General features: G+C 58.0%; 52 protein-coding genes and 1 pseudogene (2 of these 53 cut by a window edge). 21 read left to right on the plus strand and 32 right to left on the minus strand.

From position 1 onward, the window contains the following. The 4 genes from soxR to SOM40_RS01375 form a co-directional block, all read left to right on the plus strand. A protein-coding gene (gene soxR / locus SOM40_RS01360; RefSeq protein WP_312190629.1) for a redox-sensitive transcriptional activator SoxR crosses the window boundary here: on the plus strand, positions 1-10 show its end. The gene continues 449 nt to the left of window position 1, outside the view; the window shows 10 of its 459 coding nt (coding positions 450-459); its start codon lies beyond the left edge, outside the window; it ends in the stop codon at positions 8-10. A 275-nt stretch (positions 11-285) separates the two neighbouring features. Next, positions 286-957 (plus strand): glutathione S-transferase family protein, encoded by a 672-nt coding sequence (locus SOM40_RS01365; protein ID WP_320529807.1) that lies wholly within the window; start codon positions 286-288, stop codon positions 955-957. Positions 958-1,255: 298 nt separating this feature from the next. Next, positions 1,256-2,605 carry a guanine/hypoxanthine transporter GhxP gene (gene ghxP / locus SOM40_RS01370; protein ID WP_106993947.1) on the plus strand — a complete coding sequence of 450 codons (1,350 nt, stop codon included), beginning with the start codon at positions 1,256-1,258 and terminating at the stop codon, positions 2,603-2,605. Positions 2,606-2,756: 151 nt separating this feature from the next. Further along, on the plus strand, positions 2,757-4,403 hold the full coding sequence (locus SOM40_RS01375) for a Na+/H+ antiporter (RefSeq protein WP_106993948.1): 1,647 nt from the start codon (positions 2,757-2,759) through the stop codon (positions 4,401-4,403). 94 nt (positions 4,404-4,497) lie between these two features. On the opposite strand, the gene SOM40_RS01380 is transcribed toward SOM40_RS01375, so the two are convergent. Further along, entirely contained in the window at positions 4,498-5,382 is an 885-nt protein-coding gene (locus SOM40_RS01380; RefSeq protein WP_106993949.1) for a LysR family transcriptional regulator, read from the minus strand. A 101-nt stretch (positions 5,383-5,483) separates the two neighbouring features. On the opposite strand from SOM40_RS01380, the gene SOM40_RS01385 reads away from it, so the two are divergent. Both SOM40_RS01385 and SOM40_RS01390 read left to right on the plus strand, forming a co-directional pair. Beyond that, a complete protein-coding gene (locus SOM40_RS01385) occupies positions 5,484-5,894 on the plus strand; it encodes a CidA/LrgA family protein (RefSeq protein ID WP_225759795.1) in 411 nt (136 codons plus the stop codon). Then, positions 5,887-6,576, plus strand: coding sequence for an LrgB family protein (locus SOM40_RS01390; protein ID WP_106993951.1), 690 nt, complete (start codon positions 5,887-5,889; stop codon positions 6,574-6,576). The genes SOM40_RS01385 and SOM40_RS01390 overlap by 8 nt, the downstream gene beginning before the upstream one ends. 80 nt (positions 6,577-6,656) lie before the next feature. Here SOM40_RS01390 and SOM40_RS01395 read toward each other — a convergent pair whose 3' ends face one another. Both SOM40_RS01395 and SOM40_RS01400 read right to left on the minus strand, forming a co-directional pair. After that, entirely contained in the window at positions 6,657-7,934 is a 1,278-nt protein-coding gene (locus SOM40_RS01395) for an ABC transporter substrate-binding protein (RefSeq protein WP_414672274.1), read from the minus strand. Between the two features lie 50 nt (positions 7,935-7,984). Beyond that, positions 7,985-9,280: a Gfo/Idh/MocA family protein gene (locus tag SOM40_RS01400; protein ID WP_225759793.1), complete on the minus strand. Its 1,296-nt coding sequence runs from the start codon at positions 9,278-9,280 to the stop codon at positions 7,985-7,987. Between the two features lie 47 nt (positions 9,281-9,327). Between SOM40_RS01400 and SOM40_RS01405 the strand changes: the two genes are divergently transcribed. Beyond that, a complete protein-coding gene (locus SOM40_RS01405) occupies positions 9,328-10,905 on the plus strand; it encodes a hypothetical protein (RefSeq protein WP_225759792.1) in 1,578 nt (525 codons plus the stop codon). Between the two features lie 210 nt (positions 10,906-11,115). Here the strand turns inward: SOM40_RS01405 and actP are convergent, their stop codons facing one another. The 3 genes from actP to acs all read right to left on the minus strand — a co-directional run bounded on the left by actP (position 11,116) and on the right by acs (position 15,117). Beyond that, positions 11,116-12,765, minus strand: coding sequence for a cation/acetate symporter ActP (gene actP, locus SOM40_RS01410; RefSeq protein WP_320529809.1), 1,650 nt, complete (start codon positions 12,763-12,765; stop codon positions 11,116-11,118). Next, on the minus strand, positions 12,762-13,076 hold the full coding sequence (locus tag SOM40_RS01415; protein ID WP_106993955.1) for a DUF485 domain-containing protein: 315 nt from the start codon (positions 13,074-13,076) through the stop codon (positions 12,762-12,764). Before SOM40_RS01415 ends, actP begins: the two co-directional genes overlap by 4 nt. Positions 13,077-13,158: 82 nt before the next feature. Next, positions 13,159-15,117 carry an acetate--CoA ligase gene (gene acs / locus SOM40_RS01420; protein ID WP_261644552.1) on the minus strand — a complete coding sequence of 653 codons (1,959 nt, stop codon included), beginning with the start codon at positions 15,115-15,117 and terminating at the stop codon, positions 13,159-13,161. Between the two features lie 420 nt (positions 15,118-15,537). On the opposite strand from acs, the gene gltP reads away from it, so the two are divergent. Continuing rightward, positions 15,538-16,851 (plus strand): glutamate/aspartate:proton symporter GltP, encoded by a 1,314-nt coding sequence (gene gltP / locus SOM40_RS01425; protein ID WP_106993957.1) that lies wholly within the window; start codon positions 15,538-15,540, stop codon positions 16,849-16,851. A gap of 66 nt (positions 16,852-16,917) precedes the next feature. On the opposite strand, the gene SOM40_RS01430 is transcribed toward gltP, so the two are convergent. The 3 genes and pseudogenes from SOM40_RS01430 to fdhF form a co-directional block, all read right to left on the minus strand. Continuing rightward, positions 16,918-17,592 carry a tetratricopeptide repeat protein gene (locus SOM40_RS01430; protein ID WP_225759791.1) on the minus strand — a complete coding sequence of 225 codons (675 nt, stop codon included), beginning with the start codon at positions 17,590-17,592 and terminating at the stop codon, positions 16,918-16,920. 292 nt (positions 17,593-17,884) lie between these two features. After that, positions 17,885-17,986 (minus strand): annotated as a pseudogene (locus SOM40_RS01435) (Hok/Gef family protein); the annotation flags it as partial. 323 nt (positions 17,987-18,309) lie between these two features. Further along, entirely contained in the window at positions 18,310-20,457 is a 2,148-nt protein-coding gene (fdhF, locus tag SOM40_RS01440; RefSeq protein ID WP_320529810.1) for a formate dehydrogenase subunit alpha, read from the minus strand. Positions 20,458-20,684: 227 nt separating this feature from the next. Here fdhF and SOM40_RS01445 point away from each other — a divergent pair, with 227 nt between their 5' ends. Continuing rightward, positions 20,685-21,416 (plus strand): response regulator, encoded by a 732-nt coding sequence (locus SOM40_RS01445; protein ID WP_106993961.1) that lies wholly within the window; start codon positions 20,685-20,687, stop codon positions 21,414-21,416. On the opposite strand, the gene SOM40_RS01450 is transcribed toward SOM40_RS01445, so the two are convergent. The 6 genes from SOM40_RS01450 to SOM40_RS01475 all read right to left on the minus strand — a co-directional run bounded on the left by SOM40_RS01450 (position 21,413) and on the right by SOM40_RS01475 (position 27,556). Beyond that, complete coding sequence (locus SOM40_RS01450) at positions 21,413-22,423, minus strand: carbohydrate kinase family protein (protein WP_320529811.1); 1,011 nt, start codon at positions 22,421-22,423, stop codon at positions 21,413-21,415. The two genes, SOM40_RS01445 and SOM40_RS01450, sit on opposite strands and share 4 nt — an antisense overlap. Continuing rightward, positions 22,423-23,283, minus strand: a complete 861-nt coding sequence (locus SOM40_RS01455) for a ketose 1,6-bisphosphate aldolase (protein ID WP_320529812.1) — start codon at positions 23,281-23,283, stop codon at positions 22,423-22,425. The genes SOM40_RS01450 and SOM40_RS01455 overlap by 1 nt, the downstream gene beginning before the upstream one ends. A gap of 10 nt (positions 23,284-23,293) precedes the next feature. Then, on the minus strand, positions 23,294-23,980 hold the full coding sequence (locus SOM40_RS01460) for a D-lyxose/D-mannose isomerase (RefSeq protein ID WP_320529813.1): 687 nt from the start codon (positions 23,978-23,980) through the stop codon (positions 23,294-23,296). 93 nt (positions 23,981-24,073) lie between these two features. Then, positions 24,074-25,015, minus strand: coding sequence for an ABC transporter substrate-binding protein (locus SOM40_RS01465; RefSeq protein WP_225759786.1), 942 nt, complete (start codon positions 25,013-25,015; stop codon positions 24,074-24,076). A gap of 28 nt (positions 25,016-25,043) precedes the next feature. Further along, positions 25,044-26,039 (minus strand): ABC transporter permease subunit, encoded by a 996-nt coding sequence (locus SOM40_RS01470; protein ID WP_106993966.1) that lies wholly within the window; start codon positions 26,037-26,039, stop codon positions 25,044-25,046. 2 nt (positions 26,040-26,041) lie between these two features. Beyond that, complete coding sequence (locus SOM40_RS01475; protein WP_320529814.1) at positions 26,042-27,556, minus strand: sugar ABC transporter ATP-binding protein; 1,515 nt, start codon at positions 27,554-27,556, stop codon at positions 26,042-26,044. Positions 27,557-27,778: 222 nt separating this feature from the next. On the opposite strand from SOM40_RS01475, the gene SOM40_RS01480 reads away from it, so the two are divergent. The 3 genes from SOM40_RS01480 to yjdP all read left to right on the plus strand — a co-directional run bounded on the left by SOM40_RS01480 (position 27,779) and on the right by yjdP (position 31,222). Next, positions 27,779-30,085 (plus strand): ATP-binding protein, encoded by a 2,307-nt coding sequence (locus SOM40_RS01480; protein ID WP_320529815.1) that lies wholly within the window; start codon positions 27,779-27,781, stop codon positions 30,083-30,085. A gap of 107 nt (positions 30,086-30,192) precedes the next feature. Then, entirely contained in the window at positions 30,193-30,825 is a 633-nt protein-coding gene (locus SOM40_RS01485; protein ID WP_262663009.1) for a GNAT family N-acetyltransferase, read from the plus strand. Positions 30,826-30,895: 70 nt separating this feature from the next. Further along, complete coding sequence (yjdP, locus tag SOM40_RS01490) at positions 30,896-31,222, plus strand: DDRRRQL repeat protein YjdP (RefSeq protein WP_320529816.1); 327 nt, start codon at positions 30,896-30,898, stop codon at positions 31,220-31,222. Positions 31,223-31,312: 90 nt separating this feature from the next. Here the strand turns inward: yjdP and phnP are convergent, their stop codons facing one another. From phnP to SOM40_RS01570, 16 genes are all read right to left on the minus strand, one after another. Further along, complete coding sequence (phnP, locus tag SOM40_RS01495) at positions 31,313-32,071, minus strand: phosphonate metabolism protein PhnP (protein ID WP_262671988.1); 759 nt, start codon at positions 32,069-32,071, stop codon at positions 31,313-31,315. Between the two features lie 9 nt (positions 32,072-32,080). After that, the gene (gene phnO / locus SOM40_RS01500) at positions 32,081-32,515 is read right to left on the minus strand and encodes an aminoalkylphosphonate N-acetyltransferase (RefSeq protein WP_106993973.1); all 435 of its coding nucleotides are present in this window, start codon (positions 32,513-32,515) and stop codon (positions 32,081-32,083) included. Beyond that, on the minus strand, positions 32,508-33,059 hold the full coding sequence (gene phnN, locus SOM40_RS01505) for a ribose 1,5-bisphosphokinase (protein WP_320530006.1): 552 nt from the start codon (positions 33,057-33,059) through the stop codon (positions 32,508-32,510). Before phnN ends, phnO begins: the two co-directional genes overlap by 8 nt. Beyond that, positions 33,056-34,192 (minus strand): alpha-D-ribose 1-methylphosphonate 5-triphosphate diphosphatase, encoded by a 1,137-nt coding sequence (gene phnM / locus SOM40_RS01510; RefSeq protein WP_106993975.1) that lies wholly within the window; start codon positions 34,190-34,192, stop codon positions 33,056-33,058. The genes phnN and phnM overlap by 4 nt, the downstream gene beginning before the upstream one ends. After that, the gene (gene phnL / locus SOM40_RS01515; RefSeq protein WP_261644574.1) at positions 34,189-34,869 is read right to left on the minus strand and encodes a phosphonate C-P lyase system protein PhnL; all 681 of its coding nucleotides are present in this window, start codon (positions 34,867-34,869) and stop codon (positions 34,189-34,191) included. The genes phnM and phnL overlap by 4 nt, the downstream gene beginning before the upstream one ends. A 9-nt stretch (positions 34,870-34,878) precedes the next feature. Beyond that, positions 34,879-35,634, minus strand: a complete 756-nt coding sequence (gene phnK / locus SOM40_RS01520) for a phosphonate C-P lyase system protein PhnK (protein WP_261644575.1) — start codon at positions 35,632-35,634, stop codon at positions 34,879-34,881. Continuing rightward, positions 35,631-36,476, minus strand: a complete 846-nt coding sequence (gene phnJ, locus SOM40_RS01525) for an alpha-D-ribose 1-methylphosphonate 5-phosphate C-P-lyase PhnJ (protein WP_106993978.1) — start codon at positions 36,474-36,476, stop codon at positions 35,631-35,633. The genes phnK and phnJ overlap by 4 nt, the downstream gene beginning before the upstream one ends. Beyond that, the gene (locus SOM40_RS01530) at positions 36,469-37,533 is read right to left on the minus strand and encodes a carbon-phosphorus lyase complex subunit (protein ID WP_320529817.1); all 1,065 of its coding nucleotides are present in this window, start codon (positions 37,531-37,533) and stop codon (positions 36,469-36,471) included. The genes phnJ and SOM40_RS01530 overlap by 8 nt, the downstream gene beginning before the upstream one ends. Then, positions 37,533-38,117 carry a phosphonate C-P lyase system protein PhnH gene (gene phnH / locus SOM40_RS01535; protein WP_166181334.1) on the minus strand — a complete coding sequence of 195 codons (585 nt, stop codon included), beginning with the start codon at positions 38,115-38,117 and terminating at the stop codon, positions 37,533-37,535. The genes SOM40_RS01530 and phnH overlap by 1 nt, the downstream gene beginning before the upstream one ends. Beyond that, on the minus strand, positions 38,114-38,566 hold the full coding sequence (gene phnG / locus SOM40_RS01540) for a phosphonate C-P lyase system protein PhnG (protein WP_106993981.1): 453 nt from the start codon (positions 38,564-38,566) through the stop codon (positions 38,114-38,116). Before phnG ends, phnH begins: the two co-directional genes overlap by 4 nt. Next, on the minus strand, positions 38,567-39,292 hold the full coding sequence (phnF, locus tag SOM40_RS01545; RefSeq protein ID WP_106993982.1) for a phosphonate metabolism transcriptional regulator PhnF: 726 nt from the start codon (positions 39,290-39,292) through the stop codon (positions 38,567-38,569). Between the two features lie 20 nt (positions 39,293-39,312). Next, complete coding sequence (gene phnE / locus SOM40_RS01550) at positions 39,313-40,092, minus strand: phosphonate ABC transporter, permease protein PhnE (RefSeq protein WP_166181337.1); 780 nt, start codon at positions 40,090-40,092, stop codon at positions 39,313-39,315. A gap of 124 nt (positions 40,093-40,216) precedes the next feature. Beyond that, positions 40,217-41,233: a phosphonate ABC transporter substrate-binding protein gene (gene phnD, locus SOM40_RS01555; protein WP_320529818.1), complete on the minus strand. Its 1,017-nt coding sequence runs from the start codon at positions 41,231-41,233 to the stop codon at positions 40,217-40,219. Between the two features lie 24 nt (positions 41,234-41,257). Continuing rightward, positions 41,258-42,046 carry a phosphonate ABC transporter ATP-binding protein gene (gene phnC, locus SOM40_RS01560; protein ID WP_166181339.1) on the minus strand — a complete coding sequence of 263 codons (789 nt, stop codon included), beginning with the start codon at positions 42,044-42,046 and terminating at the stop codon, positions 41,258-41,260. Between the two features lie 133 nt (positions 42,047-42,179). Beyond that, positions 42,180-42,611, minus strand: a complete 432-nt coding sequence (yjdN, locus tag SOM40_RS01565) for a VOC family metalloprotein YjdN (protein WP_166181340.1) — start codon at positions 42,609-42,611, stop codon at positions 42,180-42,182. Positions 42,612-42,735: 124 nt separating this feature from the next. Next, positions 42,736-43,071, minus strand: a complete 336-nt coding sequence (locus tag SOM40_RS01570; RefSeq protein ID WP_106993987.1) for a zinc ribbon domain-containing protein YjdM — start codon at positions 43,069-43,071, stop codon at positions 42,736-42,738. Positions 43,072-43,664: 593 nt separating this feature from the next. Here SOM40_RS01570 and crfC point away from each other — a divergent pair. After that, the gene (gene crfC / locus SOM40_RS01575; protein ID WP_320529819.1) at positions 43,665-46,022 is read left to right on the plus strand and encodes a clamp-binding protein CrfC; all 2,358 of its coding nucleotides are present in this window, start codon (positions 43,665-43,667) and stop codon (positions 46,020-46,022) included. After that, positions 46,019-46,897 (plus strand): diguanylate cyclase regulator RdcB family protein, encoded by an 879-nt coding sequence (locus tag SOM40_RS01580; protein WP_320529820.1) that lies wholly within the window; start codon positions 46,019-46,021, stop codon positions 46,895-46,897. Before crfC ends, SOM40_RS01580 begins: the two co-directional genes overlap by 4 nt. A gap of 463 nt (positions 46,898-47,360) precedes the next feature. On the opposite strand, the gene kdgT is transcribed toward SOM40_RS01580, so the two are convergent. Continuing rightward, a complete protein-coding gene (kdgT, locus tag SOM40_RS01585) occupies positions 47,361-48,356 on the minus strand; it encodes a 2-keto-3-deoxygluconate transporter (protein ID WP_106994126.1) in 996 nt (331 codons plus the stop codon). A gap of 656 nt (positions 48,357-49,012) precedes the next feature. Here kdgT and proP point away from each other — a divergent pair. The 7 genes from proP to SOM40_RS01620 all read left to right on the plus strand — a co-directional run. After that, a complete protein-coding gene (gene proP / locus SOM40_RS01590) occupies positions 49,013-50,515 on the plus strand; it encodes a glycine betaine/L-proline transporter ProP (RefSeq protein ID WP_106993990.1) in 1,503 nt (500 codons plus the stop codon). A gap of 319 nt (positions 50,516-50,834) precedes the next feature. Next, on the plus strand, positions 50,835-52,250 hold the full coding sequence (locus SOM40_RS01595; RefSeq protein ID WP_106993991.1) for an undecaprenyl-phosphate glucose phosphotransferase: 1,416 nt from the start codon (positions 50,835-50,837) through the stop codon (positions 52,248-52,250). After that, positions 52,240-53,526 (plus strand): outer membrane beta-barrel protein, encoded by a 1,287-nt coding sequence (locus SOM40_RS01600; protein WP_166181346.1) that lies wholly within the window; start codon positions 52,240-52,242, stop codon positions 53,524-53,526. Before SOM40_RS01595 ends, SOM40_RS01600 begins: the two co-directional genes overlap by 11 nt. Position 53,527: 1 nt before the next feature. Next, positions 53,528-54,085 carry a polysaccharide biosynthesis/export family protein gene (locus SOM40_RS01605; RefSeq protein ID WP_106993993.1) on the plus strand — a complete coding sequence of 186 codons (558 nt, stop codon included), beginning with the start codon at positions 53,528-53,530 and terminating at the stop codon, positions 54,083-54,085. Positions 54,086-54,087: 2 nt separating this feature from the next. Beyond that, entirely contained in the window at positions 54,088-56,208 is a 2,121-nt protein-coding gene (locus tag SOM40_RS01610) for a GumC family protein (RefSeq protein WP_320529821.1), read from the plus strand. After that, positions 56,205-57,416: a polysaccharide biosynthesis protein gene (locus SOM40_RS01615; protein WP_320529822.1), complete on the plus strand. Its 1,212-nt coding sequence runs from the start codon at positions 56,205-56,207 to the stop codon at positions 57,414-57,416. The genes SOM40_RS01610 and SOM40_RS01615 overlap by 4 nt, the downstream gene beginning before the upstream one ends. Next, positions 57,413-57,671 carry the start of a capsular biosynthesis protein gene (locus SOM40_RS01620; protein ID WP_320529823.1) on the plus strand. Its footprint extends 1,118 nt past the window's final position, so the window shows 259 of its 1,377 coding nt (coding positions 1-259); it begins with the start codon at positions 57,413-57,415; the stop codon falls past the right edge of the window. Before SOM40_RS01615 ends, SOM40_RS01620 begins: the two co-directional genes overlap by 4 nt.

Consider the following 57,671-nt stretch of genomic DNA (forward strand, 5'->3'; position numbering starts at 1 on the left):
AGAGGATTAGCCCGACGCATAAAAAACTAAAGCGCCACAACTGAGCGCTTTAGTTTATTCCCGGTCTTTGTCTTTCTCTCTATCCCGCTGGTTTACAGGAGGGTTTCCCCCGACATCAACACCCCTCAGTCGAGCATGCTTTGGAGGTTCCGGTTTGTGCTGACAATTTAAGTCTAGGCCGGGAGCCCGGGTTTGCCAGCGCCACAGCGCAAAATCTCGGCAAAATTTTTTCGCCAGGTTGTGCAATTTTCTATAGTTAGTGGACAAGCCCAACTGGAGATAACCATGATTAAGGTCCACCACCTCAACCAGTCCCGATCCCAGCGCGTGCTCTGGGCGCTGGAAGAGCTCGCTCTGCCTTATCAGATTGAACGTTATCAGCGGGATAAAACCATGATGGCACCCGCCGCGTTGCGCAAAGTCCACCCGCTGGGTAAATCCCCGGTGCTGGAGGATAACGGCCTGATCCTGGCCGAATCGGGCGCGATCCTCGAATATCTGCAGGAGACCTACGATCCCGGGTCGCAGCTTAAGCCGCAGGATCGCGAGATGAAACTGCACTACCGTTTCTGGCTCCATTACGCGGAAGGCTCCCTGATGCCGCTCCTGTTAATGAAGCTGGTTTTCTCCAGCCTCGGTAAACCGCCGATCCCGTTTGGCCTGCGCTCGCTGGGCAAAGTGCTGGGGCAGGGGGTGCAGAAGGCGTACCTCAACCGCCAGCTGGAAACCCACGCCCGTTTTCTGGAGTCCTGGCTGAAGGATCATCGCTGGTTTGCCGGGGAGAATCTCACCATGGCGGATGTGCAGATGAGTTTTCCGGTGTTTGCCCTGTTGGAGCGGGGCGGCATCGACGATCTCCCTCACTTGCAGACGTGGAAGAAAAACGTCGAAATGCGTCCGGCCTGGCAGCGGGCGATCCAGCAGGGCGGTCCGTTTGAAATCCCTGGCGCGTCCTGAAAATGTTATCAAATTGCGCATTCACGATAACGTTTGCGCATACTCTGTCTACTTCTTCACCACCCCGCATGCAAATTAGCGAAAAACGGCAAAGTTAAGTTGAAAACGCCCATGTTTAAGCCGGATAATCGTTTGCCTTTAATTCAACACCCGTTTTGTCAGCGCGAAGCTAAACGTTTGCTTTTTTTATGACGCCCCTCTTTGTCATAAACGCAGCACAGGGATAAGACGTTTCGCTGGTCGTGGAGTGTCCATCACGCTGACCGACGACGATAATAATTTTCAGGGGATGTTTTCTATGTCTACGCCATCTGCGCGTACCGGCGGTTCACTCGACGCCATGTTCAAAATTTCTGCCCGCGGCAGTACCGTGCGTCAGGAGATCGTTGCCGGTCTGACGACCTTCCTGGCGATGGTCTACTCGGTGATCGTGGTCCCGGGCATGCTGGGCAAAGCCGGTTTCCCACCGGCGGCGGTCTTTGTCGCCACCTGTCTGGTGGCCGGTGTGGGCTCCATCGTGATGGGCCTGTGGGCCAACCTGCCGCTGGCGATCGGCTGCGCCATCTCGCTGACCGCCTTCACCGCGTTCAGCCTGGTGCTGGGTCAGCAGATCAGCGTCCCGGTTGCCCTGGGGGCCGTGTTCCTGATGGGTGTGCTGTTTACCATTATCTCTGCCACCGGCATCCGTAGCTGGATCCTCCGCAACCTGCCGCAGGGCGTTGCGCACGGCACCGGGATCGGTATCGGCCTGTTCCTGCTGCTGATTGCTGCCAACGGTGTTGGCCTGGTGATCAAAAACCCGCTGGACGGTCTGCCGGTTGCGCTGGGTAATTTCGCCAGCTTCCCGGTGATCATGTCGCTGATTGGCCTGGCGGTGATCATCGGTCTGGAAAAACTGAAAGTGCCGGGCGGCATCCTGCTGACCATCATTGGCGTCTCGGTTGTGGGTCTGATTTTCGATCCGGCGGTGCACTTCTCCGGCGTGTTCGCCATGCCATCCCTGAGCGATGAAAACGGCAACTCCCTGATTGGCAGCCTGGATATCATGGGCGCGCTGAACCCGGTGGTGCTGCCAAGCGTGCTGGCGCTGGTGATGACCGCGGTCTTCGACGCTACCGGCACCATCCGCGCGGTAGCGGGCCAGGCGAACCTGCTGGATAAAGACGGTCAGATTATCGATGGCGGCAAAGCGCTGACCACCGACTCCCTGAGCAGCGTCTTCTCGGGTTTAGTGGGTGCCGCGCCGGCAGCCGTGTATATCGAATCTGCGGCGGGTACGGCGGCAGGCGGTAAAACGGGTCTGACGGCGATTACCATCGGCGTGCTGTTCCTGCTGATCCTGTTCCTCGCCCCGCTGTCGTATCTGGTGCCGGCGTACGCGACCGCCCCTGCGCTGATGTACGTTGGCCTGCTGATGCTGAGCAACGTAGCGAAGATTGATTTTGCCGACTTCGTTGACGCGATGGCCGGTCTTATCACCGCGGTGTTTATCGTCCTGACCTGTAACATTGTTACCGGCATCATGATCGGCTTCGCTTCGCTGGTGATCGGGCGCGTTGTCTCCGGTGAATGGCGTAAGCTGAACATCGGTACGGTGGTGATTGCCGTGGCGCTGGTGGCGTTCTACGCGGGCGGCTGGGCTATCTAAGCTGTCAACTGCGTAAAAAGACGGGTGGCTCAGGCCGCCCGTTTTTATTTTCGGAACACATCTTGTTGCCTTATGCGTTACTCTGGGGGAGATACACTGTGGCAAGATGCCAGTGATGTAAACGTACAGAAATCTCGCAAACAGGGAACGCATGGAAATCTTCTTCACAATACTCATCATGACCCTTTTGGTCTCCCTCTCCGGGGTAGTCACCCGCGTACTGCCCTTCCAGTTACCGCTGCCGCTGATGCAGATCGCCATCGGTGCTCTGCTGGCGTGGCCGACGTTCGGATTGCATGTCGAGTTTGATCCCGAACTGTTTCTGGTGCTGTTTATCCCACCTCTGCTGTTTGCCGACGGCTGGAAAACGCCGACGCGGGAGTTTCTCGAGCATGGGCGCGAGATCTTCGGTCTGGCGCTGGCGCTGGTCGTGGTCACCGTGGTGGGGATTGGTTTTCTCATCTACTGGGTGGTGCCGGGGATCCCGCTGATACCGGCCTTTGCGCTGGCAGCAGTGCTGTCACCCACCGATGCCGTGGCGCTGTCCGGGATCGTCGGTGAAGGACGCATTCCGAAGAAAATCATGGGCATCCTGCAGGGCGAGGCGCTGATGAACGACGCCTCCGGCCTGGTGGCGCTGAAATTTGCCGTCGCCGTGGCGATGGGCACCATGGTCTTCACTATCGGCGGGGCGTCCGTTGAATTCTTTAAGGTGGCGATTGGCGGCATCATTGCCGGCTTCGTGGTGAGCTGGCTGTACGGTCGCTCGCTGCGCTTCCTCAGCCGCTGGGGTGGCGACGAGCCTGCCACGCAGATCGTGCTGCTGTTCCTGCTGCCGTTCGCCTCTTACCTGATTGCGGAACACCTTGGCGTGTCGGGCATTCTGGCGGCGGTAGCGGCCGGGATGACCATCACCCGCGCCGGGGTTATGCGCCGTGCGCCGCTGGCGATGCGCCTGCGTGCCAACAGCACCTGGTCGATGCTGGAGTTTGTCTTTAACGGCATGGTGTTCCTGCTGTTGGGCCTGCAGCTGCCGGGGATCCTCGAGTCCTCGCTGGTGGCGGCCGAGGCTGACCCGAATGTCGAAACCTGGATGCTGTTTACCGACATCGTGCTGATTTACGCCGCGCTGATGCTGGTGCGTTTCGGCTGGCTGTGGACGATGAAAAACTTCAGCATGCGTTTCCTGAAAAAGAAACCGATGGAGTTTGGCTCCTGGACCACGCGTGAACTGCTGATTTCAACCTTCGCCGGGGTACGTGGGGCGATTACCCTCGCCGGTGTGCTCTCCATTCCACTGCTGCTGCCGACCGGCGACGTCTTCCCGGCCCGCTACGAGCTGGTGTTCCTGGCGGCAGGGGTGATCCTGTTCTCACTGTTTGTTGGCGTGGTGATGCTGCCGATCCTGCTGCAACATATGGAGGTGGGCGATCACGTTCAGCAGCATAAAGAGGCGCGTATTGCCCGGGCGGCAACCGCTGAAGTCGCCATTGTCGCCATCCAGAAGATGGAGGAGCGTCTGGCCGCCGATACCGAAGAGAACATCGATAACCAGCTGCTGAAAGAGGTGAGTTCGCGGGTAATTGGTAACCTGCGCCGCCGCGCGGATGGCCGCAATGACGTGGAAAGCTCGCTGATGGAAGAGAACCTCGAGCGCCGCTTCCGTCTGGCTGCGCTGCGCTCTGAACGCGCGGAGCTGTATCACCTGCGCGCTACCCGGGAGATCAGCAACGAGACGCTGCAGAAGCTGCTGCACGATCTCGATCTGATGGAAGCGTTGTTGATAGAGAAGCAGTAGGGTGAGTGCGGTCTGATGCCCTCACCCCGGCCCTCTCCCACAGGGAGAGGGTGCAAACACTAAAAACGGTAACCTGGTGGTTATCGTTTTGCGTTTACCTCGGCACCCAAAACCCTTCACAGCATTTCAGCCACGCCTGGGCGCTGTTCGACAAATAGACCCCTTCCCGCCAGATCATCCCCAGCTGCCAGTGCAGGTCACTCTGGAGCGGTATCCAGCGCAGCGTGTTTTTATCCAGCCGCTCGCAGATGGGCTGCGGCAATATCGCAATCCCCACACCCGCCTGCACCATCGCCGCCAGAAAGTCCCACTGCCCGCTGCGCACCGCGATGCGCGGCTTAACCCCATGCTGGCTGAAGAGCTGCATCAGCTGGCGGCTGAGGGCGAAATCTTCGTTGTAGATCAGCAGAGGATGCTCGGCCAGCAGCTCCGGATTGATGGCGTCGAGCGTCAACCAGTTGCCAGAGCGCGGCACCAGCACGCACAGCGGGTGGCTGAACAGCGGCAGGGCCGTCAGGCCGCTATCCTCCTCCACCGGCAGGGCGGTCATCGCCAGGTCCAGCTCGCCGTTGATCACCGCCTGCTGGACGGTTAACCCGCCAAATTCAGAAATTTTCAGCTCCACGCCGGGATAGCGCTGGCGAAACAGGCCGATGGGCCCGGCCATCATCATTCCCACCATCGGCGGAATACCGAGGCGCAATACTCCCTTATTGAGGTGGTTGATGTCGCCCAGCTCGGCCTCCAGCTGGCGAAACTCGGCGAGGATCGCCAGCCCGCGCTCAAACACTACCCGGCCGGTGTCGGTTAACAACAGCTTGCGCCCGTCGCGGATCAGCAGGGTACAGTTCAGTTCATCTTCGAGGTTTTTCAGCATTTTGCTGATCGTGGGTTGAGTGACAAAAAGCTTCTCCGCGGCGCGGGTGAAACTCTGCTGGCGGACGACTTCGACAAAGTAACGCAGCGTGCGTATGTCCATGACTATTCCTCGAAACTATACCTTTGATGATTTTAATTCATTTCAGTCAATTACGGGCGCTGACTATACTGGCTCTCCATCTCATTTTGAGGAAATCCCCCATGACCGTGGCGTTAGGTCGCGTTACGCCTGCCGTCGTGCAACGACTCCAGGTACCGGTTCAGGTACTGCTTTACGCGGGTCTTTTTGTCTTCGCTGAATACCTTGTTAGCTGGCTCCATCTGCCGCTGCCGGCCAATCTGGTCGGGATGGTGCTGATGTTCAGCCTGATCCTCTGCCGCGTCATCCCCCTGAACTGGGTCCGGGCCGGCTCGCGCTGGCTGCTGGCGGAGATGCTGCTCTTTTTTGTGCCGGCGGTGGTGGCGGTGGTCAATTATGTCCAGCTGCTGATGGTGGACGGCTGGCGTATCTTTGCGGTGATCGCCCTGAGCACGCTGATGGTGCTGGGTGCTACCGCGTGGGTGGTGGATAAAGTCTATCGCTATGAAATCAGCAGGCAGAAACATGACTAACTTTCAGGTCAGCGTCCTCTGCCTGGTGGTGACCCTGATTATCTACTTCGCCAACAAGCGCCTGTATCGCCGCTTTCGTAAACTGCCCCTGATGCCGCTGGTCTTCACCCCGATTCTGCTGGTGATGATGCTGGTATGGGGCCATATCTCCTGGCAGAACTATATCGGCGAAGCGCACTGGCTACTGTGGCTGCTCGGCCCGGCGACCATCGCCTTTGCGGTACCGGTGTATGACAACCTCGCGGTGATCAAACGTCACTGGATGTCGCTCTCCGCCGGGGTGATCACCGCCACGGTTGTGGCCGTCACCAGCTCGGTCTGGCTGGCGCGGCTGTTTACGCTGTCGGATGAGATCCAGCGCAGCCTGGCGGTGCGCTCCGTCACCACGCCGTTTGCGCTGGCGGCGGCAAAACCGCTCGGCGGACAGCCGGATCTGGTGGCGCTGTTCGTGGTGGTGACCGGGGTGTTTGGCATGGCGGTGGGGGACATGCTGTTTTTACGGCTCTCGATCCGCGAAGGAATGGCGAAAGGGGCCGGGTTTGGCGCGGCCTCCCATGGCGCCGGTACCGCGCGCTCCTATGAGCTGGGCCAGCAGGAGGGCGTGGTCGCCAGCCTGGTGATGATGCTCTCCGGCGTGGTGATGGTGCTGGTGGCCCCGCTGGTGGGCTGGTTGATGTTCTGATTTTTGCCCGGCGGCGCTGCGCTTGCACGGGCCTACGGTTCTGTAGGCCGGGTAAGCGCAGCGCCACCCGGCAATGAATGCTAACGGTTCAAACGCCGCACAATCCGCTCCACCTTCTGCCGGAAATCCGCCGCGATCTGGGCGGAAGCCTGGCCCATCTCCAGTTTTTCCCGCGCCGAGGTGAACTGGTCGATCACCTGCAAATCCTCAATATAAGGCGTGGCGACGACGGTGGTGTGCAGCGCCTGCGCCTGACGCAACCCGGCAATCACCGGATCCTGAGGGTCAATCACCCCTTTCGCCGTTAACTGCGTTTCCGCCGCCTTGTTGAGCGGAATGCCGCGCTCCAGCCCCAGAGCGTCCACCGACTGCGGATCGTTAAGCAGGTAGTTCACCAGTATCGCCGCCTCTTTCGGATGCTTCGTGGATTTCGCCACCGACAGCATCTGTGCCGTTTTGAAGTACACCCCTGATTCCTCCGTCCCGGGCTGCATCACGTAGTCGCCCAGCACCAGCTTCGCCGGCGGCGTCATGTTGTTGGCAAACATGCGGATGGTGATGTTCCAGGTGAACAGGCCGCCCCATTCGCCGTTAATCCACGGCTTCATCTCATAGAGATTGCCTTTGCCGTAGGAGGAGAGGGTCTTTGGCGACGGGAGAACGCGATCGTCGCTCAGGCGCTTCACAAAGCTGAAGGCCTCCTCCCACTGGGCATCGTTCCAGGCGAAGCTACCGTCACTGTTGAACATCGGCTTCTGGTGCTTCTGCATCATGTACGCATTGAGCAGCAGGATGACGTCCTGATCGACCATCGCGTAGGGATAGTAGTTATTGCCGAGCTTTTGCTGGAAGGTTTTCCCGGCGGCAAAAAAGTCGTCCCAGGTTTTCGGGTACGCCAGCCCGGCTTTCTGCCAGGTGACATCGTTGTAGTAAAAGACCGGGGCGTTGACCGAGATCGGCAGGCCGTTAAGCTTGCCTTTGATGGTGGTGGATTGCAGATCCTGCGGCTGGTACTGGCTTAAATCGAGCTCCGCTTTCAACTTGTCGAGGTCGTAATAGCCTTCGCCGCTTTTGGAAAAGATGATCAGCCATGGCCAGTTGGTCTGCATCACATCCGGCTCGGTGCCGCTCGCCATCTGGGTGGTCAGGCGTGAAAGATGCCCGTCCCAGCCGGTGTATTCGGCCTTCACTTTGATCTCCGGATGCGCTTTTTCGAAGGCTTCCAGCGCCTTCAGCGTGGCCTGGTGGCGGCTGTTGCCACCCCACCACGACATGCGTAATTCAACGGGCTGCGCCCAGGCAGAGGTACAGGAAAATAACAGCGATGCGATGACACCTGACAGGAGTTTATTCATTATTTTTCTCCGGGACTTTTATTATTAAGCAGGTGAATAACGGTCCAGCACCCTTAGCGTTTCGTCAGACGGGAAACCAGCTCAAACTCCTTAAAGTTGACCGGACGCTGCTGCTGCATGGAAATATTGCCCGCAATGCCGGTGAGGATTGACATCGCCCCGGCCCGATGGTCAGCCGCGCGCTGCAGCGGGTCGTGGCCCGGCGCACCAAACAGATCCGCCAGCATGGCGTTGTCGCCGCCGCCGTGGCCCCCTTCGCCGAGGCTGAACGTCGCTTTCCAGGGTTCGGCAAACATCGGGAAGACGGTGAGATCGCACTGTTCGAGGCTGCCCTCGTTTTCCCGCTCGCCCCCGGCGTTGACGTAGGACTTCTCGACGATCTTCATCTCCAGCCGGCCTTCGGTGCCGTTAAAGACCACGTTCAGCCCTTCCCACGGCAGGTAGGCGTTGAGGGAGTAGGTGAGCTGGACCTGGTTCTGGTACTTCACCAGCACCGACATCGTGTCTTCGATGGTGATGCCGTCGCTGAACACGCTCTGATCGCGGAAGTAGTTATCTTCGTGCTCGGCGTCGAGATAGAGCGCTTTCAGCTGGGCGTTATCCGCCATCTGCAGGGCAAAGGGATCCGCTTTCGCCCCGGCAAAGCCGTGGGCGCGCGGGTAGAAGTGCGTCACGCCGCGCTTCTCGGCGTTCTCCCGGCCATAGAACTGCAGGCTGCCTTCAGCGTAAACCCGCTCCGGGTAGCTGCCGAGCCAGAAGTTCATCAGATCGAAGTGGTGGGTGGATTTGTGCACCAGCAGGCCGCCGCTGTTGCGTTTTTCCCGATGCCAGCGGCGGAAGTAGTCCGCGCCGTGTTCGGTGTTGAGCAGCCACTCGAAGTGTACCGAGGTGACGGTGCCGATCGTCCCCTGCATCAGCAGCTCGCGCACCTTGCTGTGGTGCGGGGCGTAGCGGTAGTTAAAGGCCACCCGCACGCTGCGGCCGGTCTCTTCGATGGCGTCGAGAATGCGCAGGGCGCGCTGTTCATCGATGGTCATCGGCTTTTCGGTGATCACATCGCAGCCGGCGTGCAGGGCGCGAACGATGTAGTCGTCATGGGTACGATCCATGGTGGTGACGATGACGACATCAGGACGCGTTTCGCGGATCATCTCCTCAAACTGCGCCGCCTGCCAGGTGGAAACCGGCTCAGCCCCTTCGTTTTTTAATAGCTGATTAGCGTAGTGCATCCGCGTGGTGTTGGTATCGCAAAACGCGACCATTCTGGCATTTTCCCGCCAGGCACCGCCAATGGCGGAAATATATAAACCCGCACGACCGCCGGTTCCGACCAGAGCATATTTTTTCATGGCATCCTCGATTAAGATGAGAAAATAAATATCAGCAAGGTGAATCAATGAAACGTATTCCACATCAGTTGATGGAGCTGAACAGCACTTTTATCTGGCACTGGCCCTGGTTTATTCAGGGGGTAAAAAGCGCGAAACAGCACGGTTTCACTGGGATCATCCTGCACCAACAGGAACTGCTTTCAGTACTTGCGACGCCCTCGCCGTTAAGTCAAAAACTCAACGTCGAGAACCTTATTCATCAGCAAAATTACGCCCTGCAATATTTAACCCGTGTCGATCGTTATCTGGCGGAAAATAACCTGTCGTTCTGGCTTCAGGGGGAGGCCGCGCCCAATGACGACATTATTAAGCGTAAATTTCCTGAACTGACGTTCGACGAAAAAAGCGCGCCGGATTTCTGGCACCATTTTTATGCCGCCATATTGCATCCGCTATTACACGCCTTGCCCCATCTCAGCGGGCTTATTCTCAGCCTGACGACGCCGGACTTTCAGACCACCCGCTGGCAGCAAAGCCTGCATGATGTCTGGAGCCTGCTGCGCGCCCGGGGCAAAAAGCTGATCCTGCGCGACTTCATTGATAACAGCTGGCCGCGCCAGCAGCTCGCGAACATTCTGGCGACGCTGCCGGACGACGTGCGCGCCTCGGTAAAAGCCACCGAGCTGGACTACCACCCCGGCTTTGCCAACCACCCGCACATCGCCACCCTGCCGGGGCATAAAAAGTGGATCGAGTATGACCTCTTCGGCACTGGCTACGGCTGGACCGCGCTGCCGTGCTATCTGGGCGATGAGATCAGCGGCCGCTTAAGCTGGGCGCTCAGCGCCGCCGAAAACGAAATCGAAGCCATCACCTCCCGCGTGAGCTGGCAGTGGCTGCCCGACAGCCGGGTCATGGACTCCGCCAACGCCATCAACCTGTTCGGCCTCACCGCCGCCAACCAGGCCGCCGATGCGGCGCTGCCCGCCACCTTCGATCGCTGGGCGGCACACCATCAGCTCGGCTTTCGCTCTCTGCAGGACAAGCATCAGCTCTCGGCTATCGTCCACGCCAGCTATGACTGGCTGTGCAAAACGCCGAACCTTCTCGGGCGACGACTGCACTATCAGAGCCAGATCCCGGAGAGCATCGCCCAGGCGCAGCAACTGCTGCATATGGATACCCGCAGCGCCAACTGGATGCACGCCTGGCAGCCGCTGATGCCCACTGACGATCCCACGTTGGGCAAAGAGCAGCGGGAGCGGATGGCGCTGGAGAAAGAGGCCGCCTGCTTCCTCGCATCACGCACGCTGCACAACCTGCGTGAGCTGATGCCGCGTATTACCTGCCCGGACGACACCCTGGCGATCCTGCTTGCCGCCTGGCGCAGCGCGGAGATTTACAGCCAGATGTTCTCCCACGTGGCCGCCGCGGTGACCGACGTGCTGTGGCTCGACCATTACGGCGCCAACAGCCTGCCCGCTGACACCCTGCAGAAGCATCAGCAGCGGCTGCTTGACTACACCGACACCCTGGATCGCTGGCTGGCGGACCCGCCCGCCAGCGGCCCGTTATTCCTGCCGCTGTTGCTGAGCCCGGATCGGCTGGAGCGCTTTGCCAGAAGCCTGAGCGAGTCGCTGTAACTACAGCATAAAAACTGAGAGGGGGATTGTCTGTACGGGGGGCAAGGGGAAAGCGAAGGATTGGCGTGAAATCGGGAAAAGTGTGATGGCCTTTGCGGATCGCAGATAAAGCCTGTGATGCGTATCGGCTTTTTCCGTTCTGGTGACGTGATAAACGTCACCAGAAGGGGAAAAAAATGTGATCCCCGACCAGCGGCCGGGGAGGGGATTTTAGTGCGCGCGGCCCTGTTCAACACCCAGGCCGGTTTGAGAACGAATAAACTGGGCGCGGAACTTCTCACGCTCCAGATTACCTTCCGCCGAGTTATCGGTGGCGGAGAAGAACCAGATCCCAATGAAGGCCACAGCGATGGAGAACAGCGCCGGGTATTCGTACGGGAAGATTGCGCTGGCATGACCGAGCACCTGTACCCAGATGGTCGGGCCGAGCACCATCAGGATCACCGCGGTCAACAGCCCCAGCCAGCCACCCACCATCGCCCCACGGGTGGTCAGTTTTGACCAGTACATGGAGAGCAGAATGATCGGGAAGTTACAGCTTGCCGCAATCGAGAAGGCCAGACCCACCATAAAGGCGATGTTCTGATTCTCGAACAGGATCCCCAGCAGAATAGCGACGACGCCCAGCACCAGGACGGTGATTTTGGACACCCGCAGCTCATCACGTTCACTGGCGCCTTTACGGAACACGTTCGCATAGAGGTCATGGGAGACCGCAGACGCGCCGGCCAGCGTCAGACCAGCAACCACCGCCAGAATGGTGGCGAAAGCCACTGCCGAGATAAAGCCAAGGAACAGGTTACCGCCGACGGCATTCGCCAGATGGACCGCAGCCATGTTGTTGCCGCCAATCAGTGCGCCCGTCGCGTCTTTAAACGCCGGGTTCGCGCCCACCAGCATGATGGCGCCAAAGCCGATGATAAAGGTCAGAATATAGAAATAACCCATAAAACCGGTGGCGAAGAAGACGCTCTTACGCGCCTCGCGGGCATCGGATACCGTGAAGAAACGCATCAGGATATGCGGTAAACCGGCGGTACCAAACATCAGTCCCAGACCCAGGGACAGGGCGGATATCGGATCTTTTACCAGTCCGCCCGGACTCATGATCGCTTCCCCTTTCGGGTGCACCGCCATCGCTTCGGTAAACAGGTTATTGAAGCTGAACCCGACGTGCTTCATCACCATAAAGGCCATAAAGCTGGCACCGAACAGCAGCAGCACCGCTTTGATGATCTGTACCCAGGTGGTGGCGAGCATGCCGCCGAACAGAACGTACATCACCATCAGCACGCCCACCAGCACCACAGCGATGTGGTAGTTCAGGCCGAACAGGAGTTGGATCAGCTTACCGGCACCCACCATCTGGGCGATCAGGTACAGCGCCACCACCACCAGCGAACCGCAGGCGGAGAGAACACGAATCGGCCCCTGTTTCAGACGGTAGGAGGCGACGTCGGCAAAGGTATATTTGCCCAGGTTGCGCAGGCGCTCGGCGATCAGGAACAGAATGATCGGCCAGCCCACCAGGAAGCCCAGGGAGTAGATCAGCCCGTCATAACCAGAGGTAAACACCAGCGCGGAGATACCGAGGAATGAGGCGGCAGACATATAGTCGCCCGCAATCGCCAGCCCGTTCTGGAAACCGGTGATATTGCCCCCTGCGGTGTAATAGTCGTTACGGGAGCGCACGCGTTTTGACGCCCAGTAGGTAATACCGAGCGTAAACACGACAAACACCAGGAACATGATAATTGCCTGCCAGTTGGTTGGCTGGCGCTGGACTGCACCGCTAATGGCATCCGCTGCGTTGGCTGCAAGGGGTAGCGTGGCGGCGAGCGCCGTCAGGACTCTCTTCATGATGCTTTTACCTCGCGCAGCACAGCTTTGTTCAGACGGTCAAACTCACCATTCGCCCGCCAGATATATATTCCGGTCAGGGCGAAAGAGATCAAAATGACACCGACGCCAATGGGGATCCCGCGGGTCACGCTGGTACCCGGATGCAGAGGGGTACCGAGCCACTGTGGGGCGAAGGCGATGAGCAGAATAAAGCCAACGTAAATGATCAGCATGATGATAGATAACATGTAGGCAAACCGTTGCCGTTTTTCTACGAGCTCCCTGTAGTGCGCACTATTCTCTATCTGCTGACAAATATTGTCATTCATCACAGAATCTCCAGAGGTAAGGTAGGTTTGTTTTTATCCCCTCTCCCCTATGGGGAGAGGGCTAGGGTGAGGGGGAGTGCTTTTACGATGGCATTGCGATGGCCTGCTTCTCTTCGAGCAGTTTGTCCACCACGCCAGGATCGGCGAGCGTTGAGGTATCGCCTAAGTTGCTGGTATCACCCGCGGCGATTTTGCGCAGAATACGACGCATGATCTTGCCGGAACGGGTTTTCGGCAGCGAGTCGGTCCAGTGCAGTACGTCCGGAGTGGCAAGTGGGCCGATCTCTTTTCGCACCCAGTTACGCACTTCGGTATACAGCTCCGGCGACGGCTCTTCACCATGATTCAGCGTGACGTAGGCGTAGATCGCCTGGCCTTTGATGCTGTGCGGAATACCGACCACCGCCGCTTCGGCAATTTTCGGATGCGACACCAGCGCTGATTCAATCTCGGCGGTGCCCAGACGGTGGCCGGAGACGTTCAGCACGTCGTCCACGCGGCCGGTGATCCAGTAGTAACCGTCTTCATCCCGACGGGCACCGTCGCCGCTGAAGTACATGTTTTTGAAGGTGGAGAAGTAGGTCTGCTCGAAGCGATCGTGATCGCCAAACAGGGTCCGCGCCTGGCCTGGCCAGGAGTCGACGATCACCAGGTTGCCTTCGGTAGCCCCTTCCAGCGCATTGCCTTCGTTATCCACCAGCGCAGGCTGGACGCCAAAGAACGGACGGGTCGCGGAGCCGGCTTTCAGCTGGGTAGCGCCCGGCAGCGGGGTGATCATGAACCCGCCGGTTTCGGTCTGCCACCAGGTGTCGACCACCGGGCACTTCTCGTTACCGATCTTCTTCCAGTACCACTCCCAGGCTTCCGGGTTGATCGGCTCGCCTACGGATCCGAGGATGCGCAGGGAGGAGCGGTCGGTCCCTTCAATCGCTTTGTCGCCCTCGGCCATCAGCGCACGGATCGCAGTCGGGGCGGTATAGAGAATATTGACCTGATGTTTGTCCACCACCTGGCTCATGCGCGCCGGGGTCGGCCAGTTCGGCACCCCTTCGAACATCAGGGTGGTCGCGCCGCAGGCCAGCGGGCCATACAGCAGATAACTGTGACCGGTGACCCAGCCCACGTCGGCGGTACACCAGTAGATATCGCCCTGATGATAATCAAAGACATACTTGAAGGTGGTGGCGGCATAGACCAGATAGCCGCCGGTGGTGTGCAACACCCCCTTCGGCTTGCCGGTAGAACCGGAGGTATAAAGGATAAACAGCGGATCTTCCGCGTTCATCGCTTCCGGCTGGTGCTGGTCGCTGGCCTGTTCAATCAGGTCGCTCCACCACAGGTCGCGTCCCTCATGCCATTCAACAGCATTACCGGTGCGTTTCAGCACAATCACGCTGTTAACGGTGTTTACGTTCGGGTTGTTCAGCGCGTCGTCGACGTTCTTTTTCAGCGGAACGGCACGACCAGCACGCACGCCTTCATCGGCGGTGATCACCAGTTTTGCGCTGGAGTCGATAATGCGTCCGGCCACCGCTTCCGGCGAGAAGCCGCCGAAGATCACGGAGTGCACGGCGCCGATGCGGGCGCAGGCCAGCATCGCCACGGCCGCTTCCGGCACCATTGGCATATAGATAGCCACCACGTCGCCTTTTTTGATGCCCTGGGCCAGCAGGACGTTGGCAAAGCGGCAGACGTCGCGGTGCAGTTCGCGGTAGGTGATATTTTTGCTCTGAGTGGCGTCATCGCCTTCCCAGATGATTGCCGTCTGGTCGCCGCGCTCGGCGAGATGACGATCCAGGCAGTTGGCGGCGAGGTTTAGCGTGCCGTCTTCATACCATTTAATAGAGACGTTGCCGGGGGCAAAAGAGGTGTTCTTGACTGTCTGATACGGCGTGATCCAGTCAAGGATTTTGCCCTGCTCACCCCAGAAGGCGTCAGGGTTAGTAATAGAGAGCTGATACTTCTCCTGGTACTGCTCCGGATTAATCAGGCAGCGGTCCGCAATATTTGCGGGAATGTCGTGTTTATGGACCTGGCTCATGGTTTTTGTTCTCCTTGTAGAATGTTAATAATATGTCGCAAAAACGTTAATAGTAGGGGCTTTGGGACCTTTGTTTACTATTTGGGCGACAGATCACGCAAAAATTAAAGAGTTCGAAAATTGAGCAAATGACACTTTGCAGAAAAATAATTACTCTTGCGGATTATTTACATTTATGGATAAAAAAGCGTTTTTATAACAAAAGGTTATTTATCATGACTAATACAAATTAGCGTGATAACGCCTTTTGTCAGTCAAATGCCTCGTTCTTAAAGGCTTGCGCAGCATGCCGTGCAAATGGTACTGATACGGCGCGTTAAAAAACCCCATAAATGAACGCAACACAATTCATACCCTTTCAGTATGTGTCGTCCCCATCGTTTTACGAGTACGAACACTTCATTGAGGAAGTTTCTTGTCATGAAAAATTTGAAAGTCAGCCTTGCCTGGCAAATTTTGCTGGCCCTTGTGCTGGGTATCTTGCTGGGTAGTTATCTGCATTATCACAGTGACAGCCGCGAATGGCTGATCGCTAACTTACTGTCGCCAGCCGGTGATATCTTTATCCATCTGATCAAGATGATTGTGGTGCCGATTGTCATCTCGACGCTGGTGGTAGGGATTGCCGGGGTCGGTGATGCGAAGCAGCTGGGCCGCATCGGTGCAAAAACCATTCTTTATTTCGAAGTGATCACTACGGTGGCGATCATACTCGGCATCACGCTGGCGAATGTGTTCCAGCCTGGGGCGGGCATTGATATGTCGCAGCTGGCGACGGTGGATATTTCGAAATACCAAAGCACGACCGCCGATGTGCAAAGTCACTCTCATGGCCTGATGGGAACCATCCTGTCGCTGGTGCCGACCAATATCGTGGCGTCGATGGCGAAAGGCGAAATGCTGCCGATCATCTTCTTCTCGGTGCTGTTTGGTCTGGGGCTGGCGTCACTGCCGTCCACCCATCGCGAGCCGCTGGTGACCGTGTTCCGCTCCATCTCTGAAACCATGTTCAAAGTGACCCACATGGTGATGCGTTATGCGCCGGTCGGGGTGTTCGCGCTGATCTCGGTGACGGTGGCGAACTTCGGCTTTGCCTCCCTGTGGCCGCTGGCGAAGCTGGTGCTGCTGGTTCACTTCGCGATCCTGTTCTTCGCCCTGGTGGTGCTGGGGCTGGTGGCACGGATGTGTGGCCTGAGCATCTGGATCCTGATCCGCATCCTGAAAGACGAGCTGATTCTGGCGTACTCTACCGCCAGCTCCGAGAGCGTGCTGCCGCGTATTATTGAGAAGATGGAAGCCTACGGGGCGCCGGCGTCGATCACCAGCTTCGTGGTGCCGACCGGTTACTCGTTTAACCTTGACGGCTCGACGCTGTACCAGAGTATCGCCGCGATCTTTATCGCTCAGCTGTACGGTATCGACCTCTCCCTGTGGCAGGAAATTGTTCTCGTACTGACCCTGATGGTGACCTCGAAAGGGATTGCTGGCGTGCCGGGCGTGTCGTTTGTGGTACTGCTGGCAACGCTGGGTAGCGTGGGTATTCCCCTGGAAGGGTTGGCGTTTATCGCCGGTGTTGACCGTATTCTCGACATGGCGCGTACCGCCCTGAACGTGGTGGGTAATGCCCTGGCGGTGCTGGTGATTGCCAAGTGGGAACACAAATTCGACCGCAAGAAAGCCCTGGCGTATGAACGTGAGGTGCTGGGTCGTTTCGATAAGACGGCAGACCAGTAAAGTACATTGCCCGGCCTACAGCATTGTAGGCCGGGCAAGCGAAGCGCCCCCGGCACGAAGACCGCACTACTCCCCGCTTAACGTATCAAACTCCTCGCACCCCGTATCAAAGCCTTCGCTACAGCTCAGATTTAACCAGTACAGCGCCTTCTGTTTATTCGGCGTGATAAACCCGGCCTCGCCCTGGTGAAATACCTGGCCTGCCCAGTACTCTGCGTAACCCGTGCGCGAAAGGGTGGAGCTCTGCTTAAACCACTGGGCGGCCTGGACGTCATCCTGCGCGACCTCCACGCCGTTGGCGTAGATCAGCCCCAGCAGCAGTTGGGCATCAACGGCGGCGTCATCCTCGGTATTGCCGGCAACCTTATGCAGTAAGGTCAGCGCCTGCGGGTAGTCGGTTTGCCCGGCCCCGGTATTCACCAGTAAACGCGCCAGCATCACTGCACCCGGTGAACTGCCCGCCACGGTGGCCTGCTGCGCCAGCCCCTTCGCCTGCGCCAGATCGCCGTGTTTAAACTTGATTTGCGACAGCAGCGCCATGGCATCCACGTCACCGTTTTTAGCCGCTTTCTCGGCCCAGGTTTCGGCCTGCTTATCATCACCCGAGCTGTACCAGGTTTCGGCAAGATAATACTGAGCCCGGCTGTCGCCCGCCTCAGCCTGCTTCAGGTACTGGCCACCAATCTCCTCGGCGCAAACCAGGGAAGAAAAAAGGATCAACAACAGATAAAGAGGTTTCATGCGTTATTTTCGTAGGGGTAGATAACGGGCAGTATAAGCGCGGTATGAGAAGAAAAAAATGGGTGCGTTAAGACCTCACCTCCCCACAAGCCGGGCGGGTTTCCCCGCCCGCTGACGTTAACCTGCTGCGCAGGCTAATTAGACGCCACTTCATACTGTTCACTCTTTATACCCGTCATACTTCAAGTTGCCTGTGCGTTGGCTTTCCTCGCTCACCCCAGTCACTTACCAGAGTAAGCTCCTGGGGATTCGCTGCGTCGCCGCCTTCATGCAACTCGAATTATTTTGGGTATATTGTGAGTTCGCATAACATGCCGCGATTAATAAAGGCGAATATTATTATAGTCAGGCAAATAATAACTATTATGCCTAACACGGTTTTTAATGGCGTCATGCCCTTTACTCCTTGCTAATAAAAGAATAAGGGGCTATCCTCAACTTGTGTGGAGTTGAGGGATAGCCCCCGGTTAATGGAAACATTTCCGGGGTTTTTCACTTTCTGTCCCTCAACTTATGCTCAAGACAGAAAGCCTTAAGCACCCGTCGGTAATCTTATCCCTATGAACTAAAAAGAAAAAATGTAATTTAATTTGTGGGCAATTACATTTATCTGGAATCATGCTCGCAAAATAATATTCGCCATATTTCGTTATTATTATGCAAATAAAAGCGGGGTAAATATTTCACCCCGTTTTATTAATAGCTCCATTAATTGCATCAACCTATCGCGGTTTCCCGTAACGCTTTTTTCAGCTTATTATATTCATCAATCACATATTGCTCGGCGGCAGCCTGATCCGCTATCGGCTCGACGCGCACAGCACAATATTTATATTCCGGCGTTTTGGTTATCGGGCTGAGGTTTTCCGTCACCAGCTCGTTGCAGGCCCCGATCCACCACTGATAGGTCATATACACCGCACCAACGTTTGGCCGATCGCTTACCTGGGCCCGGGTGATGACCCGACCTTTGCGAGAGTTGACCCACACCAGCGCCTCATCCTCAATGCCCAGCTGTTTGGCATCCTCGGTGTTGATCTGCACATAGCCGGGCTCATCCGCCAGCGCCGACAAGGCCGCACAGTTGCCGGTCATTGAGCGGCAGGAGTAGTGACCCACTTCGCGCACGGTGGAGAGTACCATCGGATAGTCGTCATCCAGCTTATCGATGGGGGCCATCCAGTCGCAGGTGAAGAACTGCGCCAGCCCGTTCGGGGTGTCGAATTTCTCCGCAAACAGGAACGAGGTGCCCTGGTCCTCCGGCGATTCGTCCCGGCATGGCCACTGGATATAGCCCAGCTCGCCCATCTTCTCGTAGGTTGCCCCTTTAAAGCCCGGGCACAGCTGCCGCAGCTCGTCCCAGATTTGCTGCGTGTTGTCGTAGTGCATCGGGTAGCCCATCCGGGTGGCGATCTCGCTGATAATCTGCCAGTCGGTTTTCAGATCCCACTTCGGCTCGACGGCCTTAAAGAAGCGCTGGAAGCCGCGGTCAGCGGCGGTGTAGACCCCTTCATGTTCGCCCCACGAGGTGGACGGCAGGATCACATCCGCCACCGCCGCGGTTTTGGTCATAAAGATATCCTGGACAATCACCAGCTCAAGATCGGCAAACGCCTGACGCACCGCCGAAAGCTCAGCATCGGTCTGGAGCGGATCTTCCCCCATGATGTACGCCGCCCGCACCTCTTTGTGGGCTACGCGGTGCGGCAGCTCGCTGATACGGTACCCGGGATGCGCTGGCAGGCTGTCGACACCCCAGGCTCTGGCGAACTTCTCACGGTTTTCCGGGAACTTAACGAACTGGTAGCCCGGGTAGGTATCCGGCAATGCGCCCATATCGCAGGCACCCTGGACGTTATTCTGCCCCCGTACCGGGTTGACCCCGACGTGGGCTTTGCCGAGGTTGCCGGTCAGCATGGCGAGGCTGGTCAGCGCGCGTACGGTCTCCACCCCCTGCCAGAACTGGGTCACGCCCATCCCCCACAGCAGGGTGGCCGTTTTCGCCCCGGCATACAGGCGTGCAGCCTGGCGGATCTCCCGCGCGCTCACGCCGGTAATGGCCTCGACCGACTCCGGCGTGTAGCGTTCCACAATCTGACGGTACGCATCAAAGCCCTCCGTGCGGGTGGTGACGAAGGCCCGATCGTAGAGGTTCTCGGCAATAATCACGTGGCCGATGGCATTAAGCAGGGCGATGTTCGAGCCGTTTCGCAATGCAATGTGCATATCGGCAATGCGCGCGGTTTCGATACGCCGCGGATCGCAGACGATGATTCTGGCCCCGTTCTGCTTCGCGCGCAGAATATGATTCGCGACAATCGGGTGCGAATCTGCCGGGTTATAGCCAAAAATAAACACCAGATCGCTGTTATCAATCTCGTTGATAGCATTGCTCATGGCGCCATTCCCGACCGACTGGTGCAGACCTGCAACCGAGGGGCCGTGTCAGACGCGTGCGCAGCAGTCGACGTTGTTGGTGCCAATCACCGCCCGGGCAAATTTTTGCATCAGGTAGTTGGTTTCATTTCCGGTACCGCGCGAGGAGCCGGTGGTCTGGATCGCGTCCGGACCATACTGTTCCTTGATGGCGCTGAGGCGCTGTGCGACATAGTCCAGCGCTTCATCCCAGGAGACGGACTCCAGCCTGCCGCCGCGTTCGCGGCGGATCATTGGGCTCTTCAGCCGCGGGGTGAGGATTTGGGTGTCGTTGATAAAATCCCAGCCGTAATAGCCCTTCAGGCACAGCTTGCCCTGATTGGTTTTCCCGTCGGCTGCCTCCGCCCGGATGATGTTGCCGTTATCGACCACCAGGTTGATCTTGCATCCTGAGGCGCAATAGGGGCACACCGTGATGACGTTTTGCATCGGTCTCGCTCCAGATTCAAATGATGCTGACATGTAGGTTTCCCCTGACTTTACGGGCGAATCCGGGTCAAAACCCTGACGGAAAACAGGCCCGCGTCAAAAATTGCGACAGCGGAAGCGATGGGGATGTGACGGCGGTTGAAGATCCGTGACGGAAAAGGCGTTTTGGCTGGAGCCTTGCACAGAATGGGCCAGACTGATCTTTACCTCCCCAATGGAATCCCGTGATGAAACCAGCAATTCTGGTGGTCGATGACGACACCGCGGTCTGCGAACTGTTGCAGGATGTGCTCAACGAGCACGTCTTTACTGTCCATGTGTGCCACAACGGCCAGGATGCCCTGCGGCTGGCGCAGCAGGTACCGGAGATCGCGCTGGTGTTGCTGGATATGATGCTGCCGGATATCAACGGCTTGCAGGTGCTCCAGCAGCTGCAAAAGCAGCGCCCGGAACTGCCGGTGATCATGCTTACCGGCCTCGGCAGTGAGTCGGACGTGGTGGTGGGCCTTGAGATGGGGGCCGACGACTACATCGGTAAGCCCTTCAACCCCCGGGTGGTGGTGGCGCGGGTCAAAGCCGTGCTGCGCCGCACTGGCGCGCTGGCGGCAGAACCTGTCGTTGCCCGGGTGGCCGGGATCGGCTTTAACGGCTGGACGCTGGACACCACCCGCTGTGAACTGATTGACCCGCAGCGCGGCGTGGTGGCCCTGACCCAGGGCGAGTATGGTTTGCTCCTGGCCCTGACGCAAAATGCCCGCCGGGTACTGAGCCGCGAACAGCTCCTGGAGCTGACCCACAGCGAAAGCGCGGAGGTATTCGATCGCACCATCGACGTGCTGATCATGCGTCTGCGCCGCAAAATTGAAATCAACCCCCATCAGCCGCTGCTGATTAAAACCATCCGCGGGCTAGGCTATGTCTTTGCCGCCGACGTGCAGCACGGCGACAGGGCGGCTTAAGCCAGCGGGTTCTCCTGAATAAACAGCTGTAGCTCCGACAGGGTTTTCGCCCCGTCGATGGCGTTGGCCGCCAGCAGGCTGGCCCGCGCGCAGGCATGCGCCATGCGGATGCTCTCCGCCAGCGACAGCGATTCGTGGCAGCCATATAAAAAACCGGCGCAGAAGGCATCTCCCGCCCCGACGCTGCCGACAATCTCCTCCCGGGTCAGTCGCCATGAGGGGATCCAGCCTCCCTCCTGGTCCGGCTCCTGTCCCCAGGCCCCTTCCGGACAGTGGATCACTACCCGTGACTTCACGCCCGCCGCCAGCAGCTCTGCCCCCGCCGCGGCGATATTAGCGATTACCGGCGCATCATGGTCATCGCGCATCGGCAGGCCGCTGAATTCGCCCGCCTCCAGCTCGTTGATCACCAGATAGTCGAGATGGCGCAGGGCAGGGAGCACCAGCGGCTGATAGCGCGGATCGCCCTTGCGCGACACCAGGTCGAGGGAGGTCTGAAACCCCAGCTCGCGCATCTGCGCCAGCAGCCGCGCGCTGCGGGTGCCGTACTCTTCGTCCGGCATATCCAGGCTGTCCAGCAGCAGGAGATAGCCCAGATGGAAGATCTTCAGGCTGTGATCGAGCCGGTCGAAGGCGGGCAGATCCAGCAGCCGGTTGGCTCCCGGGGAGTGGAAAAAGGTGCGCTGGCCGCTGGGGTCGGTCATCACCTGCGACATGGAGGTGGGGGCAAAGGTGGTGCGCTGCACCCGCTGACGATTGACGTGATACTGGTCAAGCATGGCGAGAATATAATCTCCGTCATGGTCATCCCCCACCAGCCCGACCGCCTGCAGCGGGAGTCCGGAATGCATCTTCGCCAGAGTTAACAGCACGTTGAGGGGCGCACCCCCGGTGGCGCGCTCGCTGTGGACGATCTCCGCCAGCCAGCCGCGCTCCGGCCACTGCACAATCTGGTGGACGTGATCCACCAGCATATTGCCCGCCGCGATAATGCCCCGGCGTTCCATTATGCAAACCCCGTGCTGCCAAAGATGCGCATCTGCGCAGCCACGGTGTCGGTAATTGCCTCTTCGATGCCCAGCAGCAGTTCGGCAAACTCGTCGTACAGCGGCTGGCGGTTGGCCATTCGCTGCTCCACCGTCGCCAGTGCGGCCTGGGACATGCCGGTATAGAAGTTAATTTTGTGGATCCCCAGCTCAATGGCGCGGCGGAAATCGGCGTCGCTGATCCCGGACCCGCCGTGCAGCACCAGCGGCAGGCCGGTCTGCTGTCGGATGGCGTCAAGACGGGCGAAATCGAGCTTTGGCTCGCCCTTGTACTTGCCGTGGGCATTGCCGATTGCCACCGCCAGGGCGTCGATGCCGGTCTGGTCGACAAACTCCCTTGCAAGCGCAGGATCGGTGAAAAAGGCTTCGTCGGCATGGCCGTACAGGGCACCGCCCTCATCGCCGCCCACGGCACCCAGTTCCGCCTCCACCGACACGCCCACCGCGTGGCACATCTTCACCACTTCCCGCGTCTGGCGAATGTTCTCCTCGTAGCTCAGCGTGGAGCCGTCGAACATCACCGAGCTGAATCCCAGGCGTAGCGCCCGCACCACCGCCTCGAAATGCAGGCCGTGATCGAGGTTCAGCACCACTGGAATGTCGTGCCGGGCGGCTTCGAATTTGACCGCCTCCACCAGCGAGTCGAGCGAGACATACTTAAAATGCACTTCGGCAATGTTGATGATAAAGGGCGAGTTCTCCTGACGGGCGGCGGCAAACAGCGCCCGCAGAAAGTGAGAGTCGAGGACGTTAAACGCCCCCAGCGCGTAACGGTGCTCGCGGGCGTGCGCCAGCCCGTCGGCGAGAGAGATAAGTGGCATGATTCACTCCTTACTGACGAAACAGGCTGTACTCATTGCACAGGACCAGCACGGCCGGTTCGTCTTCATCGATGTTGTTATAGCGGGCGGTGGGCTGCAGGAAATGGTTGTCCGTCTCGTCATCATTCACAGAGGAGACTTCACCCACCAGCACGTCACCAAAGCCCTTCTCACCCCAGAAACTGTGGTACAGACCGGGCGGCAGGCAGATGCTCTCCCCCGGGGCGAGGCGAATATGGCTGCCCGCCACGTGGGTCTGCAGGCATCCGTCGATGGCGACGCTGATATCCCCATCCTCTTTCTGCTCATCTTCATCGGTGTTCCACAGCTCGACGATCAGATTCCCGCCGCCGCGGTTGATGATGTCCTCGCGTTTACGCCAGTGAAAGTGCAGGGGGGTCACCTGGCCCTCACGCACGTGCATGATCTTCTCTGCGTAGCATTTGGCCCATGGCTTGCCGCCGGGAGAGCCGTTGCGCAGGGCAAAGAGGGTTAAGCCCTGCGCCGCAAAGTTGTCGCCGCCGAAGGCGGTCACGTCCCAGCCAAGCCGCAGGTCGAACACTTCCTGCCAGGCATCAGGGTTAAGTTGCTGCCAGCGGGTGGGAGGAAAGCTGGCAAAGGGGGGCAGATGCACATCGTGCATCGAGAAAAACTGTCGCGTGTGGCCGAGGATCTCGTTGATTTTGGAGCGTTTCATAATGACTCCTTGAATGGTGTGCAAAACCCCCTCACCCTAACCCTCTCCCCATAGGGGAGAGGGTTAGGGTGAGGGGATCAGGCCGCACAAGGCTTACTTAACCGTCCAGCCCTTGTAATTGCCGATGTTGCTCTTGTCGATCAGCGTCACCGGGATCAGCACCGGCTCTTTCGGCGCCGGTTTGCCCTGCAGAATGTCATAGCCGATCTCCACCGCTTTCGCCGCCATCACCTGCGGGTCCTGCGCCGGGGTAGCAACAAACAGGGAGTTTTCGCGCTTCAGCGCCTCTTCGGCATCTGGCGAGCCATCAACGCCGACGATAAAGAACTCGTTACGTTGCGCCTGTTTTGCTGCCAGATCGGCACCGATCGCCGTTGGATCGTTGATGGCGAATACGCCGTCGATCTTCGGATTGGCGGCCAGCAGGGAGGTCATCACCTCCAGTCCGCCGTCACGGCTGCCTTTGGCGTTCTGGTTATCGGAAAGCACTTTGATATCCGGATGTTTTTTAAACTCAGCCTTGCAGCCTTCGACCCGGTTTTGCACCGCAGAGACCGGTGGTCCGTTGATGATCACCACGTTGCCTTTGCCTTTCAGGCGGTCGGTGATCAGCTTACAGGCCATCTCACCGGCCTGGGTGTTGTTGGAGGTGATGGTCGCATCGGCACCCTCTGCCGCCACGTCAACCGCCACCACCACAATCCCGGCGTCTTTCGCGCGTTTCACCGCCGGGCCGATCCCTTTCGAGTCAGCGGCGTTGAGGATGATCATATCGACCTTTGCGGCGATAAAGTTATCAATCTGAGAAACCTGCTGGCCGAGATCGTAGCCGCTGGAGACCAGGGTCACTTTCACGTTATCGCCCGCCAGTTTGCGCGCTTCCAGCTCGGCCCCTTTGGTGATCTGGACAAAGAACGGGTTAGCCAGGTCGCCCACCGTCACGCCGATGGACTTCAGATCTTTGGCCTGGGCAAACGGGGCTGCTGCGAGCAGTGCGCCAGCACAGAGCGCGGTAACTAATGGCTTTAATCTCATGCTGTAATCCTCACGTAGGGTATTGTTGTTATGCACTTTGATGGTGTCGGGTACGGTACTTATCGATCAGAACCGCAATGATGATCACCGCCCCTTTGATCACCAGTTGCCAGAAATAGGAGACCCCCATCAGCGTCATGCCGTTGTTGAGGGTGGCGATAATCAGCGCCCCCACCAGCGTGCCGGTGATGGTGCCGATCCCGCCGACGAAGCTGGTGCCACCGAGGATCACCGCCGCGATAGCATCCAGCTCATAGCCGGTGCCGAGGTTGCCATTGGCACTGTAGAGTCTGGATGCGCTCATCACCCCGCCGAGGCCCGAGAGCAGGCCGCTCATGCCGTAGACAAACAGCAGTACCATCCAGACCTTGATACCGGTTAAGCGCGCGGCCTGCATGTTGCCGCCCACCGCGTAGATATGTACCCCGAGGGTGGTGCGGCGCAGGATAAACCAGCAGACGGCGATCACCGCCAGGGCAATAACCACCAGCCACGGCACCGGCCCGAGATAGTTATTGCCGATCCATTCAAAGCTGATGCTGGAGTTGATCACCGTGGTGCCGTCGGCCAGCAGGTAGGCCGCGCCGCGCAGCGCCGTATAGGTGCCGAGAGTGACGATAAAGGGCGGCAGTCCGGCAAAGGCTACCAGCGCGCCGTTGAACAGCCCCAGCACCATCCCGAGCATCAGCGCCGCCGGTACCGAGAGCATCGACAGCTCCGGCATCAGCGAGACCACCATCGCCGCCACCGCGGTGGTGCCCAGAATCGAGCCCACCGACAGGTCGATGCCGCCAGTCAAAATAATGAAGGTCATCCCCGCCGCCAGCACGATGTTGATCGACGCCTGACGAGTGATGTTCAGCAGGTTGCTCTCGGTGAAGAAGTTTGGCGCGATAAAGCCAAATACCGCGACAATCAGGATCAATATCGGCAGGATGCCGATGGTTTGCATCAGATCGCCCATCAGCATTTTTTTGGCGGAGGCCGCTTTGGCCACCTGTTGCGGAGTGTTAGGTTGCGTCATGGTTATACCGCCCGATGGTGAGAGTCGTTAACGCCGGTCGCCAGCGTCATGATGTTTTCTTGTGTGATATCGGCCCGATGGAGTTCCCCGGCGATGCTCCCTTCGCGCATGACGTACACGCGATCGCTCATGCCGACCACTTCCGGCAGTTCGCTGGAGATCATCAGGATCGCCACCCCTTTGCGCGCCATCTGGTTCATGATCCGGTAGATCTCGCTTTTGGCCCCGACGTCCACGCCGCGGGTCGGCTCGTCGAGGAGCAGAATGCGCGGGCCAATCGCCACCCAGCGAGAGATGAGCAGTTTCTGCTGGTTACCGCCCGAGAGCCCGCCCGCCCGCACCTGGGAGTGCGGCACGCGAATATTGAGCAGGGCGATGGCGTCATCGGAGATCGACTGGGCTTTTTTACGGTTCAGCCAGCCGAAGGTGGCGTCGCGCTCCAGGGTCGCCATGGTGATGTTCTCCTGCGCCGCCAGCTCGAGAAACAGCCCCTGCTCCTTGCGGTTCTCGGTTAAAAAGCCGATCCCATGATCGATGGCGGCGCGCGGGGAGTGGATCACCACCGGCTCGCCATCCACCTCAATCATCCCGCCCGTCGCCTTGCGCACGCCGAAAATCAGCTGCGCCAGTTCAGAGCGACCAGCGCCTACCAGCCCGGCGAGGCCGACGATTTCGCCGGAACGCACCAGCAGGCTGCAGGGCTGCACTTTGCCGCCGTCGGTCAGGTGGTGGACGTTGAGACGCGGGCTGCCGAGAGGAATATCGCGCTCTTTGTTGAACAGATCGCTCAGCGGCCGCCCGACCATCATCCGCACCAGCTCAGAGGCGTTGAGCTTGTCGCGGGTCAGGCTGCCGACGTACTGGCCGTCACGCAGGACGCTGACCCGATCGGATAACTCATACACCTCAGCCATGCGGTGGCTGATATAGATAATCGCCATCCCTTCGTCGCGCAGGCGCAAAATCAGCTCGAACAGACGGTGGGTTTCCCGCGAGGAGAGGGCGGCGGTGGGTTCATCCATCACCAGGATGCGGCTGTTGCGGTGCAGCGCCCGGGCGATCTCCACCTGCTGCTGTTCGGCGATGGTCAGCTTCATGACCAGGTCGGTGGCTTTGAAGTGGGCGCCCAGGCGGTCGATCACCGCCTGGGCCTGGGCGGCCATCGTTTTGCGCTGCACCAGCCCGCCGCGCGACAGCTCGCTGCCGAGGAAGATGTTCTCGGCCACGGTGAGGTTGGGGGCGAGCTGCATCTCCTGATAGATCAGGGTGATGCCCGCTGCCAGGGCGTCTTTCGGGCCTTTGATGTGAAACGGTTTGCCGTCGATCAGGATCTCACCGCCGGTGGCGGTGTAGGCCCCGGCGAGGATTTTCATCAGGGTGCTTTTTCCGGCGCCGTTTTCGCCCATTAAGGCGTGGATTTCGCCGGGGAAGACCGTCAGATCCACACCCTTCAGCGCGTGGAAGTTGCCAAAGGTTTTGGCAATGTTGCGCATCTCTAAAACCGGGGTTCTGCTCATGGCGGATCTCCTGTGAGGGTCGATATCCGCACTTCATCACACCCCGGTAAATGCAAAATGTCAGAAGTCGTTCATATTTGTCATAGTTATGAATAGTTAACCGCCGTCACAATTCCCCGCTTTTTTCCCTCTCCCCAAAGGGGAGAGGGTGTAATTGTTCCCTCTCCCCTTTGGGGAGAGGGTTAGGGTGAGGGGATACACACAGCACCGGAGCCAACCTAAATGCCCTCACGCCGTCCCCCCTTCTTCGCCAGTGCTCGTGGCCGCCTGCTGATCTTCAATCTGCTGGTGGTGGCGGTGACGTTAATGGTCAGCGGCGTGGCGGTGCTGGGCTTTCGCCATGCCAGTAACATTCAGGAGCAGGTGCAGCGCCAGACCCTGGACGACATGACCGGCAGCATGAATCTGGCGCGGGAAACCGCCAACGTGGCGACGGCGGCGGTGCGGCTGTCGCAGGTGGTGGGGGCGCTGGAGTATAAAGATGAAGCCAACCGGCTGAAACAGACCCAGACGGCGCTGGGCCGCGCGCTGGAGCAGCTTGCCGACGCGCCGCTGGCGCAGCAGGAGCCGGCGCTGGTGGCGCGGATCATCCAGCGCAGCAACGAGCTTCAGCAAAGCGTAACCGGCATGCTGGAGCGCGGGCAGCGACGCCACCTGGAGCGTAACGCGCTGCTCAGCTCCCTCTACCAGAGCCAGAGCTATCTCCGCCATCTGCAGGAGATCAACCGCCGCGATGCCAGCAACCTGCCCGACGCCCGGCTGCTCAGTGAGATGGACCGGCTGATCGCCGCCGCCATCGAAACCCCCTCGCCGCGCGCCACTATTCAGCAGCTGGATACGGTGACGGCGATGTTACCCCGTCAGGCCACGCAGCCGGTGGTGAGCTTCGTCCTGCCTGATTTTAACGCCGAACTCAACAAGCTCGGCCCGCTCTCCGGGCAGCTGGAACAGAGCGATCTGTCGATCAGCTGGTATATGTTCCACATCAAGGCGCTGGTGGCGATCCTGAACAGCGATATCAACCGCTACGTAGAGCAGGTGGCGCAGGCCTCGCAGCTGCGTACCGCCGAGAGCCATCAGGAGCTGCGCTCCATCAGCATCTTTATCACCCTGTTTGCCGTGCTGGCGCTGATCATCACCGCTTTTGCCTGCTGGTATATCTACCGCAATCTGGGTACTAACCTCACCGCTATCTCCCGGGCGATGTCGCGACTGGCCCACGGCGAGCAGGATGTCTCGGTACCTGCGCTCCAGCGTCGGGATGAGCTGGGGGAGCTGGCCCGGGCATTTAACGTCTTTGCCCGTAATACCGCTTCGCTGGAGCATACTACGCGGCTGCTGAAGGAGAAGACCTCGCAGATGGAGGTGGATCGTCTTGAACGTCAGGGGCTGGAAGAAGCATTGCTGCACAGCCAGAAGATGAAGGCGGTCGGCCAGCTGACGGGCGGGCTGGCGCATGATTTCAATAACCTGCTGGCGGTGATCATCGGCAGCCTCGAGCTGGCCGACCCCCATTCGCCGGATGCCCCGCGCATCAGCCGCGCACTGAAGGCCGCCGAGCGCGGGGCGCTGTTGACCCAGCGCCTGCTGGCCTTCTCCCGCAAGCAGTCCCTGAACCCGCACGCGGTGGAGATGAAGCCCCTGCTGGAAAACCTCGCCGAGCTGATGCGCCACTCTCTGCCCGCCACGGTGGCGCTGGATATCGAAGCGCAGACCCCGGCGTGGCCGGCGTGGATTGACGTTGGTCAGCTGGAAAACGCCCTCATCAACCTGGTGATGAACGCCCGCGATGCGATGGAAGGACACAGCGGGACCATCAAAATCCGCACCTGGAACCAGCGCGTGACCCGCAGCGACGGGCGTAAGCAGGACATGGTGGCGCTGGAGGTGATCGACCACGGCGCCGGGATGTCGCAGGCGATCAAATCCCAGGTCTTTGAACCCTTCTTCACCACCAAGCAGACCGGCAGCGGCAGCGGGCTGGGGCTGTCGATGGTCTACGGCTTCGTGCGCCAGTCCGGCGGTCGGGTGGAGATCGAAAGTGCCCCCGGACAGGGCACTACCGTGCGGCTGCATCTGCCGCGCGCCACCTTACAGGCGGTCCCCTCCCCGGAAGCCAGTGCTACATTGACTTCGCCGCCAGGCGACCGGCTGGTGCTGGTGCTGGACGATCAGACCGACGTCCGACAGATGCTGTGCGAGCAGCTCCATCAGCTGGGTTACCTGACCCTGGAGGCTGAAACCGGCGAGCAGGCGCTGGAGATGCTGAACGCCTCTGCGGATATTGAGATGTTTATTAGCGATTTAATGCTGCCCGGCAACCTGAGCGGCGCGGAAGTGATCCAGCATGTGCGCCAGCATTTTCCGCATCTCCCGGTACTGCTGATGAGCGGCCAGGATCTGCGTCCGGCGCACAACCCGCAGCTGCCAGAAGTGGAGCTGTTGCGTAAGCCATTCACCCGCGGGCAGCTGGCGCAGGCGCTGCGTAAAATCGATACGAATGCGGAGAAAATTTGCCGCAGTGTTTAAGAATTAATCAATCGTTTCCGCGGCATCGGTGGTGCTAATCTGCGCAAAAATAAGCGGATTAGGATATAAAGGGAATTATGCCGGTACTGACGAGAGGGGACTCACATATGATCGTGATGCCTACAACCTATAGCCCGATGACAGTCGCGCGCGCCTTTAAACAGGTGGAAGAGTTTGAGCTCTCCGGGCGACTGCTGCATGTTATCTACGATCCACAGACGCCTCGTGCGGCCATTATTGAAGCGGATATCGAAACCTTTGAAGGGGTACCGCGCCATCGTGTGGTGGCGGCGCTGGATTTACAGCGAAAACCCACCCTGGGGAAAGATATTGTTGCTGTTGAACGCTGCTGGGAAGATGCCAATATTATTCAGGTCGAGGGGATTTGTGTCGATCCCGCAGAGCGAGATAAAGGGCTGGCAACCCGGTTGTATGAGGCGTTAATCCTGCACTGTGGTATCACGCTGGTAAGCGATTTCGACCAGTACGAAGGCGGTAAGATGCTTTGGCAAAAGATTGCACGTGAGTCCGATCAAATTGCTGTTTTTGTCCTGGATACCGAGCAAGGCGCATTTTGGCCCTATGATGGCAGTAAAGTGATTTACGATGGCGGCTGTATTCCTGAGGAGCGTATCTGGAGTATTTCGCCTGACCAAAAATGCCATGGTGTCGTTTTAGTGGCGGAGAACAGGCAACGAGCGAATCAAATGATGGAGGGGAGTTCAGGCTACAGAATTTGAGATTCCTCCGCTACTCGCTCTGACTGTCGTTTATTACCGTAAGGCCAGCTCACCCTGCGAGACTGGCTTTATGAAACGTACCTTTACCGCTCTGTTATTTGGTCTGCTCTCTTTAACCAGCCAGCTGGCGCATGCCGACATCGTTGACGATGCGATCGGCAATATTCAGCAGGCGATTAACGATGCCTACAACCCCAACAGCAATAATCGCAATTCCGACGACGATCGCTATGAAGAGAGCCGTCGCAGCAGCGACAGCCGTCAGTATGACGATCGGCGCAGGCAGCTTGAGGATCGGCGCCGCCAGCTGGATGACCGCCAGCGCCAGTTGGACGAAGACCGGCGTCGGCTGGAAGAGGACGAGCGGCGGTTAGAGGATGATTACGATCGGCGCTGATGCCCGGCGGCGCTTCGCTTGCACGGGCCTACAAATGGCCACGAACCGTAGGCCGGGTAAGGCGTAGCCGCCACCCGGCGATGCGATGCCTCAGTCCAGCACCAATACCATTCCGTCATACCCCGCCTCAAACCCCTCTGGCAGCGGGTTGTCCATCATCCACACGTCAAACTGATGGCTGATATGGGTCAGGATCACCTGCGGGCAGCCAATCACCTCATTCAGGGCGATCACCGTATTCAGATCGCAATGGTTGCGCGGCGTCTCCGTGCGCGGCTCGTGGCTGCAGTCAATCACCATCGCCTGCGGGTGGTTGTTGAGTAAAAACTTCACCGTTTTGTCCGGCAGCCCGGCGGTGTCCGACAGCCAGGCCACCCGGCTATGGGCGCTCTCCAGCAGATAGCCAAACGTCAGCTTCGAATGATTTAGCGGTAGCGGCGTCACGCGTAAACCCTGCAGTTCAAACACCACAAAGGGCTCCAGCGTGTGGCTAAAGTCGAGAATACCGGGATGCTTAAACAGATCGTCGCAGCCAGCTTCATCCGGCGGGCCGTATACCGGGATGGTCGCCCCCACGCCCCAGCGCAGCGGGAACAGCCCCTGGACATGATCCATATGGTAGTGGGTGAGTAAAAACTGCTGAAAACTGCCTGCGGGCCAGTCGTCCATCAGGTGCGGGATCCCCGCGTCCAGCAGCGTCACCGCGTCGTTGAATTTGACCACCGCGCTACAGGGGCGACGGCGCCAGGCGTCCTGCAAACGCGCCCGACGGCAGGCCGGACAGTCACAGCCAAAAGCGGGCACCAGCTGGGCGCCACCGGTTCCTGTTAACGTAATGGTCAGACTCATAGCGCCCCCTTACAGCGGTTTGGTGAAGCGAAAATGGCTCTGTGTGTACCCTTCCCGAAGATAAAAGCGGTGCGCGTCGAGGCGCTTTACGCTGGTGGAGAGCTCGGTCATTTCTGCCCCGGCCTGACGCGCGAACGCCTCGGCCCAGGCTAACAGCTGGCTGCCCACCCTCAGCCCGCGTGCCTGCGGCATCACCACCAGCTCCTGGATTTCGCCGATCCAGTTGGCATGATGCAGATGAAACTGCATATGCAGGCCGATCATGCCGACAATGTGTCCATCCTGTTCGGCCAGCTGGTAACGCATATTGTGATCCAGCAGATTGGCCGCAAAACCGGCGTGAAAAGCCGATCGGTCCAGCTCGGCCTGCTTAAGTTCGCAAATCAGGCCGTATACCGCGTCAACGTCCTCCGCCGTGGCGGGACGCAACTCACACTCAGGCATGGTTTTTCTCCTTCTGGTGAATCAGTGAGAGGAAGTGCTCGACGGACTGGAGCAAACTTCCGTCGTTATTCAGGACAGGACAGTGGGAGGGCGTATAGCGGGCGGCACGCTCCAGCCGCTGGTCGATCTCCCGGGCGTTCTCCCGGCCACGGCTTTGCAGTCGGCTACGCAGGATCTCTGGCGATACCTGCAGGCAGATCGGCAGTAACGCTGCCGCATAGCGCGCCTGCGCCTGGGGCAGATGGGCCCGCGAGCCGTTCACCACCACGTCGAACCCGGCGTGCAGCCAGAGGTCGATCTCCAGACCCACCCCATAATAATAGCCGTTAGCGTGCCAGCTCAGGGCAAACAGTTGCTGCCCGGCGCGGGTAAAAAACTCGGGCTCGCTGAGGGCAATGTGATTTTCATTCCCGGCAGTGGCGTGGCGGGTGATGTAGCGGTGCGCCACCAGCAGCTGCGGGTGGGTATGCTGGCGTAATGCCTCCAGCAGGCTGTCCTTTCCGGAGCCCGAAGGCCCCATTAACCAGATCACTCTTCCCATCAGAACACCCGTTTTCCCTGACGCCAGACGTGGTCGATATGAATATGCTCGCCTTTGCGGTGCGCCAGCACCAGGTCCGCCCGCTTGCCTTCGCCAATCACCCCGCGGTCGTGCAGGTTCAGCGCCTGCGCCGGGTTCTTCGTCACCAGACGGATCGCCTGCGGCAGGGTAAAAGCGTTGCCCTCGTCGTCAGCCACCCGGAATGCGGCATCCAGCAGGCTGGCCGGGTAGTAATCGGACGAGAGAATATCCAGCAGCCCGAGCGACGCCAGCGAGCTGGCCGCTACGTTGCCGGAGTGCGAGCCGCCGCGCACGATATTTGGGGCGCCCATCAGGACGTTCATGCCGTGCTGGCGGGAGGCTTCTGCCGCTTCAAAAGTGGTGGGAAATTCGGCGATCGTGCTGCCAAGTTGCCGGGATTCGAGCACATGATCCGCTGTAGCGTCATCGTGGCTGGCGAGGGCGATATTGCGCTCCCGGCACAGGGCCGCGATGGCCTGGCGATTGGGCTGCGACCAGCGTGCCGCCAGGGCCAACTGCTCCTCTTCGTAGCGCGCCATCTGCTCGTCATTGAGGGAGTATTTGCCCTGATAATATTCACGGTACTTTTCAATATTGGCGAACTGACGCTGACCCGGGGAGTGATCCATCAGCGACACCAGAGTCACCGGCTCGCGGCCCGCCAGCTTCTCGAACAGCGGCAGGGTGGTGTGATGGGGCAGCTCGCAGCGCAGGTGCAGGCGGTGCTCGGCGCGGTTGAGGCCGCGCTTCTGCGTCTCCTCCACGGCGTTGATCATCTTCTCCAGATTCTCCAGCCGGTCGCCGCCGTCGCGCACGTCACCGATCGCCACCGCGTCCAGCACGGTGGTGATGCCGCTGGCGACCATCATTCCGTCGTGGCTGCTCATTGCCGAATGGGCGGGCCAGTCGACTTTTGGGCGTGGAGTGAAGAACTTGTCCATGTTGTCGGTGTGCAGCTCGATAAGCCCCGGCAGCAGCCAGCCGCCTTCGCCGTCCATTGCCTCGGGTGAGCGACTCGGGGTTTCGGCAAAGGCGCGAATGACGCCGTCCTGAACCTCGATGGAGCCGTTAACGACCTCGTTTTCCAGCACCAGTTTTACGTTGTTTACGATCATACGGTGATCCCCATCGGGTGCAGACGATCCGCCACGCGATCCCGCACCGCGTCGTCGTGGAAGATCCCGACGATCGCTGCGCCGCGCGCTTTGGCCTCTTCGATCAGTTCAATAACCGCCGTACCGTTTTTGCCATCCAGCGAGGCGGTGGGTTCATCGAGCAGTAAAATCGGGTAATCGACGATAAAGCCCCGGGCGATGTTGACCCGCTGCTGCTCTCCGCCGGAGAAGGTGGAGGGAGCGAGATGCCACAGGCGCTCCGGTACGTTGAGGCGCGTCAGCAGGCTGGCGGCTTTGGCGGCGCAGATGTCGCGCGGCACGCCGAGATCCAGCAGGGGCTGCATCACCACCTCCAGCGCCGGCACGCGGGGGATGACGCGTAAAAACTGGCTGACCCAGCCGATGGTGGTGCGGCGCACGTCCCGCACCTTGCGTGCCGGGGCCTGCACCAGATCCACCCATTCGTCGCCGTGACGGACATGAATGTGGCCTTCGTCCGGCAGGTAGTTGGCGTACAAAGAGCGCAGCAGGGTCGATTTACCGCTGCCGGAGTGGCCGTGCAGCACCACGCATTCGCCGTTGTTGACCTCAAGGGAGGCATTTTGCAGCACCGGCAGGCGCACGCCGTTTTGTTGGTGGAGCACAAAGGTTTTACTGACGTTTTCGACGCGGATCATGTTGGCCTCTTAATTCTGCAAAACGGATGACACCAGCAGCTGGGTGTACGGATGGTGCGGATCGTCGAGCACCCGGTCGGTCAGCCCACTTTCCACCACCTCGCCACTCTTCATCACCAGCAGACGGTCCGCCAGCAGGCGGGCGACGCCCAGATCGTGGGTGACAATCACCACCGCCAGGTTCAGCTCCACCACCAGACCGCGGAGCAAGTCCAGCAGCCGCGCCTGAACAGACACATCCAGCCCGCCGGTGGGTTCGTCCATAAACACCAGCTTCGGATGGGTGACCAGGTTGCGGGCGATCTGTAAACGCTGCTGCATCCCGCCCGAGAACGTGGTCGGCAGGTCGTCGATGCGCGAGGCCGGAATTTCCACATCGATCAGCCACTTCCGGGCGGTGGCGCGGATCTCGCCGTAATGCCGCGCGCCGGTAGCCATCAGCCGTTCGCCGATGTTCCCCCCCGCCGAGACCTGGCGGCGCAGGCCGTCCATCGGGTGCTGATGCACCACGCCCCACTCGGTGCGCAGCAGGCGGCGGCGTTCGGCCTCGCTCATGCCGTACAGGGAGTGATCTTCATATAAAATTTCACCGTTTTGCGGGGCCAGACGGGCGGAGATCGCCTTTAGCAGGGTGGTTTTGCCGGAGCCGGACTCGCCGACAATCCCCAGCACTTCCCCCGGCCAGAGGTCGAAAGACACGTCGCTGAAGCCTTTGCCCGGCGCATAGAGGTGGGTCAGGTTATTGACCGAAAGCAGCGGTTTCATTGGCTGTTGGCCTCGCTCTGTTGGCGGCAAAAATCGGTATCGGAGCAGACAAACATCCGCTTGCCGGTGTCATCCAGCACCACTTCATCGAGATAGCTGTGTTGCGATCCGCAAATGGCGCAGGGCTCGTCCCACTCCTGGACCCTGAACGGGTGGTCGTCGAAGTCGAGACTCTCGACCCGGGTGTACGGCGGGACGGCGTAGATGCGCTTCTCGCGCCCGGCGCCGAACAGCTGCAGGGCGGGCATCATGTCCATCTTCGGGTTATCGAATTTCGGGATTGGCGACGGGTCCATCACGTAGCGGCCGTTGACCTTCACCGGGTAGGCGTAGGTGGTGGCGATATGGCCGAAGCGGGCGATGTCCTCGTACAGCTTCACCTGCATCACGCCGTACTCTTCCAGGGCGTGCATGGTGCGGGTTTCGGTTTCCCGCGGCTCGATAAAGCGCAGCGGCTCCGGGATCGGCACCTGGAAAATCAAAATCTGATCTTCAGTGAGCGGGGTTTCCGGGATGCGGTGGCGGGTCTGGATCAGCGTGGCGTCTTCGGTGCGCTCGGTGGTGTTGACCCCGGTAACGCGCTGGAAGAACTGGCGGATCGACACCGCATTGGTGGTGTCGTCGGCCCCCTGGTCGATGACCTTCAGGACGTCCGCTTCGCCAATCACGCTGGCGGTGATCTGGATTCCGCCAGTGCCCCAGCCGTAGGGCATCGGCATCTCCCGGCCACCGAACGGCACCTGATAGCCGGGGATAGCCACCGCTTTGAGGATGGCGCGGCGGATCATGCGTTTGGTCTGCTCATCCAGATAAGCAAAGTTGTAGCCGCTGAGGTTAGCCATTATCGCGCTCCTGTTGCAGACGTTTCAGCAGTTCCAGTTCGGCCTGGAAATCGACGTAGTGCGGCAGCTTGAGGTGCGAGACAAACCCGGCGGCCTCAACGTTATCCGCGTGGGCCAGTACGAACTCCTCGTCCTGCGCCGGGCCTGCGAGGTTTTCGTCGTAGTCCGGGGCCTGCAGGGCGCGATCGACCAGCGCCATCGCCATCGCCTTGCGCTCGCCCATGCCGAACACCAGCCCGTAGCCGCGGGTGAAGTGCGGGGCGTCGTTATCCGGGGTAACAAAGCCGTTAACCATTTCGCACTCGGTCATCAGCAGTTCGCCGACGTTCACCGCAAAACCCAGCTCTTCCGGCACAATTTCAATATCAACATGGCCGCTGCGGATCTCTCCGGCAAAGGGGTGGTTGCGCCCGTAGCCGCGCTGGGTGGAGTAGGCCAGCGCCAGCAGGTAGCCCTCGTCGCCGCGCATCAGCTGCTGCAGGCGCGAGGCGCGGGAGCAGGGATAGACCGGCGGGGTGCGGGTGATGTCGTCCGGCTCGCTGCCATTATCCTCTTCCGCTTTCGCCAGCCCCTGGCTGGCCAGCAGGCTAAAGACGTGCGGGGCCGCATCCTGCGGGGCGTCTGAGGTTTTCAGAGGCGGAGTTTCGCCGTTCGCCAGCAGGGTGAAATCGAGCAACCGGTGGGTGTAGTCGTAGGTCGGGCCGAGCAGCTGCCCGCCGGGGATATCTTTATACACCGCCGAAATTCGGCGCTCGAGGCGCATCTCCGCGGTGTTGATCGGCTCGCTCACCGCCAGCTTCGCCAGGGTGGTACGGTAGGCGCGCAGCAGGAAGATGGCCTCGACGTTATCGCCGCTGGCCTGCTTCAGCGCCAGCGCCGCCAGCTCGCGGTCGGCAATGCCGCCTTCGGTCATCACCCGGTCCACGGCGAGGTTCAGCTGCTGTTCGATCTGGGCGACGCTCAGCTCGGGGAGCTGCTCATCGCCCCGGCGTCTGTGCTCCTGCAGGGCGTGGGCGGCGGCGATCGCCTTCTCGCCCCCTTTGACGGCAACGTACATCAGCACACCTCCACGTGGGTGGTTCGCGGGATCGCCAGCAGGCGTTCGCCGCAGGTCAGGAGCAGGTCGATCCCCAGCGGGAACGGGTGCGGGCGTTCGGTCAGCTCATGAATAATGCACTCCGGCAGCTGTGGAGCGACCATGCGTTCCTCGGCGATCCCGGCCCCGGTCAGGCGCAGCATGCGTCCGCCGCTCAGGCTCGGCACCTGCAAAATCAGGGTGGCGCTGGTCTCCGGTGCCACGGCGCTGCCTTCGCTCAGGGCGTTTAGCTGCTGGTGGCTGATCTGCTCGTCGGCGACGGCGAACACCGCCAGCTGGGGCTGATCCACCAGCGGGGCGCTGGTATGAAAACGCAGGTTGCTGCTGACGATATCGTTGCCGACGGCGCCCGACAGCCAGACCGGGGTGTCGTTATCGGCCAGAGTCAGCAGCACGCTGGTGGTGGCGAGGTTCAGCGGCTGCCAGCCGTGTTTCAGCTGATGCAGGGAGACGATCACCCCCGGTTCGCTCATCGCTTTCAGCAGACGGCGAAAACTGTGTTGGGCATCCTGCACGGCAAGGGTAAAAGCGGGTTGAAGGGTCATGCATTGTCTCCGCGAACGAGCGTAAAGAAGTCGACCCGGCTGGTGTTGATTTCGGCCTGACGGGCGGCAAGGCGTGCGGCGCGGTCGGCTTCCAGTGGGGCAATGAGGGTTTCCATTAAGGTCTGAAAGTGCGGCGCTTCCTGCAGCAGGGCATCGATCACCGCACACTGCTCGGCATGGGTTTTATTGCGCCCGAGCAGGTAGCTGTAGCCGAGCGTGCCGCTGGCCAGGCGCACCACGGTGCGGGTCAGGGTGGCATCCCCGGCAAAGTAGCGTGCCCCGGTGCCGCCCATCCGCGCCTGGATCTGCACCAGCCCGGTTTCCGGGGCGCGAATGCGCTCATAAGCGGGCGTCAGGCTCAGCGCCGACATCCGCGCCGCAAGCGCCGCCGGCTGGCTGTGGGCCAGCACGGCCATCCAGTGCTGGCGGGTGGAGGTATCGAAATGCATTCAGTGCTCCATGGTGAATTCAATCATGTCGGCGCGGGTCAGGCTGACGGAGTACTCCGTCGCGTTGATCTCGCCGTCACGGTGGTTGAGGGTACGCACGCAGAGCAGGGGTGCCATGTTGGGGATTTCCAGCACCTTGCTCTCTTTAGCCTGCGCGCGGCGGGCGCTGATGCGGGTCTGGGTGCGCTTGAGCGCAATCCCGGTGGCCTCGAACAGGAAGTCGTGCAGCGAGCCGCTGGCGAAGTTTTGCAGCACTGGCCAGAGGGTCAGGTCAGCGAAGTAGTGGTCGATCTGACACACCGCCACGCCGTTGACCCGGCGCAGGGTACGCAGGTGGACGACGTTATCGCCCTCCGAAATCCCCAGCGCGTCGGCGACGTGGCTGGAGGCCGGACGCAGCACCGAGAGCAGTTTTTCGCTGGTGGGGTGGCTGCCCTGATCGAGCAGGTTCTGGCTGAAGCGCGCCTGGGCGTTGAGCGGGTAGTCGAACGGGCGCATCAGCACCAGCACGCCAACCCCCTGACGGCGCTGCACCCAGCCGCGCTCGACCAGTTGGTCAATGGCGCGGCGCAGGGTGTGGCGGTTCACTTCATAGCGGTCGGCGAGCTGTTGCTCGGCGGGCAGGTAGTCCCCGCAGCGGTAGTGGGTGCGCAGCTCCACTTCGAGCTTCGCGGCAATCTCTTGCCAGCGGGTGGGGTAACTGGTCGGATGTCTGGATAAGTGCATACAAATCAAAGCCTCGCTTCTCAGATGAAGTGCTTACGCAAACGTTGAGAGAGGAAGTCCAGCAGGCTGACCGTCACGATGATGAGTACCATCAGGGCGCAGGTTTGCTGGAACTGGAAACCGCGAATCGCTTCCCACAGGGTGACGCCAATCCCGCCCGCGCCGACCATACCGACGACGGTCGCGGAGCGGACGTTGGATTCAAAGCGGTACAGGGAGTAGGAGATGAGCAGCGGCATCACCTGGGGCAGGACGCCGTAGAGGATCTCTTCCAGCTTGTTGGCCCCGGTAGCGCGAATGCCTTCCACCGGGCCGGGCTCGATGGCTTCCACCGCTTCCGAGAGCAGCTTGGAGAGCACCCCGGTGGTGTGGATGAACAGCGCCATTACTCCGGCGAACGGCCCGAGACCGACGGCCACCACAAACAGCATCGCAAAGACCATTTCGTTGATGGCGCGGCAGGCGTCCATCAGGCGGCGCACCGGCTGGTAGATCCACCAGGGCACGATGTTGTCGGCGCTCATCAGGCCAAACGGAATGGAGAGCACCACGGCGAGGGCGGTGCCCCAGACGGCGATTTGCAGGGTGATGGCCATTTCACCGAGGTAGTCCTGCCACTGGCTGAAGTCCGGCGGGAAGAAGTCGGCGGCGAAGGTCGCCATATTGCCGGAATCCTGAATCAGCGTGAGCGGGGCCATTTCCGCGCCCTTCCAGGAGACAACGAGCACCGCGAGCAGGACGGCCCAGCCGATCAGCGAGAACCAGCTGCGTTTGGGCGGTGGGAGAGTGATGGTTTGCATGATAACTCCGTTGGTTTATGTCCCCTCACCCCGACCCTCTCCCCAAAGGGGCGAGGGGGAAAAGACCGCTCCGGGCAGTCCCCTCTCCCCTATGGGGAGAGGGTTAGGGTGAGGGGTAGAAGCCTTACTGCACCGCTTTATTCACGCTGCTCATCGCACCCAGCGCGGCGGTCAGGCGGTCGAGATCGTCCAGCTGCGCCTGAATTTCAGACATCTTGCTGCGCTTCTCTTCCTCCTTCAGACCCTTGTTCTCCTTCACGCCCTGGATCTGTTTGAACAGCGCCAACTGGCGAATCGGTACCAGTTGCAGGTCGCTGGAGGCGCGGAACGGCGCCCAGCCCAGGCGTTCCAGCACGCTCTTCTCTTCCGCTGTTTTGCCGTAGTTCATAAAGAAGTCGTACACCTTGTCTTTGGTGCTCTCGGAGAGGTTTTTACGCCACACAATCGGGTCGCCCGGGATCAGCGGCGACTTCCAGATCACCTTCAGTTCTTTCAGCTTGTCCGGGGCGGAAGTCTTCAGCTTGTCGAGGTTTTCGGTGTTGTTGGTGGCCACATCTACCTGCTTGTTGGCGACGGCAAGGGCGTTGGTTTCATGCCCGGCGTTGACCGTGCGTTTGAATTCGTTGGTGGAGACGTTGTTTTTGGCGAAAACGTAATAGCCCGGGACCAGGAAGCCCGAGGTGGAGTTCGGGTCGCCGTTGCCAAAGGTCAGCTCTTTGCGTTTGGCGAGCAGGTCGTTGAGGTTGTTGATCGGGCTGTCTTTGTTGACGATCAGCACGCTCCAGTAACCTGGCGAGCCGTCGGCGGCCACCGTCTGGGCGAAGACCTGGCCGTTAGCGCGGTCCACCGCTTCCATCGCCGAGAGGTTGCCGTACCAGGCGATATCGACTTTGTTAAAGCGCATCCCCTGGATGATGCCCGCGTAGTCCGGGGCGAAGAAGGCGTTTACTTTGATCCCCAGTTTGCTCTCCATCTCTTTCAGGAAGGGTTCCCACTGCGGCTTCAGGTTCTGCTGTGATTCCGTCGAAATGATGCCAAAGTTCAGCGCTTTTTCCTGCTCCTGGGCGTACGCCGGGCTTAACAGGGTGCTGATGCTGAACATGCTGGTAAAGGCCAGCGCGGCAACGGCTTTGTAGCTCATGGACTTTCCTCGGATCGGGTTTAGTTATGCAGCCTGCGCGTTCTCTTCGACGCGATTGATGCTGCGGTAGAGATGGTCAAAACGGTCGTTATCAAACTGATGGCTGGCACCATCAAAGAACACGTGCCCCTGACGCAGGGCGACGATGCGCTCGCAGTAGCGCAGGGCGTAATCCACCTGATGCAGCGTCACCACGATGGTGATGCCGTCCTTCTGGTTAATGTCGCGCAGGGTTTCCATCACGATGCGGGCCGATTCCGGGTCCAGCGAGGCAATCGGCTCATCGGCGAGAATGATTTTGGCTTTCTGCATCAGCGCCCGGGCAATCGCCACGCGCTGCTGCTGTCCACCGGACAGGGTGGAGACGCGCTGGTGAGCGAAATGGGCCATCCCGACGCGGGTCAGGGCCTGTAGCGCTTCCTGCTTCTGCTCAGGTGCGAACCAGCGCAGGCAGGTGCGCCAGAACGGGGTGCTGCCGAGCGCGCCAATCAGCACGTTCTCCAGCACCGTCAGACGGTTCACCAGGTTGAACTGCTGGAAGATGTAGCCGGTCTGCGCGCGGCTTTTGCGGATATCACTCGCCAGACGGCCCGCGCGCTGCACGGTGTTGCCCAGCAGCTCTACGTGGCTTTCAGAGGTTTTATCGCAGGTGATAAGGCCGCTTAAGTGGCGCAGAAGGGTGGATTTACCTGAACCGGAGGGCCCCAGCAGCGCTACCATTTCGCCCTGCTGGACGGTCAGATCAACGGCATGCAGGGCCTTGTTATGATGGAAGGTCTTGCTCAGTTTCTCGACGCGGATGACGGTTTGCATGGGTGAGGCCTCGATTCAAATGTGGCCTCATGCTGGCGGATCAATGTGACATTTGGGTTAAGTGTTGGTTGCGGGAGTTTGAAGAGTTGACGTGAAAGCGATGACAGGCGGGCGCGGGGGCCCGCCGTCGGGATCATTGCTGTTTAACGACGTTAATCATCCAGGGAACGCCGTATTTATCGGTCACTTTGCCGAAGCCGTGGGCCCAGAAGGTCTCCTGCCAGGCCATGTCGATGGTGCCGCCCGCGGCCAGGTTATCGAACCAGCGCTTGCCTTCTGCCACGTCCTGGGTGTCGAGTACCAGCGTAAAGCCAGCGTAGGTGGCTTCTGTGCCGAACGTGCCGTCGCTCATCATGATATCGCTGCCGGCGATGCGCACGTTGGAGTGGGCGATGGCGGAATCCGGATACGACATGCCGGACGGACAGCCTTCGTCGCTGTTATCGTCTTTAGGCATTTCGCCGAAGGTGATTTTATAGAGGAGTTCTGCGCCGACGGCCTGCTGATAGAAGGCGGTAGCCTCTGCGCAGTTACCGGGGAACGAGATGTAGGGACTTAATGGCATAATCATTACCTCAGGTAAAGAGAAGCTCAGTAAGTGTAGTTCGGTATTTGTAGGCCGGATAAGCGCAGCGCATCCGGCAAAAGCGCCCGGCGGCGCTTCGCTTGCCGGGCCTGGATAAAAAAAATCAGTTCTTTTTCACGAACTCGGATTTGAGCTTCATTGGGCCGAAACCATCAATTTTGCAGTCGATGTTGTGGTCGCCTTCAACTAAGCGGATGCCTTTGACTTTGGTGCCAATCTTCAGCATCGACGAGCTGCCTTTCACTTTCAGATCTTTAATAACGGTAACGTTATCGCCATCGGCCAGCAGGTTGCCGTTGGCATCTTTCACGATCAGCTCATCGCTCTCTTGCGCAGGTTCTGCGTTGTTCCATTCGTGAGCGCATTCAGGGCAAATGAACATCCCGTTATCTTCATAGGTATATTCAGAGCTGCATTTTGGACAGTGTGGCAGTGACATGGTGTGTTCTCCTCAAAATAGTGCGAACCGGCGGCAATCAGGCCCGCCAAAAATCGACAGGTTGTCGAAAAAGGCGGCAAGTATAACGCATGTCCTTACTGTTGTCGGTGACATTATTTTTCGCTTTTGGCAAAAAAAAGTCTTTTCAATGACATTCTCTGTCAGTGATCCAGGCGATGCTGGAGGTCAGACGCGGGAAAGAAACGCGCCTGATTAAAAGCGAGAATATTTTATTGCGGCAAATTGATACGCCGTGTCATTTCAGATAAGGTGAAGACACTAATGATATTTCACTTACTTGCTTTAATAGCCATCCCTGGTCTGCAAAGGATGATTTACCCCTCATTTTTGGTGGGTAACTGATGGTGATTTTCCCTGATTTTTTTAAAATTTGAGCTACGCTCTTAATCTTTCGGTTTCCCTGACCGAAGGAGCGTGCTCCGCTGCTTATACGCTGAAAGAATATATTTTTACTGACATCAGTGAATTATATTGCGTCGAACATATTTACAACACGTAATCATATAAGCCGATCTTTCATTCTTAAAAACAATTCGGTTATATAAAATTTGTGTTAGGGAAGGCTTTTTACTATGCACACACAGACCATATTTGAATTAAGCCAGGAAGCTGAAAGGCTGCTGCAGCTCTCATTGCAAAATCTTGAGGCGTTAAGCGCCATGCCTGCCGCGATGCTGGATAGCGCCACGTCGGCCATTACCGGCGAACCCAGCAATGTATTACCGCTGCATTTTAGTGCCCGCGGCTTAGAGGCGCAGCAGTCGATGCTGAATAATGAGCTGCGTAAAATTACCCGCCTGGAGATGGTGCTGGCGATCGTGGGTACCATGAAGGCCGGGAAGTCCACCACCATTAACGCCATCGTGGGCACCGAAGTGTTACCCAACCGCAACCGCCCGATGACCGCGTTGCCGACGCTTATCCGTCATACGCCCGGTCAGAAAGAGCCGGTGCTGCATTTTTCTCACGTTGCGCCCATCGATACATTAATAAAGCAAATGCAAAAGAAGCTCGCCAATTACGATCGGGGCAAGCTGGCGCAGCAGCTGGAAATTGACAAAGATATGAATGCGCTACTCGGGCGCATTGAAACCGGCGAGGCATTTGAAAAACATTATTTAGGTGCGCAGCCAATATTTAACTGTTTAAAAAACCTGAATGATTTGGTGCGGCTTTCTCAGGCGCTGGGCACCGATTTCCCCTTCCCGGCCTATGCCGCGATCGAGAATATCCCGGTTATCGAGGTGGAGTTTGTCCATCTGGCGGGGCTGGATGCGCATCTGGGGCAATTAACCCTGCTGGATACCCCCGGGCCGAACGAGGCCGGGCAGCCACATCTGCAAAAAATGCTCACCGAGCAGCTCGCCCGCGCCTCGGCGGTACTGGCGGTGATGGACTATACCCAACTGAAGTCGATCTCCGATGCCGAAGTACGGCTGGCCATTTCTGCCGTCGGCAAATCGGTGCCGCTGTACGCCCTGGTCAATAAGTTCGATCAGAAAGACCGCAACAGCGATGATGAAGAGCAGGTGCGGGCGATGATCTCCGGCACCCTGATGAAGGGCCATATCTCTCCGGGCCAGATCTTCCCGGTCTCCTCGATGTGGGGATACCTGGCGAACCGGGCGCGTCACGAACTGGCGATGCACGGTAAGTTGCCCGATCACCAGGAGCAGCGCTGGGTGCAGGACTTCGCCGAAGCTGCACTGGGCCGCCGCTGGCGCACCGCCGATCTGGATGATATTGAACACGTTCGCCACTCCGCCGATCTGCTGTGGGAGGACTCCCTGTTTGAGCAGCCGATCCGCAAGCTGATCTATGCCGCCTACGCTAATGCCTCGCTGTACGCGTTACGCTCCGCGTCGCATAAGCTGCTGAACTACGCCCAGAACGCCCGCGAGTACCTGGATTTCCGTTATCAGGGGCTGACGGTGGCCTTCGACGAGTTGCAGAACAATATTACCCGTCTGGAAGATGACATGGCGCTGCTGCACTCCCGTCAGGCGTCGGTGAGCGATGAAGTCCGGCACGAAGTGAGCCAGGCGCTGAGTGCCTCAAACCTGTTTCTTTCCGCCCAGCAGAGCGAAATCAAACTCGCCATCGCCCATGTCTTCAATCCTGACAATATGCTCGATCTGGCGGGGTTTGATCCGCATAAGCAGCGGGCTGATACCGCAGCGACGCCCGGTCAGCTGGTGCTGGAGGATGAAGGCCAGGCGCAGATCCTGTTGAGCAAAATCCGCTCCGCCTGTGAGCTGATCATGCTGGATGCGCAGGCAAAAATCGGTCGTGAGCTGGCGCTGCGTTTCGACCAACTGGAGTCGACGCTGGCGCGGGCGCTGAATGACGCCATGCGCCCGATTGAAACGCGCATTAAAGAGGAGTTGAGCCATGCCGGTTTCCGGGCGCGGATCAGTTTCCCGGCGTTTCAGGCCAGCCAGCTTAACTTCAATACTCAGGGGCTGTTCAACGACGCTATCGCCCAGGAGAGTGAGCCTGCCGGTCAGTCTCAGGGGGCTGGCAGCGCGCTGCGCGAGACGGTCTCCCGCTGGCTGAACAATCCGGACTGGGGCTGGGAAGACTATGTCATGACGCGGACGCGGTATGTTATCGACGTGTCACAGCTTCATGAGAAACTTAAACACCATATTGATCACTTTTGTGAACAAATCCGTAAAGCTTTGGCCGCCCAGGTCGATGTCTCTGTTACAGCAGGCATGGCGACATTCTTTGCGGAATTCTCTTTATGCCTTGCAGGGTTACAGGAAAGCTTGCGTGATAGCCTCGCGGTGCGCCAGCAGAATGAGCATGCCACACGCGCGCTCAGCCAGCTGCTGCAGCAATGTATTACCACTGCGACGTGGATTCAGGAAGATACCCGACTGTTACGCGATGATATTCAAACGCTATTCGCGGCAGAGCAACCATGACAAAACAATTACTGGACGGTCCCGGGCGGACGCTGGAATGTATTCATCCTAAATTTATGGTCGACCTGGTGCAGGGGGCTGACGCGCAGCGTCACACCTCTGTGGGGTCGCAACAGCAGCACTTTCGTGAACGTTTAACTTCGGAGATCATGGCGCAGGCTCAGCTTCGCCAGTGGGCAATGGGAGGAATGTTCAGCGAAAATGCTGTGCTGCGGCTCGGGCTGGCAGAGAAGCTGGCGGGCATGGTTGATCCCGGCCATCTGGCGCTGACCCGCATGACCCAGACCCTCACCACGCTGCGCCAGCAGGCTAATCTGCGTAATCAACCGCCCATTGGCGCGGTACATCAGTACGAGGTTCTCTCCGCGCATTTCCACCAACGCGCGCAGTTTAAAGAGAAAGCGTTAACCCAGCGCGGGTTAACGGTGCAGGCCGGCGTTCATAGCGAACAGATTTTTACCCGCTGGCGGGCCGGGCATTATGACGGCTGGTCGCTGGCCGGACGCGGCTATGTAGTGCTGGAGGAGCTGCGCTGGGGGGCGTTCGGTGACGCCTGTCGGCTGGCGAATGCGGATGTCAGCGCCATGCTGAAAGATAATTTGTGCAGCATGGTGGCTAACTATCTGGCGCAGGGGATCAATGCGTCTCCTGCGACCCGCCATTTTTATCATCAGTGGCTGACCACGCCCAGTACGCCGGGGATTATCGACCATAAAGATATGCTCGGCTGGCTGGGGGACTGGTGTGATGCCGACCGGCATCCGGTGTGCTGGTCAGTGACGCAGAGCTGGCAGAATGTGGCGCTGGGGATGCCGAGACTTTGTTCGGCGGCAAGGCTGGCAAAAGCGATGGTGGAAGAGGTGTTTGGGGAGTAAGGTTTTGGTCGGTTGGCTCCCTCTCCATTGAGGGAGAGGGCTGAGAAATCCGCACCGGACGGATCCCCTCTCCTCTTTGGGGAGAGGGTTAGGGTGAGGGGGAACATGCGACTCAGGTGGTGGTTCCGTTCACCTCAGGTTCTGCGCTTCTCTGTTAGCTGCCTCACCCGTGAACGTGCGAAGGGGGCTCGCCGCCGCCCCCTTCACAATCCCGGCTCCCGGCAAAGAAAATCGCCGCTTCGCGGTGCCTTCGGCTTTCTCCCTTCGGCTATCGGGTCGGGCGTGATCCTACATCCCTGTAGGTCACGCCCTCTCGGCGCATCCCTGCGCCTCGCCCCGGCCTGCGGTCAACGCCTCAGCGATTTCCAGCCGGACCAGGGTGCCGCTGTAAGCCTTTCATTTTTTGTTATTACTATAGTGCTTTAATTGCAAAAACCTCCCCGAAGGGAGGTCTACTTATTAATTAATGATGCAGTGATTCAACCGGGCTCTGTTCCGGCGTTTTGGCCGGGATGTTGCCATAACGTCTGGCATACAGCGCGGTAATAATCGGAACCAGAATCGCCGTCACGATGACGCTTGCTGCAACCAGCGCGGTGGCGGAAGCGGCAACCGGTTCGAACGCCGGGTTAATCTGGGCGATAATCATCGGGTTCGCTACCGCAGCCCCTGCAGCAGATGACGCTGCAACCCCCGCAGTACCATTCCCTCCACCGATAACACGGTCGGCAATAATCAGCGGAATACCGGTGATAATGATAACCGCCACACCCAGCACGATACCCAGCAGGCCGGTATCCAGAATCACGTTCAGGTTGATGGTGTTACCCAGCGCGAAGCCGAAGAATGGGATCAGAACCGGGGTCGCTTTGCTGAAGAAGTCACGCAGGTCGTGGTCGAGGTTGCCGAGGGCAAAACCGATCAGGAACGGCAGGACGGCGCCGACAAAGTGGTGCGGTTCAAAGGAGGCCAGACCGGCAGAGCCGAGGATCAGCATGGTGACCAGTGGGCCAGATTCCAGAGACATCAGCACGAAGGCGCCAGACTCTTCTTTGGTGCCGTACTGATTCATCAGGCTGGCGTACAGGCCGCCGTTGGTCATGTCCATCGCAGAGACAATCGCCAGCACGGAGAGGCCCGCGAAGAAGCCAGTCTGAATGCCATTTTCCGGGATAAACATGGCGCAAATCATCGCTACCACCCAGGCTACGGCAATTTTGGTAATCACCAGCGTACCGGATTTACGTAATACTGTGCCCGTTGCCCGTAAATTAATGGAGGCGCCGATACAGAAGAACCAGACCGCCAGAATCGGAACTGTCCCGGTAATCATGCCTTTGGTGAATCCACCAAAATAGGCTCCGGTATCAGGCGCTAAGGTATTTAAAATTGCACCCAGTACCAGCGGAACCAGCATCATCCCTCCGGGGATGCGTTCAATCGTGGCTTTAATCTTCATCATTAACCCTCACACCTCATCACGCATCGCCAGCGGACAAGTGATATTTAATAATCTAATGAATTCAACGGATTGTGACTTCACGACGCCAGGCAATTCGTTGTTCATACAGCAGATATAACCAGTTTGGTTTTTTAAGCCTTCACGTGAAGGCCACCCCACTCGTTTTGACAGGCTTATGATGCGATCGTTGGAATGATGATTCAATGAAAATAAAACAGTGTTTTAGTTATCTTCATCACATATTTTAAGGAAAGACGATTTTCGCCCCTTGATTATTAAAATGGCTGTGAACGCATTGTAAAAAAATGTCGTTATTTTTTCATTTCACAGCAAATAATAACGTCTGAAAGAGTATTTCCAGAGGCGGGTATTAGAAATAACGCAATACGGCTTATTTACACTTTTGACACTTCTGGTAAAAACCTTAAAAATATATGTGAAGTTGATCACAAATATAAACGCTGGTAGGGTAATGGCTCCATAAACAGCCCAGACAGGCGTCAACAGGTTCGGTTGTACCGCTCCGAAAGGTCAGTGTAAGTAAACCTGCTACGCTTGAGAAAGGAGAATGCGCATGAGGCGCTTCCCGGGTTCCATAGAGCGCACTTTTCAGGCGCTGTGGTGAGGACTGGGCTTAGTCAACGAGGATAGCCATGCTGAAAAGGAAAAAAGTTAAACCGATCACCCTGCGCGACGTCACCATTATTGACGACGGAAAACTGCGCAAAGCGATCACCGCCGCCTCGCTCGGTAATGCGATGGAATGGTTCGATTTCGGTGTGTATGGCTTCGTGGCCTACGCGCTGGGTAAAGTCTTCTTCCCTGGTGCCGATCCCAGCGTGCAGATGATTGCCGCGCTCGGGACATTCTCTGTTCCCTTCCTTATACGCCCGTTAGGGGGTCTGTTCTTTGGGATGCTGGGGGATAAGTACGGTCGCCAGAAAATCCTCGCTATCACGATAGTGATTATGTCGGTCAGTACGTTCTGTATCGGCCTGATCCCGTCGTATGCGAGCATAGGCATCTGGGCACCCATCCTGCTGCTGCTGTGTAAGATGGCTCAGGGCTTCTCGGTTGGGGGTGAGTATACCGGGGCATCTATTTTTGTTGCCGAATACTCTCCGGACCGTAAGCGCGGCTTTATGGGCAGCTGGCTCGACTTTGGTTCCATCGCCGGGTTCGTGCTGGGTGCGGGCGTAGTGGTGTTGCTCTCTACCGTCGTGGGCGAAGAGAACTTCCTCGCCTGGGGCTGGCGTATTCCGTTCTTCCTGGCGCTGCCGCTGGGGCTTATTGGCCTCTATCTGCGTCACGCGTTAGAAGAGACCCCGGCGTTCCAGCAGCACGTTGAAAAGCTGGAGCAGGGCGATCGTGAAGGTCTGCAGGAAGGACCGAAGGTCTCGTTCAAAGAGATCGCCACGCGCCACTGGCGTAGCCTGCTAACCTGTATTGGTCTGGTGATCTCCACCAACGTGACCTATTACATGCTGCTGACCTACATGCCGAGCTACCTGTCGCATAACCTGCATTACTCAGAAGACCACGGCGTGCTGATCATCATCGCCATTATGGTGGGGATGCTGTTTGTGCAGCCGATCATGGGCCTGCTGAGCGACCGCTTCGGACGTCGTCCGTTTATTATCTTCGGCAGCGTCGCGCTGTTTGTGCTGGCTATCCCGGCCTTCATCATGATTAACAGTGATGTCATCGGCCTGATATTTGCCGGGCTGCTGATGCTGGCGGTGATCCTCAACTGCTTTATTGGCGTGATGGCGTCGACCCTGCCGGCGATGTTCCCGACGCACATCCGTTACAGCGCGCTGGCGGCGGCCTTTAACATCTCGGTACTGATCGCCGGTCTGACGCCGACGCTGGCAGCCTCGCTGGTGGAGAGCACGCAGAACCTGATGATGCCTGCCTACTATCTGATGGTGATTGCGGTCATCGGCCTGATTACCGGCATTTACATGAAGGAGACGGCGAACCTGCCGCTGAAAGGGGCGACACCTGCTGCCTCTGACCTTCAGGAAGCCAAAGAGATCCTGCGTGAGCACCACGACAACATTGAGCAGAAGATAGAAGATATCGATGCTGAAATTGCGACGCTACAAGAGAAGCGTACCCGTCTGGTCGATCAACACCCCCGCATTAATGAGTAAATAACAAACCCGGCGCTAGCCGGGTTTTTTTTCATACCCAAATGGAATACAACGAAAGTTTATTGGCGGTTTTACTGAATAGTGCTTACGCTGTATATAAGCGGATGTCTCTATAAAATCGACGCTTTCTTCTCTGTGAGGGGTATGTATGCTGAGCTTCACACCAATCTAGATTTCCACGCACACATAGCCCGAAATGCTGATTCTTTTCGACGGTTTACCTTTTCCCGAAACGGCATTTTAACTTTTGTAATATATCCACAGGTGCAACGGGCACAGCAAAAATAATACCGAAGATAAATTATAAGTAGGGCTGGACATGCTGAGAAATTCGCAAAAGATCACCCATGGAAGTTACTCGGTATTCATTAAATTAATTGATTTCTTTTCAATTAATTTAATTTTAATACTCAGTGGTTGGGTATTGAAAATGGAATCTTTCGATACTGTAATTTTGATCAGCTTACTGTACTCCACTGCCTTTTTACTGTTTGGTGAATACACGCAGTGCTATCTCTATCGTCCTAAAAACAACAATTTGCGTAACCAAAGACGCCTGTTTTTGACCGCTTTTTTAGCCATCCTTTTTATCGGCCTGGTGCGTCTGCTGGTCGCGAAATTATACGCCTTAGGCTACGTCAGCTTTATCGACGTGCGTAATATTCCTGCTATGCCGCTCTGGTACGCCTCGCCGATCCCTTTTCTCTATGTCGTCCGTCTGATTATTTTTAAGCTGTCGGCGAAAAAGAAAATAAGGGTGGCCATTATCGGCATTACCGATAACGGCCTGGCGGCTGAACGGGCGCTGCGCCTGGAGTACGCTGACGTTCAACTGGACCTCGCCTTCTACGATGAGCGTGGCCCTGAGCGGCTTGGCGAGCTGGCCACCAAAATTACCAGCCCCTATAACGGGCCGGTGATCAAGCTGGTTGAAGAGGCCAATGCCGGCCGGGTCGACGAAATTTATATTGCCCTGCCGATGGTGGCGCTGGATCGCATCCGCCATTTTCTGGCGATGATGTCCGATACCACGGTGGATACTTATATTGTGCCGGACTTTTACGCTTACAGCACCAATACCTCTCAGATCCGTTCCATCCACAACCTGCAGACCATCGGCATTTTCACCTCCCCGCTGGACGGGGTGGGGGCGTTTATTAAACGCGCAGAAGATCTGGTGCTGGGCAGCGTGATTATGGTAATGATTGTGCTGTTAATGATCGTAATTGCCATCGGCATCAAACTCACTTCACGTGGGCCTGTTTTCTTCAAACAGGATCGCTATGGCCTGAGCGGGCAGAAGATTAAAGTCTGGAAGTTCCGGACGATGAAAGTGATGGAAAATACCGACAAGGTGGTTCAGGCGACACGAGACGATCCTCGGGTCACCCGCTTTGGCGCATTCTTACGTCGGACATCTCTGGATGAACTGCCGCAGTTCATTAATGTAATACAGGGGAATATGTCTATTGTCGGGCCACGGCCGCACGCTGTGGCGCACAACGAGCTTTACCGTAAGCAAGTCGAAAACTACATGATTCGCCATAAAGTAAAGCCTGGGATCACAGGTTTAGCGCAAATTAATGGCTATCGTGGCGAAATTGATGCGCTATACAAAATGGAAAAGCGAGTCCAGTACGACATTGAATATATTCAGAACTGGTCCTTTTGGTTAGATATAAAAATCATCATTAAAACCATTTTTAAGGGATTTGTCGGTAAGAATGCATACTAAAATTATTATTATCGCTGGGATGATAGCGTCTCCGGTTGCCGTGGCAGAATTAACGCCAAAATCACACATCGGTTGGGCGGGCATCGATTTTCAAAGCAACGTCGGTGTGGATTACGGGCATAACGATAACGTGACCTACCAGCATCACGATAGCGACGCTAAAGGCTCCGACTTCCAGGGGCTCAAGCCCGTGATAACGCTGAACGGGGAACGTGGGCAGGATAAATACCTGCTGATGTACTCCGGGGATTATCGCCACTACTCCAGCGATTCTACGGACGATTATGACGATCACCTCTTCCGCTTCAAAGGTGACTGGCGTTTTGGTCTGATGCATGGCCTGACCCTGAATCTTGAAGATTCACTCGGTCATGAGGCGCGCGGGCGCGGGGTGACGGAAGGATTTCTGCCTGAACAGTTCCGGCAATTTGGCGTTAGGTCACCGTTAACCACCAATCTGTTCAACAGCGAGCTACGCTATAGTTATGGTGCGCCGGACGGACGGGGAAGGGCAGACCTGGCGTTGATGCACCGCAAGTGGACCTTTGGCAATACCGGTCAGGTTGAAAGCCAGGATAAGGACTTCGCACAATATATCGACGAGCAGGAGTGGGATGAAAATACGCTGATTGCAGAAATTTTCGATCAGTACACATCTAAGACGCGTTTTCGCTATAGTTTTATTACCAACCAGTTTCGTTATGGCCATGCGTCGGAAAAAGACAGTAATGAATATTATTTGCGTTACGGCATTCAGTCGCAGGTAACGGGCAAAACAAACGTCGATGCGAACGTGTCGTGGCTCTATAAAACCTTTGAAAATAACCCCGGGTCGAAGGATTTCAACGGGATTAACTGGGATATTCTCGGTGAATGGCGACCTCTTCAGCAGTCAATTTTTACGTTAAGAACATCCCAAAGTATTAAAGACCCTTCCGAAGCGGGAGGATATAATTTAGTCACGGAATACGGCATCTCTTACAAACACCTATGGATGAACGACCGTTTAACGACGTTGCTTGATTACGCATACATCACCGAAGACTACAAAGATCAGGACAAGGATCGTCACGACAAGAATGGCGTGTTTTCATTTATTGTCGGTTATGACCTCACACCATCGATTAACGTTGGTGTGGAATATCATCTTGATACGCTTAAGTCTAATAAAGATACAGATACGTTTACCATCGGCCCCAACGATGACCGCGTAGTGACTGAAACGTTGGGCTATGATCAATCTTTGATTATGCTTACAGCTAAGGTTCAGATTTAAAATGAAAATAATTAAACTGTGCGCGTTTTTACTCCTCAGCATTGTTTTCGCTGGCTGCAAATCACCGCAGCCGACGTTAAAGGACAATAGCGTGGTTGATACAGCAAATTATTTACTGGGCTCCGGTGATACCGTCAACATTAACGTTGCCGGGCAACCTGACCTGACCATGAAAGTAGTACTTGATAATAGTGGGGCTATTAATTACCCCTATATTGGCAGGCTGGAATTAAAGGGCAAATCCGCAAGTCAGGTCGATGCAGAGATTACGCAACGCCTGCGTAAAGGGTTTGTGCTTAATCCCATGGTGACCGTGAATATTGCTGAATTCCGCAAATTCTATATCTCGGGTGAGATAGAGAATCCCAATGGTTATGCCTATGAACCAGGGCTGACCGTGGAAAAAGCTATCGCCTTAGGCGGGGGATATACCGACCGTGCAGACCGCAGTGACCTCAGTATTCGACAATCATCCACTGGCGAGTTACTCGAAAATGTTGATGTGACTCACTCCGTGCTCCCCGGTGATCTCGTAATTATAGGCATAGGGTTCTTCTGACCATGAAACTATCAATAGTGGAAAATGGCAAAAAGCGAGAAAGCGCTATCGATATCGCCAGATTTGCCAGTGAAATAAAAAAGAACCTCTGGAAAATCATTCTCGCCGGCATTATTGCCGGGGCGATTGCCTGGCCACTAATGAGTTTGATGCCGTCAAAATATGTCTCTACGGCCACGGTCCTGCTCAAAGCCCAGCCCGATAATGTCACCCCTTTCCAGAAGGTTGAGGGATATGACTCAACCCGTAATGGGTATTACGAAACTCAAAACGCGCTGATGCAGTCGCGCGTGGTGCTTGAGCAGGCGGTGCGTACCCTGAAGCTGGATCAAAATCCCGCGTTCACCGGCAGCAACGATGACGGCGCAACGGGGAAAGAGAGCGAGCAGCAGCGGATCGACAATGCGCTGAAAACGTTGAGCAAGAACCTCACCATTAACAGCGTGCGTACCACCCATCTGGCCACCGTCTCGTATGAGTCCACCTCGCCGCAGCTGTCGGCAGATATTGCCAACGGGGTGGCTGAGTCGTTTATCAATTACAGCTTAGGGCTCAAGCAGCAGAAAACGCTGCAGGCCAGCGAAGATAACCAGCACAAGCTGCAGCAGCTCAAGCAGCAGATGATCCAGCAGAAAACTGCGCTGGATGACTATCTGGCGAAAGCGGGGTTACTGACCTTCCGCGGCGTTGACGGGTTTGAAACCGAACAGATGGGCATTGTCACCAACCGTCTGGCGAATGCCACCGAGCGTCGGGTGGCGGCTGAGTCTATCTATAATGAAGTGCGTTCCGGTGGCGGCAGAGCCATCTCGCTGCCGTCGATCTCAAATCATGCCCAGATCCAGGATTTACGTATTGCGTTGATCCAGGCTAACAGCGAGCTTTCTCAGCTGGAGAAATCCTACGGGCCACAGCATGACAAAGTGATCCAGGCGCGGGCCCGTATCAGCGCGATCCAGGCGCAAACGGCGATGACCCTCAGAGAGCAGGAGGCCGGGTTACGCCAGAGCTACGAGGCGGCGGTGGCGGATGAAAAGAATTACCAGAAGCAGTTGGATGAGCAGCGCCAGAACTTCCAGAAGCTGTCGATGAAGCGCGAAGGCTACAACGAACTGAAGCTGGCACTGGATAAAACGGAAGAGATGTACAAGGTGGTCTACCAGCGTACGCAGGAGCTGATGCTGCCGGGCACCTATACCGATGCCGACGCGGAGCTTTACGATCCTGCCGTGCCCGCCACGCGTCCTGCGAAGCCGAATAAACCGTTGCTGATGCTGATGATCGTGCTGCTGGTGATGCTCTTCTACGTCATGTACGTGATGGTGAAAGCGGCGACGGACCGGTCTGTGAATACCCTCAGCCAGATGCAGAAACGGCTTAACCTTATGCCGCTGGGGGAGATTCGCCGCTTCAGGGGCGTGGGAGGACGGGGCAAGATCCGCGATCTGATGTTCAGCGATCCGCTCAATGCCGACGTTATTCACAGCATGCGTACGCAGATCATGCTGAGCAGTCACCCGCTGCAGGTTATCGCCGTCACCTCGGCGGAAGCCGGAGAGGGACGGACGCTGCTGGCGAACCTGCTGGCGAACTCCTTTAGCTTTGACCAGAAAACGCTGCTGATTGATATGGACTTCTTCAACAACGACGGTCTGTCGGGCGAGCTGGGCTCACCAAAAGCGCCGGGCGTGGCGGAAGTGCTGCGCGGTGAAGGCGACACTGACAGCGTGCTGGTGAAGGTCAACGATAAGCTCGATTTCCTGCCGCGCGGCAATACCCCGGTCTCGGCGCTGCTGCTGCTGTCGCCTGAACGGTTAAAACCGCTGCTCGAGACGCTGCGCAGCCGTTATCAGCGCATCATCATTGATGTGGCTGCGGTGAATCAGAGCCAGGAAGTGCAGCTGGTGAGCCAGGTGACGGATGGTCTGATCTTCGTCCTGAAAGCGGGCCAGAACAGTGCCGATACCATCGCCCATGCCGTTGATAAAGCCGCCAGCGATCGCTGCGTGGTGATCGGTGGGGTGCTGAATCAGGTGGTGGATAAAAATCTGGAGAGCAAAGAGGGGCTGCGTTCGCTCAACTACCATACCCATGAATTGATGAACAACACAGGCCGGGCATGAGCCTGCTCAGGAGCGCCTCCACGATCGCAGGGTCATCAGTTATTTCACAGCTGATTGGTGCCCTGTCGATCTGGCTCATTTCGCATAAGTACGATCTTGGCGAAGTGGGGCTCTACGCGCTCAACTACAGTATTGCCCTGATTGGGGCCCAGGTCTGTACCTTTGCCTCACAGCTGTTGATCCCCAGGCAGCCGGATGAGGAACTGGCGCAGAACGTGGTGTTTTGTCTCCTGCAAAGCCTGACCATCGCCGTCCCCTATGCCGTGCTGACGGGCTGGCTGTTTCATCAGAACATGCTCTTTCTGTACTTGCTTACGCTCTCGAATACCTGGGTGCTGGTGGCAGAAAACCTGTCGCTGCGGACGGCAAACTTTCGCTTTCTGGTGGTCCAGCGCATCTCCGTTTCGGTGGTGGTGGTGCTGTCCGTCCTGCTCACCCGCCAGGTGATGGCGTTTTACTGGATGTGGGCGATCCTGATGATGGTGCTGACCAGCGCCTGCATCATGCGGGCATTTGATCTTCGCAGCATCACCCTGCATCACCTGCGGCCCTCCAGTAACCTGGCGTTCCTGAAAAAAAATATTCATCACGTTACCAAAGTGGGCAGTGCCGAAGTGCTGGCGATGGCGAGCAACAACCTGCCGATTATGCTGATCAACTTCTGGTTCTCGGCCCTGACGGCGGGCTACTTCTCGGTGGTCAGCCGCTTCTGCCTGGCCCCGGTGGTGATCATCGGCAATGCGGTGCGCAATACCATTTTCTCGAAATGGTCGATTGATTTCAGAAACAACATCTTCAACTACGAAGAGTACACGAAGGTCCGGCTGCTGCTGTTGGTGCTGGGAGTGGTCTGCACGCTGGGCGTGTTTATCTTCTACCCGATTGTGATGAATCTGGGGTTCAGCGAGGAGTGGATCGCCTCCGTGCCGACTTCGCGCTATATGCTGCCGTACCTGTTCCCGGCGCTGGCGGTCTGTCCGCTGACGGTGATAGAGCTGATTTTTGGCTCGCACCGCTACTTCCTGCGGATCCAGCTTGAGCAACTGGCGATCGTGGGGATCGCGTTCGTCGTTGTGCCCTATTTCTACAATGACTATGCGACATCCATCATCTTATTTTCGATTCTGACGTTTATCCGCTACGCCTTTATCTACCTGAAGGTGAACAAGCGCGCCGACATTCTGAGAAACGGGTCAGTGACATCATGAATCTTAATACCGGACATTATTTACAGAGCTTCGCGCTGTTTACCCTGATCTTCTGCGGGCTGGTGCAGTATTTTACCGGTGAGCTGGCGGTACTGTGGCTGCCCTTTGTCATGACGCTGCTGATGGCCGGTTTCCTGGTATTGCAGACCCGCGAAGAGCCCATGCGACTGGATGTCCAGGAAGCCATCATCCTGACGCTGTATGGTGCTTTTATCGTACTGGCCGGTATGTCGACCCTCTTTCAGGGCGGGGCGC

The sequence above is a fragment of the Leclercia sp. CFBP8987 genome (assembly GCF_034044995.2).
GTDB lineage: Bacteria > Pseudomonadota > Gammaproteobacteria > Enterobacterales > Enterobacteriaceae > Enterobacter > Enterobacter tamurae.

Bases quoted from the DNA above. Each gene is read 5' to 3' on its own strand.
- SOM40_RS01365 (WP_320529807.1), top strand. From the start codon at position 286: ATGATTAAGGTCCACCACCTCAACCAGTCCCGATCCCAGCGCGTGCTC.
- ghxP (WP_106993947.1), top strand. From the start codon at position 1,256: ATGTCTACGCCATCTGCGCGTACCGGCGGTTCACTCGACGCCATGTTC.
- SOM40_RS01375 (WP_106993948.1), top strand. From the start codon at position 2,757: ATGGAAATCTTCTTCACAATACTCATCATGACCCTTTTGGTCTCCCTC.
- SOM40_RS01380 (WP_106993949.1), bottom strand. From the start codon at position 5,382: ATGGACATACGCACGCTGCGTTACTTTGTCGAAGTCGTCCGCCAGCAG.
- SOM40_RS01385 (WP_225759795.1), top strand. From the start codon at position 5,484: ATGACCGTGGCGTTAGGTCGCGTTACGCCTGCCGTCGTGCAACGACTC.
- SOM40_RS01390 (WP_106993951.1), top strand. From the start codon at position 5,887: ATGACTAACTTTCAGGTCAGCGTCCTCTGCCTGGTGGTGACCCTGATT.
- SOM40_RS01400 (WP_225759793.1), bottom strand. From the start codon at position 9,280: ATGAAAAAATATGCTCTGGTCGGAACCGGCGGTCGTGCGGGTTTATAT.
- SOM40_RS01405 (WP_225759792.1), top strand. From the start codon at position 9,328: ATGAAACGTATTCCACATCAGTTGATGGAGCTGAACAGCACTTTTATC.
- actP (WP_320529809.1), bottom strand. From the start codon at position 12,765: ATGAAGAGAGTCCTGACGGCGCTCGCCGCCACGCTACCCCTTGCAGCC.
- SOM40_RS01415 (WP_106993955.1), bottom strand. From the start codon at position 13,076: ATGAATGACAATATTTGTCAGCAGATAGAGAATAGTGCGCACTACAGG.
- acs (WP_261644552.1), bottom strand. From the start codon at position 15,117: ATGAGCCAGGTCCATAAACACGACATTCCCGCAAATATTGCGGACCGC.
- gltP (WP_106993957.1), top strand. From the start codon at position 15,538: ATGAAAAATTTGAAAGTCAGCCTTGCCTGGCAAATTTTGCTGGCCCTT.
- SOM40_RS01430 (WP_225759791.1), bottom strand. From the start codon at position 17,592: ATGAAACCTCTTTATCTGTTGTTGATCCTTTTTTCTTCCCTGGTTTGC.
- SOM40_RS01445 (WP_106993961.1), top strand. From the start codon at position 20,685: ATGAAACCAGCAATTCTGGTGGTCGATGACGACACCGCGGTCTGCGAA.
- SOM40_RS01450 (WP_320529811.1), bottom strand. From the start codon at position 22,423: ATGGAACGCCGGGGCATTATCGCGGCGGGCAATATGCTGGTGGATCAC.
- SOM40_RS01455 (WP_320529812.1), bottom strand. From the start codon at position 23,283: ATGCCACTTATCTCTCTCGCCGACGGGCTGGCGCACGCCCGCGAGCAC.
- SOM40_RS01460 (WP_320529813.1), bottom strand. From the start codon at position 23,980: ATGAAACGCTCCAAAATCAACGAGATCCTCGGCCACACGCGACAGTTT.
- SOM40_RS01465 (WP_225759786.1), bottom strand. From the start codon at position 25,015: ATGAGATTAAAGCCATTAGTTACCGCGCTCTGTGCTGGCGCACTGCTC.
- SOM40_RS01470 (WP_106993966.1), bottom strand. From the start codon at position 26,039: ATGACGCAACCTAACACTCCGCAACAGGTGGCCAAAGCGGCCTCCGCC.
- SOM40_RS01475 (WP_320529814.1), bottom strand. From the start codon at position 27,556: ATGAGCAGAACCCCGGTTTTAGAGATGCGCAACATTGCCAAAACCTTT.
- SOM40_RS01480 (WP_320529815.1), top strand. From the start codon at position 27,779: ATGCCCTCACGCCGTCCCCCCTTCTTCGCCAGTGCTCGTGGCCGCCTG.
- SOM40_RS01485 (WP_262663009.1), top strand. From the start codon at position 30,193: ATGATCGTGATGCCTACAACCTATAGCCCGATGACAGTCGCGCGCGCC.
- yjdP (WP_320529816.1), top strand. From the start codon at position 30,896: ATGAAACGTACCTTTACCGCTCTGTTATTTGGTCTGCTCTCTTTAACC.
- phnP (WP_262671988.1), bottom strand. From the start codon at position 32,071: ATGAGTCTGACCATTACGTTAACAGGAACCGGTGGCGCCCAGCTGGTG.
- phnO (WP_106993973.1), bottom strand. From the start codon at position 32,515: ATGCCTGAGTGTGAGTTGCGTCCCGCCACGGCGGAGGACGTTGACGCG.
- phnM (WP_106993975.1), bottom strand. From the start codon at position 34,192: ATGATCGTAAACAACGTAAAACTGGTGCTGGAAAACGAGGTCGTTAAC.
- phnL (WP_261644574.1), bottom strand. From the start codon at position 34,869: ATGATCCGCGTCGAAAACGTCAGTAAAACCTTTGTGCTCCACCAACAA.
- phnK (WP_261644575.1), bottom strand. From the start codon at position 35,634: ATGAAACCGCTGCTTTCGGTCAATAACCTGACCCACCTCTATGCGCCG.
- phnJ (WP_106993978.1), bottom strand. From the start codon at position 36,476: ATGGCTAACCTCAGCGGCTACAACTTTGCTTATCTGGATGAGCAGACC.
- SOM40_RS01530 (WP_320529817.1), bottom strand. From the start codon at position 37,533: ATGTACGTTGCCGTCAAAGGGGGCGAGAAGGCGATCGCCGCCGCCCAC.
- phnH (WP_166181334.1), bottom strand. From the start codon at position 38,117: ATGACCCTTCAACCCGCTTTTACCCTTGCCGTGCAGGATGCCCAACAC.
- phnG (WP_106993981.1), bottom strand. From the start codon at position 38,566: ATGCATTTCGATACCTCCACCCGCCAGCACTGGATGGCCGTGCTGGCC.
- phnF (WP_106993982.1), bottom strand. From the start codon at position 39,292: ATGCACTTATCCAGACATCCGACCAGTTACCCCACCCGCTGGCAAGAG.
- phnE (WP_166181337.1), bottom strand. From the start codon at position 40,092: ATGCAAACCATCACTCTCCCACCGCCCAAACGCAGCTGGTTCTCGCTG.
- phnD (WP_320529818.1), bottom strand. From the start codon at position 41,233: ATGAGCTACAAAGCCGTTGCCGCGCTGGCCTTTACCAGCATGTTCAGC.
- phnC (WP_166181339.1), bottom strand. From the start codon at position 42,046: ATGCAAACCGTCATCCGCGTCGAGAAACTGAGCAAGACCTTCCATCAT.
- yjdN (WP_166181340.1), bottom strand. From the start codon at position 42,611: ATGCCATTAAGTCCCTACATCTCGTTCCCCGGTAACTGCGCAGAGGCT.
- SOM40_RS01570 (WP_106993987.1), bottom strand. From the start codon at position 43,071: ATGTCACTGCCACACTGTCCAAAATGCAGCTCTGAATATACCTATGAA.
- crfC (WP_320529819.1), top strand. From the start codon at position 43,665: ATGCACACACAGACCATATTTGAATTAAGCCAGGAAGCTGAAAGGCTG.
- SOM40_RS01580 (WP_320529820.1), top strand. From the start codon at position 46,019: ATGACAAAACAATTACTGGACGGTCCCGGGCGGACGCTGGAATGTATT.
- kdgT (WP_106994126.1), bottom strand. From the start codon at position 48,356: ATGAAGATTAAAGCCACGATTGAACGCATCCCCGGAGGGATGATGCTG.
- proP (WP_106993990.1), top strand. From the start codon at position 49,013: ATGCTGAAAAGGAAAAAAGTTAAACCGATCACCCTGCGCGACGTCACC.
- SOM40_RS01595 (WP_106993991.1), top strand. From the start codon at position 50,835: ATGCTGAGAAATTCGCAAAAGATCACCCATGGAAGTTACTCGGTATTC.
- SOM40_RS01600 (WP_166181346.1), top strand. From the start codon at position 52,240: ATGCATACTAAAATTATTATTATCGCTGGGATGATAGCGTCTCCGGTT.
- SOM40_RS01605 (WP_106993993.1), top strand. From the start codon at position 53,528: ATGAAAATAATTAAACTGTGCGCGTTTTTACTCCTCAGCATTGTTTTC.
- SOM40_RS01610 (WP_320529821.1), top strand. From the start codon at position 54,088: ATGAAACTATCAATAGTGGAAAATGGCAAAAAGCGAGAAAGCGCTATC.
- SOM40_RS01615 (WP_320529822.1), top strand. From the start codon at position 56,205: ATGAGCCTGCTCAGGAGCGCCTCCACGATCGCAGGGTCATCAGTTATT.